Annotated in this window: 45 protein-coding genes (2 of these 45 running past the window's edge); 13 read left to right on the forward strand and 32 right to left on the reverse strand. The window is 59.8% G+C overall.

All coding sequences use genetic code 11. From position 1 onward, the window contains the following. Together ASE52_RS20985 and ASE52_RS20990 are read right to left on the reverse strand one after the other, a co-directional pair. Window positions 1–651 carry the 5' portion of a diguanylate cyclase gene (locus tag ASE52_RS20985; protein ID WP_010462166.1) on the reverse strand. 591 nt of this gene lie to the left of the window's left edge, so 651 of the gene's 1242 nt are visible here — the first part of the coding sequence; its start codon is at window positions 649–651; its stop codon lies off the left edge, out of view. Window positions 652–813: 162 nt separating this feature from the next. Continuing rightward, window positions 814–1485 (reverse strand): NUDIX domain-containing protein, encoded by a 672-nt coding sequence (locus ASE52_RS20990; protein WP_057228968.1) that lies wholly within the window; start codon window positions 1483–1485, stop codon window positions 814–816. 142 nt (window positions 1486–1627) lie between these two features. Between ASE52_RS20990 and ASE52_RS20995 the strand changes: the two genes are divergently transcribed. The 4 genes from ASE52_RS20995 to ASE52_RS21010 all read left to right on the forward strand — a co-directional run bounded on the left by ASE52_RS20995 (window position 1628) and on the right by ASE52_RS21010 (window position 6738). Continuing rightward, window positions 1628–2485 carry a hypothetical protein gene (locus ASE52_RS20995; protein WP_057228970.1) on the forward strand — a complete coding sequence of 286 codons (858 nt, stop codon included), beginning with the start codon at window positions 1628–1630 and terminating at the stop codon, window positions 2483–2485. A gap of 46 nt (window positions 2486–2531) precedes the next feature. After that, a complete protein-coding gene (pncB, locus tag ASE52_RS21000; RefSeq protein ID WP_010462171.1) occupies window positions 2532–3725 on the forward strand; it encodes a nicotinate phosphoribosyltransferase in 1194 nt (397 codons plus the stop codon). Window positions 3726–3729: 4 nt separating this feature from the next. Beyond that, window positions 3730–5430 carry an NAD+ synthase gene (locus ASE52_RS21005; RefSeq protein ID WP_057228972.1) on the forward strand — a complete coding sequence of 567 codons (1701 nt, stop codon included), beginning with the start codon at window positions 3730–3732 and terminating at the stop codon, window positions 5428–5430. Between the two features lie 219 nt (window positions 5431–5649). Then, on the forward strand, window positions 5650–6738 hold the full coding sequence (locus tag ASE52_RS21010) for a bifunctional nicotinamide-nucleotide adenylyltransferase/Nudix hydroxylase (protein ID WP_057228974.1): 1089 nt from the start codon (window positions 5650–5652) through the stop codon (window positions 6736–6738). A 130-nt stretch (window positions 6739–6868) separates the two neighbouring features. Here ASE52_RS21010 and ASE52_RS21015 read toward each other — a convergent pair whose 3' ends face one another. The 6 genes from ASE52_RS21015 to ASE52_RS21040 all read right to left on the reverse strand — a co-directional run bounded on the left by ASE52_RS21015 (window position 6869) and on the right by ASE52_RS21040 (window position 15712). Further along, on the reverse strand, window positions 6869–8392 hold the full coding sequence (locus tag ASE52_RS21015) for a methyl-accepting chemotaxis protein (protein ID WP_057228976.1): 1524 nt from the start codon (window positions 8390–8392) through the stop codon (window positions 6869–6871). 118 nt (window positions 8393–8510) lie between these two features. Further along, window positions 8511–9767 (reverse strand): Zn-dependent hydrolase, encoded by a 1257-nt coding sequence (locus ASE52_RS21020; protein ID WP_057228978.1) that lies wholly within the window; start codon window positions 9765–9767, stop codon window positions 8511–8513. Between the two features lie 27 nt (window positions 9768–9794). Continuing rightward, the gene (gene hydA / locus ASE52_RS21025) at window positions 9795–11246 is read right to left on the reverse strand and encodes a dihydropyrimidinase (protein ID WP_057228979.1); all 1452 of its coding nucleotides are present in this window, start codon (window positions 11244–11246) and stop codon (window positions 9795–9797) included. A 72-nt stretch (window positions 11247–11318) separates the two neighbouring features. Next, window positions 11319–12776 carry an NCS1 family nucleobase:cation symporter-1 gene (locus ASE52_RS21030; protein WP_057228981.1) on the reverse strand — a complete coding sequence of 486 codons (1458 nt, stop codon included), beginning with the start codon at window positions 12774–12776 and terminating at the stop codon, window positions 11319–11321. A 223-nt stretch (window positions 12777–12999) separates the two neighbouring features. Beyond that, window positions 13000–14313, reverse strand: a complete 1314-nt coding sequence (preA, locus tag ASE52_RS21035; RefSeq protein WP_057228983.1) for an NAD-dependent dihydropyrimidine dehydrogenase subunit PreA — start codon at window positions 14311–14313, stop codon at window positions 13000–13002. A 31-nt stretch (window positions 14314–14344) separates the two neighbouring features. Beyond that, window positions 14345–15712, reverse strand: a complete 1368-nt coding sequence (locus tag ASE52_RS21040; RefSeq protein WP_057228985.1) for an NAD(P)-dependent oxidoreductase — start codon at window positions 15710–15712, stop codon at window positions 14345–14347. Between the two features lie 340 nt (window positions 15713–16052). Here ASE52_RS21040 and ASE52_RS21045 point away from each other — a divergent pair, with 340 nt between their 5' ends. Further along, complete coding sequence (locus tag ASE52_RS21045; protein ID WP_057228987.1) at window positions 16053–16712, forward strand: TetR/AcrR family transcriptional regulator; 660 nt, start codon at window positions 16053–16055, stop codon at window positions 16710–16712. A gap of 202 nt (window positions 16713–16914) precedes the next feature. On the opposite strand, the gene ASE52_RS21050 is transcribed toward ASE52_RS21045, so the two are convergent. Continuing rightward, window positions 16915–17802 carry a LysR family transcriptional regulator gene (locus ASE52_RS21050; protein WP_057228990.1) on the reverse strand — a complete coding sequence of 296 codons (888 nt, stop codon included), beginning with the start codon at window positions 17800–17802 and terminating at the stop codon, window positions 16915–16917. Window positions 17803–17904: 102 nt separating this feature from the next. Here ASE52_RS21050 and argC point away from each other — a divergent pair, with 102 nt between their 5' ends. The 3 genes from argC to ASE52_RS21065 all read left to right on the forward strand — a co-directional run bounded on the left by argC (window position 17905) and on the right by ASE52_RS21065 (window position 22941). Then, on the forward strand, window positions 17905–18855 hold the full coding sequence (gene argC / locus ASE52_RS21055; protein ID WP_057228993.1) for an N-acetyl-gamma-glutamyl-phosphate reductase: 951 nt from the start codon (window positions 17905–17907) through the stop codon (window positions 18853–18855). Window positions 18856–19063: 208 nt separating this feature from the next. Then, a complete protein-coding gene (locus ASE52_RS21060) occupies window positions 19064–21067 on the forward strand; it encodes a tetratricopeptide repeat protein (RefSeq protein ID WP_057228995.1) in 2004 nt (667 codons plus the stop codon). Window positions 21068–21135: 68 nt separating this feature from the next. Continuing rightward, window positions 21136–22941 (forward strand): glycosyltransferase, encoded by a 1806-nt coding sequence (locus tag ASE52_RS21065; protein ID WP_057228997.1) that lies wholly within the window; start codon window positions 21136–21138, stop codon window positions 22939–22941. Between the two features lie 48 nt (window positions 22942–22989). Here the strand turns inward: ASE52_RS21065 and ASE52_RS21070 are convergent, their stop codons facing one another. Continuing rightward, on the reverse strand, window positions 22990–23346 hold the full coding sequence (locus ASE52_RS21070) for a DUF2304 domain-containing protein (RefSeq protein WP_057228999.1): 357 nt from the start codon (window positions 23344–23346) through the stop codon (window positions 22990–22992). Between the two features lie 378 nt (window positions 23347–23724). Here ASE52_RS21070 and ASE52_RS21075 point away from each other — a divergent pair, with 378 nt between their 5' ends. After that, entirely contained in the window at window positions 23725–24363 is a 639-nt protein-coding gene (locus tag ASE52_RS21075; RefSeq protein WP_010462201.1) for a class I SAM-dependent methyltransferase, read from the forward strand. A gap of 228 nt (window positions 24364–24591) precedes the next feature. On the opposite strand, the gene ASE52_RS21080 is transcribed toward ASE52_RS21075, so the two are convergent. From ASE52_RS21080 to ASE52_RS25380, 16 genes are all read right to left on the reverse strand, one after another. Then, window positions 24592–26769 carry a hypothetical protein gene (locus ASE52_RS21080; protein WP_057229001.1) on the reverse strand — a complete coding sequence of 726 codons (2178 nt, stop codon included), beginning with the start codon at window positions 26767–26769 and terminating at the stop codon, window positions 24592–24594. 84 nt (window positions 26770–26853) lie between these two features. Beyond that, complete coding sequence (locus ASE52_RS21085; protein ID WP_140426305.1) at window positions 26854–27240, reverse strand: GtrA family protein; 387 nt, start codon at window positions 27238–27240, stop codon at window positions 26854–26856. Between the two features lie 64 nt (window positions 27241–27304). Beyond that, window positions 27305–28009: a class I SAM-dependent methyltransferase gene (locus tag ASE52_RS21090; RefSeq protein WP_057229005.1), complete on the reverse strand. Its 705-nt coding sequence runs from the start codon at window positions 28007–28009 to the stop codon at window positions 27305–27307. A 341-nt stretch (window positions 28010–28350) separates the two neighbouring features. Then, window positions 28351–29376: a glycosyltransferase gene (locus ASE52_RS25365; RefSeq protein WP_158004180.1), complete on the reverse strand. Its 1026-nt coding sequence runs from the start codon at window positions 29374–29376 to the stop codon at window positions 28351–28353. A gap of 65 nt (window positions 29377–29441) precedes the next feature. Then, the gene (locus ASE52_RS21105) at window positions 29442–30089 is read right to left on the reverse strand and encodes a NeuD/PglB/VioB family sugar acetyltransferase (RefSeq protein ID WP_347230964.1); all 648 of its coding nucleotides are present in this window, start codon (window positions 30087–30089) and stop codon (window positions 29442–29444) included. Continuing rightward, window positions 30086–31741 carry a glycosyltransferase gene (locus ASE52_RS25370; RefSeq protein WP_198928141.1) on the reverse strand — a complete coding sequence of 552 codons (1656 nt, stop codon included), beginning with the start codon at window positions 31739–31741 and terminating at the stop codon, window positions 30086–30088. Before ASE52_RS25370 ends, ASE52_RS21105 begins: the two co-directional genes overlap by 4 nt. After that, window positions 31732–33960, reverse strand: coding sequence for a hypothetical protein (locus ASE52_RS21115; RefSeq protein ID WP_198928142.1), 2229 nt, complete (start codon window positions 33958–33960; stop codon window positions 31732–31734). The genes ASE52_RS25370 and ASE52_RS21115 overlap by 10 nt, the downstream gene beginning before the upstream one ends. A 68-nt stretch (window positions 33961–34028) precedes the next feature. After that, a complete protein-coding gene (locus tag ASE52_RS21120; RefSeq protein ID WP_057229015.1) occupies window positions 34029–34778 on the reverse strand; it encodes an ABC transporter ATP-binding protein in 750 nt (249 codons plus the stop codon). Beyond that, a complete protein-coding gene (locus ASE52_RS21125; protein ID WP_029413917.1) occupies window positions 34775–35557 on the reverse strand; it encodes an ABC transporter permease in 783 nt (260 codons plus the stop codon). Before ASE52_RS21125 ends, ASE52_RS21120 begins: the two co-directional genes overlap by 4 nt. Window positions 35558–35561: 4 nt before the next feature. Further along, the gene (locus tag ASE52_RS25830; protein WP_140426306.1) at window positions 35562–37079 is read right to left on the reverse strand and encodes a hypothetical protein; all 1518 of its coding nucleotides are present in this window, start codon (window positions 37077–37079) and stop codon (window positions 35562–35564) included. Beyond that, complete coding sequence (locus tag ASE52_RS21130; protein WP_057229017.1) at window positions 37076–38173, reverse strand: DegT/DnrJ/EryC1/StrS aminotransferase family protein; 1098 nt, start codon at window positions 38171–38173, stop codon at window positions 37076–37078. The genes ASE52_RS25830 and ASE52_RS21130 overlap by 4 nt, the downstream gene beginning before the upstream one ends. A 10-nt stretch (window positions 38174–38183) precedes the next feature. Next, window positions 38184–39275, reverse strand: a complete 1092-nt coding sequence (gmd, locus tag ASE52_RS21135; protein ID WP_057229019.1) for a GDP-mannose 4,6-dehydratase — start codon at window positions 39273–39275, stop codon at window positions 38184–38186. Window positions 39276–39304: 29 nt separating this feature from the next. Then, window positions 39305–40759, reverse strand: coding sequence for a mannose-1-phosphate guanylyltransferase/mannose-6-phosphate isomerase (locus ASE52_RS21140; RefSeq protein WP_081474612.1), 1455 nt, complete (start codon window positions 40757–40759; stop codon window positions 39305–39307). 691 nt (window positions 40760–41450) lie between these two features. Further along, window positions 41451–41777: a hypothetical protein gene (locus tag ASE52_RS25835; RefSeq protein ID WP_139019190.1), complete on the reverse strand. Its 327-nt coding sequence runs from the start codon at window positions 41775–41777 to the stop codon at window positions 41451–41453. A 9-nt stretch (window positions 41778–41786) separates the two neighbouring features. Further along, window positions 41787–44012 (reverse strand): M12 family metallo-peptidase, encoded by a 2226-nt coding sequence (locus ASE52_RS25375; RefSeq protein ID WP_158004181.1) that lies wholly within the window; start codon window positions 44010–44012, stop codon window positions 41787–41789. Window positions 44013–44525: 513 nt separating this feature from the next. Then, on the reverse strand, window positions 44526–45767 hold the full coding sequence (locus ASE52_RS25380; protein ID WP_082606977.1) for a sulfotransferase family 2 domain-containing protein: 1242 nt from the start codon (window positions 45765–45767) through the stop codon (window positions 44526–44528). A gap of 684 nt (window positions 45768–46451) precedes the next feature. Between ASE52_RS25380 and ASE52_RS21155 the strand changes: the two genes are divergently transcribed. Continuing rightward, window positions 46452–46742 (forward strand): co-chaperone GroES, encoded by a 291-nt coding sequence (locus ASE52_RS21155; RefSeq protein WP_056173280.1) that lies wholly within the window; start codon window positions 46452–46454, stop codon window positions 46740–46742. 172 nt (window positions 46743–46914) lie between these two features. Next, a complete protein-coding gene (gene groL / locus ASE52_RS21160; RefSeq protein WP_010462232.1) occupies window positions 46915–48567 on the forward strand; it encodes a chaperonin GroEL in 1653 nt (550 codons plus the stop codon). Window positions 48568–48873: 306 nt separating this feature from the next. Here groL and ASE52_RS21165 read toward each other — a convergent pair whose 3' ends face one another. The 4 genes from ASE52_RS21165 to edd all read right to left on the reverse strand — a co-directional run bounded on the left by ASE52_RS21165 (window position 48874) and on the right by edd (window position 54340). Further along, the gene (locus tag ASE52_RS21165; protein WP_057229022.1) at window positions 48874–50973 is read right to left on the reverse strand and encodes a TonB-dependent siderophore receptor; all 2100 of its coding nucleotides are present in this window, start codon (window positions 50971–50973) and stop codon (window positions 48874–48876) included. Window positions 50974–51259: 286 nt separating this feature from the next. Next, window positions 51260–51559, reverse strand: a complete 300-nt coding sequence (locus ASE52_RS21170; protein ID WP_010462236.1) for a DUF805 domain-containing protein — start codon at window positions 51557–51559, stop codon at window positions 51260–51262. Window positions 51560–51793: 234 nt separating this feature from the next. Then, the gene (gene eda, locus ASE52_RS21175; protein ID WP_057229024.1) at window positions 51794–52423 is read right to left on the reverse strand and encodes a bifunctional 4-hydroxy-2-oxoglutarate aldolase/2-dehydro-3-deoxy-phosphogluconate aldolase; all 630 of its coding nucleotides are present in this window, start codon (window positions 52421–52423) and stop codon (window positions 51794–51796) included. Between the two features lie 147 nt (window positions 52424–52570). After that, the gene (edd, locus tag ASE52_RS21180) at window positions 52571–54340 is read right to left on the reverse strand and encodes a phosphogluconate dehydratase (RefSeq protein ID WP_057229647.1); all 1770 of its coding nucleotides are present in this window, start codon (window positions 54338–54340) and stop codon (window positions 52571–52573) included. A gap of 95 nt (window positions 54341–54435) precedes the next feature. Here edd and ASE52_RS21185 point away from each other — a divergent pair, with 95 nt between their 5' ends. Together ASE52_RS21185 and ASE52_RS25840 are read left to right on the forward strand one after the other, a co-directional pair. Next, window positions 54436–55344, forward strand: a complete 909-nt coding sequence (locus ASE52_RS21185) for an SMP-30/gluconolactonase/LRE family protein (protein WP_057229026.1) — start codon at window positions 54436–54438, stop codon at window positions 55342–55344. Between the two features lie 27 nt (window positions 55345–55371). Beyond that, a complete protein-coding gene (locus ASE52_RS25840) occupies window positions 55372–55857 on the forward strand; it encodes an OmpA family protein (RefSeq protein WP_140426307.1) in 486 nt (161 codons plus the stop codon). A gap of 73 nt (window positions 55858–55930) precedes the next feature. Here ASE52_RS25840 and ASE52_RS21190 read toward each other — a convergent pair whose 3' ends face one another. Continuing rightward, the gene (locus ASE52_RS21190; protein ID WP_057229028.1) at window positions 55931–57154 is read right to left on the reverse strand and encodes an AGE family epimerase/isomerase; all 1224 of its coding nucleotides are present in this window, start codon (window positions 57152–57154) and stop codon (window positions 55931–55933) included. 127 nt (window positions 57155–57281) lie between these two features. Beyond that, window positions 57282–57671, reverse strand: partial view of a glucose-6-phosphate isomerase gene (gene pgi / locus ASE52_RS21195; protein ID WP_057229030.1) — the end only. Its footprint extends 1173 nt past the window's final position; the window shows 390 of its 1563 coding nt (coding positions 1174–1563); its start codon lies beyond the right edge, outside the window; its stop codon occupies window positions 57282–57284.

Raw genomic sequence — 57671 nt, forward strand, 5'->3', positions numbered from 1 at the left:
CGCCGCCATCACCGTGTTGAAGGTCTGACGCGCCTTCTCCAGCGGGAAGTACATCGGCACCTTCACCACCTGGATGCCCACCGTCTCGTTCATGCCCCAACCAAAGCCGTTCTTGTCGCCATAGACCTTGAGCATGGTGGGCGGCGCCACGGCCGGTGTGCTGTGGCAGGCCATGCACTGGGCCTGCTTGATGGTGATGGGGCGGGCCACATACATGGCGCGGTGCATGCCCTCGCCCACTTCGCCGGTCGCCTCCTTCTTGAGATCGGCCCGGCCTTCGCGGAAGTCGCTGATGATGCGCTCCTCCCACTCGCTGGCGCGGTCGCGCAGGTTGGTGGGGTTGAGCACCGCTTCCTTGTACTCGTAGCCCGGAAACCGGCTCTGCAGGCGGCGCAGCGTCTCGGTCGCAGCGTAGGCGGGCACGGTCTGCGGCAGGAATTTTTCGGCCAGCGTCACGTCCAGGTGCGGCTTGACGAGTTCGGTGGTGTAGTCCCGGATCGCCATGGCCGCGTGCATCATGATCTGCGAGTTGTGCTGCACCTCCTCGATGGCGGACTGCTGCAAAAAGCGGTGCACGTAGATCCCCGCACCCGCCGCTGCCACCAGCAGCACCGCCGCCAGCACCAGGTTGAATTTGAGCCGCAAAGACATGGACTTCCCTCAGGCGCCAGCGTCGGGCTGGCTTGTTGTTGGCGGTGCAGCTGCGGCCACCCCGGCCCGCCTGGCGCGCACCCATCATTCGTGGGACACAAAGTTTGCGTTTGTGCCAGATTTCCAGGCAGCGGTCCAATAGTTTGTGTGCTGTGCCAACAGCTACAGGCCCCGCGCGCTCAGCGAAAGGTTGCGCCGGTAGGCCGGGCGCACCCGGTACAGCTGCGCGGGCCGGTGGGCGCCGCCGGTCTGCAGCGCGCCAGGCACGGCCTCCAGCATGGCCAGTTCGTCCACCTTGCGGCGAAAGCTCACCTTGTTGATGGGCTCGCCCAGCACGGCTTCATACACGGACTGCAGCTGTGGCAGGGTGAACGGCTCGGCACACAGGTGCACGGGCATGGACGAGTACTGGCTTTTGCTGCGCACGCGAGCCACGGCGGCGTCGACCATGGCGCGGTGGTCGAACGGCAGCGCGGGCAGCTCGGCCACCGGCACCAGTGTGAGGGGCGCCGATGCCAGCAACTCGGGCGGTACAAGGGCGCAGTAGGCCACGGCCATCGACCACCCACGTGGGTCGCGCACCGGGCCCGAGAACGTGGCCAACTGCTCCAGATAGGGGCTTTGCAAACCGGCTTTCTCGCGCAGCACACGGGCGGCGCTGGCCTGGGCATCGGCATCTTCCTGGGCGTGGATATAGCCCCCCGGCAACGCCAGCGCTCCCGCAAACGGAGGCCGCTCGCGCCGCTGCAGCGCGACCTGCAGCACGTCCTGCTGCAGGGTGAGCAAGACCACGTCCACGGTACAGATCACGGCTGGGGTGCTGGTTTCGATCATGGGGCTGAGTTTGTCACAAGGATGACCGAACAGGATATCAACCAACAATCTCTTCTAAAGCAGAAACATGCTTTTGCAACTTAGTTAGTTCATTTTTTTTACTAACAAGATTACACTGGCGTCACCAACAAAGGAGAAGACCATGGCCCGCAACGTCCAGCTTCTGGTGATCGACCCCCAAAACGATTTCTGCGACCTGCCTGTAGCCTGGCAACCCACCGATGTGCTGACCGGCCAGCGCACCACGCCCGCCCTGCCCGTGGCCGGTGCCCATGCCGATATGCAGCGCCTGGCGCAGTTCATCGGCAGCCAGGGCGACCAGTTGGACACCATCACCGTCACGCTCGATTCGCACCAGCGTTTTGACATTGCCCATCCCGGCTTCTGGCAAACCGACACGGGCGCCGAAGTCGCACCCTTCACCCCCATCACCGCTGTCCAGGTGCGCGCAGGCGACTTCACGCCGCGCAACCCCGCTGCCCTGCCCCGCACCCTGCAGTACCTGGACGCACTCGAAGCCCAGGGCCGCTACACGCTGATGGTGTGGCCCGTGCACTGCGAGGTGGGCAGCTGGGGCCATGGCATACACGCCGATGTGCTGGCCGCCTTTGGGGTCTGGCAGCTCCGGCGCCAGCGCGCGGTGCGCAATGTGTTCAAGGGCACCAACCCCTGGACGGAACACTACAGCGCCATCGAGGCCGAGGTGCCCGACGCGGACGACGAAAGCACCGCGCTGAACACCGCCCTGCTGCAGTCGCTGGGCCAGGCCGATGTGCTGCTGATTGCGGGCGAGGCCAGCAGCCACTGCGTGCGCTCGACCACCGAACACATCGTGCGGCACCTGCCCCGCCTGTTGCCCGGCTGGCAAGCCAGCCGCATCGTGCTGCTGACCGATGGCATGAGCCCCGTGGGCGGCTTCGAGGCGCAACACCGGGCGTTTCTGGACGCCATGCGCACAGCCAGTGCACAGCTCGCTAATATGAATGAAATCAGGCTCTAGCGCTTATCCATAAAGCGCTATTAGCTACCAATTTTGGAGCAACACCATGAACCCCGTCATCACCAGCCTGCTCGACACCGACCTCTACAAGTTCACGATGTGGCAGGCGCTGCTGCACCGCCACCCGCAAACCCAAAGCGAATATCGCTTTGTATGCCGCAACACCCCTGCCTACCCGCTGGCCGAGCTGCTGCCCGAGGTGAACGCCGCGCTGGACCACCTGTGCACCCTGCGCTTTACGCAGGGCGAGCTGGCCTACGTGGGCGGACTGCGCTACATCAAGAGCGACTTCGTGGACTTTCTGCGCATCTTCCAGTTCCAGCGCAGCTTCATCAGCGCCTGGGCCGACGGCGAGCAACTGCACATCGTGGCGCGTGGCCCGCAGGTGCATGTGATGGGCTTCGAGATCTTTGTGCTGGCCATCGTCAACGAGCTGTACTTCCGCCGTTTTGACGCGGCCCAGGCCCTCGCCAGCGGCCGCGCACGGCTGGCCGCCAAGGTGTTGCAGCTGCAGGCACTGGCGCAACAGGCCACGCTGCGCCACCCGTTCGAGCTGTTCGACTTTGGCCTGCGCCGCCGCTACAGCGGCGCCTGGCAGCGCGAGGTGGTGCAGACCTTTGCCACACAAACACCGCAGTGGTTCAAGGGCACCAGCAACGTGCTGCTGGCGCGCGACCTGGGCCTGGTGCCCATCGGCACCATGGCGCACGAATACCTGCAGACCTACCAGGCGCTGGGCGTGCGGCTGCGCGACTTTCAAAAGGCCGCGCTCGAAGACTGGGTGCAGGAGTACCGGGGCGACCTGGGCATTGCGCTGACCGACACCGTGGGCATGGACGCCTTTCTGGCCGACTTCGACCTGTACTTCGCCAAGCTGTTCGACGGCCTGCGGCACGACTCAGGCGACCCGGTGGCCTGGGGCGAAAAGGCCCTCGCGCACTACACCCGCCTGCGCATCGACGCGCACACCAAGCGGCTGGTGTTCTCCGATGGCCTCGACCTGGAACGCGCCCTGATGCTGTACCGCCACTTTGGCGACCGCACGCAGCTCGGGTTTGGCATCGGCACGAACCTCACCAACGACATGGGCGCGGACCACAAGCCGCTGAACATCGTGATGAAACTGGTGCGCGCCAACGGGCAGCCCGTGGCCAAGCTGTCGGACACGCCCGGCAAGACGCTGTGCGACGATGAAACCTACCTGGCCTATCTGCGTCAGGTGTTCAACGTGAAGGACTGACACCATGCTCCGCATCACCCTGGCCCAACTCAACTTCACCGTCGGTGACATCGAAGGCAACGTGGCCCGCATGGTAGCCGCCGGGCAGCAGGCGGCGCGCGAACAGGCCGACCTCGTCGTGTTCAGCGAGCTGTCGCTGTGCGGCTACTACCCCGGCGACCTGCTGGAGGAAACCGGCTTTCAGCAACGCATCGAGGCTGGCCTGGCCATGCTGCAGCAAGCCTCCGCCGAGCTTCCGCAACTGCACTGGGTGGTGGGCGCACCCACACCCGCGCGCGGCCCCGGCAAGCGCTTGCACAACAGCCTGCTGGTGCTGCAAGGCGGGGCTGTGCGCCTGCAGTACGCCAAGCAGCTGCTGCCCACGTACAACATCTTTGACGAGCGCCGCCACTTCGAGCCCGGCCCGGACGTGGCCAAGGTGCTGCGTGTGGGCAACGCGCAGGTGGGCCTGCTGATCTGCGAAGACGGCTGGAACGACCACGGCGCCGACTACGCCACCAACCCCTTCGAGCGCATGCGCGATGCCGCGCCCGACCTGGTGGTGAGCATCAACGCCAGCCCCAGCCACACGGGCAAACGCGAGCAGCGCCACCAGATTTTTGGCGACGCCGCACGCCGCCACGGCCTGCCCATCCTGTATGTGAACCAGATTGGCGGGCACGACCAGGTTGTGTACGACGGGGCATCGTTTGCCGCCGAGCCCGAGGCGGGTGTCGTCTTTGAAGCGCAGCGGTTTGTGGAAGACGTGCGCACCCTCCAGTTCGACAACGGGCATTTTCTGAGCGCGGAAGGCGCACGCCCCGCCCCCGTGCCCGCACAGGGCCTGCCCACCATGGACTTCTACCGCCAACAGATCGTGCTGGGCCTGCGCGACTACGCGCGGCGCTGCGGCTTTGCGCAAGTGGTGGTGGGTAGCTCGGGCGGCATCGACAGCGCGCTCACGCTGGCGCTTGCTGTAGAGGCGCTGGGTGCGGACAACGTGGTGGGCATCACCATGCCCTCGCGCTACTCCAGCAGCGGCTCGGTCGATGACTCGGTGGCGCTGTGCCACAACCTGGGGGTGCAGCTGTTCACGCACCCGATTGCCGAATTGGTAACGGGCTACGCGCAGCAGTTTGAAACCAGCTTGGGCAAACCGCTGCAAGGCCTTCCGCTCGAAAATCTTCAGGCGCGCATTCGCGGCACGGTGCTGATGGAATATTCCAACGCCTTCGGCCACCTGCTGCTCACCACCGGCAACAAGTCGGAAATCTCGGTGGGCTACTGCACGCTGTATGGCGACACCAACGGCGGGCTGGGCCTGATTGGCGACCTCTACAAGACGGAGGTGTTTGCCCTCTCGCGCCACGTCAACGAATACGCCGGGCGCGTGCTGATTCCACAGGCCATCATCGACAAGGAACCCTCTGCCGAACTGGCCCCCGGCCAGCGCGATCTGGACAGCCTGCCGCCCTACCCCGTGCTCGACGAAGTGCTCAAGCTGCTCATCGAAGGCGACCGCCTTTCTGCTGCGGAGCACGCGGCGGCCCAGAATTTCGTGGCCCAGCTGCAAACCGACGACGCGGGCCGCGCCCTGGTGCAACGCGTGCGCATGATGGTGGCGCGCAACGAATACAAACGCCGCCAGGCCCCGCCCATCGTGCGCGTGCGGGCCCGGGCCTTTGGCAGCGGGCGGCAGATGCCGATTGCAGCGCGGTATGTGTGAAACGGCTCCACGGTAAAATTACTACCAAAAAGATAGCTGCTAGCGCTTTATGGATAAGCGCTAGCAGCCAAAAATGCTTAGAGCGGCTAACAAAACTCAGCGCAGCGGCCCTGGCCAGGCGTTCCGTCGCAGGCAGTACAAGCGGTACGACAAGACGGAACAACGACGCCAGGGGAGTTTTGTGAGCCGCTCTTAGAACCTGACAACGACTGGAGACACATGGTCGATACCGCTATCTACATCGGGCGTTTTGAACCCGTGCACAACGGCCACATTGCGCTGCTGCAGCGTGCACTCGACAGCGCGCAGAAGGTCATCGTGGTGGTGGGCTCGGCCTGGCAGGCGCGCTCGCCCAAGAACCCCTTCACCTGGCAAGAGCGCGAAGCCATGCTGCTGGGGGCGCTGCCCGAGGCCGACCGCAGCCGCGTGGTCGTGCTGCCCATGCGCGACTACTACAACGAGGCCGTGTGGGTGCAGGCTGTGCACGCAGGCGTGGCGCGTTTGACCACACCGGGTGCGCGCATCGGGCTGGTGGGCCACTTCAAGGACGCCACCAGCGGCTACCTGAGCGCCTTCCCCGGCTGGGAACTGATCCATGTGGAGCGCCAGGGGCCGATTGACGCCACGGCCATCCGCGACGCGTGGTTTGGCGCCAACCCCGACACCGTGCCATCCGCCCTCGCCTCCCTGGCCGACCAGATGCCCGCCAGCACCCTGGCCACGCTGATTCAGTTTGCGCAGACCCCGCACTACCCGGCGCTGCAGCAGGAGTGGCAGATGCTGCGCGGCTACCGCCAGGCCTGGGCCGCCGCACCCTATCCACCGGTATTCGTGACGGTGGACGCCGTGCTGCGCTGCCGCGACCACGTGCTGCTGATCCGCCGCGCCCACGCCCCCGGCAAGGGCCAGCTGGCCGTGCCCGGCGGCTTCATCGAACAGCGCGAAACCGCGTGGCAGTCATGCCTGCGCGAGCTGGTGGAAGAAACCCATTGCCACCTGCCCGAGGCCACCATGCGCGCCGCGCTGCAGTGCGTGGCGGTGTTCGACCACCCCGACCGCAGCCAGCGTGGACGCACGCTGACCCACGCGCATTACTTTGATCTGGGCGACGCACCATTCCCCACCGTGCAGGCCGACGACGACGCGCTGCAAGTGCAGTGGACCCCCATCGACCAGCTGGCGGCGATGGAAGAGGAATTCTTTGAAGACCACTTCCACATGCTGGACCACTTCCTGGGGCTGACGGGCGCATTGAAGCCCAGCGAACAGCGCAGCAAGGTGAAGGTCGGCAACGGGCTTAGCGGCTAAAACTGGCGCTGCCCAGACCAGTGCCCCCGTGCAAGGGCCGCCCCGCCGCACCGGGGGCGTCCCCCTCCGCATTGCGCAGCAATGCCAGAGAGGGGGAAGGCGCGAAGCGACTCAGGGGGTGCTTACTTACTCACGCCACCCGGAACTGCCCCACCGTCTGCGACAGCGTCACCGCCTGCTGACTGAGCGACTGCGCGGCGGCCAGGGCTTCTTCGACCAGCGCCGCGTTCTGTTGCGTGCTCTGGTCCATCTGCGAGATGGCCTGGTTCACCTGGGCAATGCCCGCGCTTTGCTCGCCGCTGGCAGCGCTGATCTCGGCCACCATGGTGGTCACGCTTTTCACCCCCGCCACCACCTCGCTCATGGTGGCGCCGGCCTGCTCCACGAGTTGTGTGCCCACACCCACCTTGGCCACGGAGTCGTCGATCAGGCCCTTGATCTCCTTGGCAGCGGCTGCGCTGCGCTGCGCCAGGCTGCGCACTTCGCTGGCCACCACGGCAAAACCCCGGCCCTGTTCGCCCGCGCGGGCCGCTTCCACCGCGGCATTGAGCGCCAGGATGTTGGTCTGAAACGCAATGCCGTCGATGACGCTGATGATGTCCACGATCTTGCGCGATGACTGGTCGATGGAGCCCATGGTGCCGACCACCTGCTGCACCACATCGCCGCCGCGCACTGCCATGTCCGAGGCGGCGCGCGCCAGTTCGTCGGCCCGCTTGGCGTTGGCGGCGTTCTGCTGCACGGTGGAGGTGAGCTGCTCCATCGAGGCCGCCGTCTCCTGCAGTGCGCTGGCCTGCGATTCGGTGCGGGCCGACAGGTCGCCGTTGCCCGCTGCAATTTCGGACGAGGCCGTGGTGATGGAGTCGGTGCTGTCGCGCACCTGGGTCACGAGGTGCGAAAGGTTGTCACGCATGGCGCGGATGGCGTGCAGGATGCTGGTGGTATCGCCGGGCAATGTCTGCACGTCCACTGCCAGGTTGCCTTCAGCGATCTGCGTCACCACATCGGCCGCGTATTGGGGCTCGCCGCCGAGCTGGTGCACCAGCATGCGCAGCATCTGCCAGGCCATCAACGCGATCACCAGCATCAGCGCCGCGCCGATGGACAGCAGGATCGCGGTGTTGCGCCAGAAGGCGTTTTCGATGTCGTCCACATAGTCGCCAAAACCGATGATCCAGTCCCAGGGCTCGAACTTGATGATGGCGTAGAGCTTGTCCACCGGCTCCTTGGCACCGGGGCGCGTGCCGGGCGCGGTGACCGTGCCCACCGTCACGCCCTGCAGTGCTGCGCGGTAACGCACGCCCGCTTCCTTGCCGCCCTTTTCATCGACGATGCCGATGCGCTTGGGGTTGGGGTGCACGTAGTTCACGTCGTTGGTGAACCCACGGACAAAGAAATATTTGTCCTTGTCCACAAAACTGCCGATGGTGCGGGTCGCTTCCTTGATGGCATCTTCGCGCGACAGAGCGCCGCTCTTTTCCTGCTCGTGCGCTTTTTGCGCGGCGGCATGGGCCAGCACCACCAGGTTGGAGAGCTGCGCCGTGCGCTCTTTCATCATCGATTGATAGAGCGTAGTCAGCGCCACGGCCGACAGCACCACCAAGCCCAAGAGGGTGGCGGCACACAGCCACAGGATGCGGGTTTTGAGTTTCATGGCCTGTCCTCTTCTCGGAATACGGAATTAAAAGTAACCAGAAGATACAACGAGGACCATGTCCTGTGGGCAGGATGGTCTAAATCGAAGGGCGCGCAGCCCCGTGGGCCGCGCTCGATCAGGTGCCTGCGCGCTCCAGCATCGCGTGCAGCAGCACGTTGCAACCCGCCGTGATGTGCTCGGGCTTGGCGTCTTCGATCTCGTTGTGGCTGATGCCGTCCTTGCAGGGGATGAAGATCATGCCGCTGGGCGCGAGCTTGGCCATGTAGACGGCGTCGTGCCCCGCGCCCGAGACGGCGGGCATGTGGCTGTAGCCCAGCTTGGCCGTGGCGCGGGCCACGGCCTCCACGCATTCGCTGTGGAACACCTGCGCCGGGTAGCTGGACACCATCTCGATATGCACCTGCACGCCGTGCTCCTGCGCCACCTGGTGGGCCCGCGCCTTCACTTCTGCGGCCATCTGGTCCACGAGTTCGTCCGTGCTGTTGCGCAGGTCGATGCTGAACTTGACCCGGCCGGGGATGACGTTGCGGCTGTTGGGGAAGACCTGCACCATGCCCACGGTGCCGCGCCCATGCGGCGGATGGCGGTGGGCGGCAGCCACCACGTCCTGCATGATGTGGGTGGCGGCCAGCAGGGCGTCCTTGCGCAGGGCCATGGGCGTGGGGCCTGCGTGGGCTTCCATGCCGGTGACGGTGCAGTCAAACCAGCGGATGCCCAGCACGCCGCTGACCACGCCGATGGTCTTGTCGTTGTCTTCCAGCACGGGGCCCTGCTCGATGTGGGTCTCGAAGTAAGCGCCGATGGGATGATCGCCCGGCTCCTGATCGCCGATGTAGCCGATGCGCTCGAGCTCGCCCTTCACCGTCTTGCCCTCGGTGTCGGTGGCGGCGTAGGCGTGCTCCAGCGTGAAGGCCTTGGCGAACACGCCCGAGCCCATCATCACCGGCACGAAGCGCGAGCCCTCTTCGTTCGTCCAGAAGGCCACTTCGATCGGCGCCTCGGTTTCGATGCCGTGGTCATTGAGCGTGCGCACCACCTCGATGCCCGCCAGCACACCGTAGTTGCCGTCGAACTTGCCGCCGGTGGGCTGGGTGTCGATGTGGCTGCCGGTCATGATGGGTGGCAGGCTGTTGTTGCGCCCGGGGCGGCGCATGAAGCCGTTGCCAATCTTGTCGATGGTGACGCTCATGCCGGCCTCGCGCGCCCAGCGGGTGACGAGGTCGCGGCCCTGCTTGTCCAGGTCGGTGAGTGTGAGGCGGCACACGCCGCCCTTGGGCGTGGCGCCGATCTGCGCCAACTCCATCAGCGATGCCCACAGGCGGTCGCCGTTGATGCGCAGGTTTTCGATGTTGGGTTTGACTTTGGTGTCCATGATGTTCTCCGTGATGGCGTTCGTTCTTCAGCGAGCGACCGCAGTGGGGGCCAGATCGTGGGCGCGCTTTTGCACGGCCTGGAAGTTGCTGCCAAACGCGGGGCGCTTGATGTACCGGCCCTTGCCCTGCTCTGCGCGCAGGTCGCCATTGGCAAACACCACGCGGCCCTGGCTCACGGTGTGGCTGGGAATGCCGCGCACCGTGCGGCCTTCAAAAATGTTGAAGTCGCCCTTGCTGAACTGCGTTTTGGCCGAGAAGGTCTTGGTGCCTTCAGGGTCCCACAGCACCAGGTCGGCGTCGGCGCCCTCACCGATGAAGCCCTTGCGCGGGTAGATGTTGAACAGCTTGGCGCAGTTGGCCGAGGTGATGGCCACGAACTCGCTGGGCGTGAGGCGCCCGGTGTTCACGCCGCCGTCCCAGAGCGCAGCCATGCGCTCTTCCACGCCGCCCGTGCCGTTGGGAATTTTTGCGAAGTTCTCCTTGCCCATGGCCTTTTGCGCGGCGCAGAAGGTGCAGTGGTCTGTCGCCGTGGTGTGCAGCTGGCCCGATTGCAGGCCGCGCCACAGCGCCTCCTGGTGGCCCTTGGGGCGGAAGGGCGGGCTCATCACATGGGCGGCGGCCTTGGCAAAGTCAGGGTCACGGTACACGCTGTCGTCCACCAGCAGGTGGCCCGCCAGCACCTCGCCGTACACACGCTGGCCACGCGCCCGGGCGCGGGCAATGGCGTCGGCCGACTCCATGCAGCTCACATGCACCACGTAGATGGGCACGCCCAGCACGTCGGCAATCGCGATGGCGCGGTTGGCAGCCTCTGCCTCGACCATGGGCGGGCGCGACAGCGGGTGCCCTTCGGGGCCGGTGATGCCCATCTTGGCGACCTCTTGCTGCAGCAGGTACACCAGCTCGCCGTTTTCGGCATGCACCGTGGGCATGGCGCCCAGCTCCAGCGCGCGCTTGAAGCTGTTCACCAGGGTTTCGTCGTCGCACATGATGGCGTTCTTGTAGGCCATGAAGTGCTTGAAGCTGTTCACGCCCTCCTGTTGCACCAGCGTGCCCATGTCGGCGCGAACCTGCTCGCTCCACCAGGTGATGGCGACATGGAAGCTGTAGTCGGCCGCCGACTTCTCGGCCCAGCCGCGCCACTTGCGGTAGGCATCGAGGATGGGCTCCTGCGGGTCGGGGATCACAAAGTCGATGATGCTGGTGGTACCACCGGCCAAGCCTGCGGCCGTGCCCGTGAAGAAGTCGTCCATGGTGACCGTGCCCATGAACGGCAGCTGCATGTGCGTGTGCGGGTCGATGCCGCCGGGCAGCACATATTGCCCGCTGGCGTCAAGCACCTGCGCCCCCGCAGGCGCCTGGACCGCAGCCCCCTCCCCCACGGCCACGATGCGGCCATCGACACACAGCACATCGGCGCGCTGCTCACGATCGGCGTTGACCACGGTTCCACCGCGGATCACAAGGGCTTGGGTCATGGGGGTCTCCTTCAGGGATACAGATCAAAAAAAGGGCCCTGCACTGGCACCAGGCCCAGGCAGGGCCAGAGGTCATTTTTTCTTGGCGGTCAGGTAGTAATAGGTACCGGCCACGGCCAGGCTGAAGAACCAGCCCGAATCGAACAGCGTGAGCCAGATAGCGGGCATGCCCGCCTTGTCCACCACGCCCGACACCGCCAGATAGCCTGGCAGGCAAGGCAGCACGCCCAGTGCAAAGGCGATGAGCGCGTGCAGGTTCCAGCCATTGCTGTACTCGTACTCGCCACCCCGGCGGTACAGGTCTTCCACCTTCAGCTCGCTCTTGCGCACCAGGTAATAGTCCACCAGCAAAATGCCCGCGATGGCGCCCAGCAGCGTGCCGTAGCCGCCCAGCCAGGTGAAGAGGTAGCCGCCCGATGTGGCCAGGATCTTCCAGGGCATGAACACGAGCCCGATCAGCGCAGCAATGACGCCGCCCATGCGGAAGCTGATCTTGGAGGGCGCGATCTGGCTGAAATCGTACGAAGGCGACACCAGGTTGGCGGCCACGTTGGTCGTCAGGTTGGCCAGAAGGATCACCAGCAGGCCCAGGCCCGCGGCCACGCTGCCCATCTGGGTCAGCAGGCCATCAGGGAACAACTGCGCCTTGCCGTACAGGATGGCCGACGCCGAGAAACCGATGACCCCGACCATGGAGAACAGCGCCATGGGCAGCGGCAGGCCGATGGCCTGGCCCATGACCTGGTCCTTTTGCGACTTGGCGAAGCGCGTGAAATCCGGGATGTTGAGTGCCAGCGTGGCCCAGAAGCCCACCAGCCCCGTGAGTGCCGCCCAGGTCTTGGGCCCGCCTTCCACCACCTTGGCGGGCAGATTGAAGAGCTGGCCCGATGGCACCTTCATCATCAGCACCACAACGAACAGCACCGAGGCGCCAATCATCAGCGGCGCGGCAATCACTTCCAGCAGGCGGATGGACTCCGGCCCCTTCCAGATGAAGTAGATGTGCACCGCCCAGAACGCGAGGAAACACATGAACTGCGAGGTGCTGATGGTCTCCCCAGCGGCTGGCCCTGCGAGGTTCATGCCCACGATGTTCAAGAAGCCATGCAGCGCGAGTGCGCCGAAGTAGCAGTTGATGGAGAACCAGCCACACGCCACCAGGCCGCGCAGCACGGCCGGCAGGTTGGCGCCCTTCACACCAAACGAAGCACGCGCCAGCACCGGAAACGGCACGCCATATTTGGGCCCCACGCGGCCGATGAGCACCATCGGAACCAGCACGATGCAATTGGCCAGGAACACGAGCCACACCGCCATCTGCCAGGTGAAGCCCTGGTCCAGCATGGAACTGGCCATGGTGTAGGTGGGCACACACACCACCATGCCCACCCAGAGTGCGGCGAAGTCTTTCCAGGTCCAGTGCCGCTGCGCGGCGGTGGTGGGGAGCAAATCTTCATTGGCGAGCGTGTTGGAGGCTCCGCCGGGCATTAGCCCCGCCACGTGGGCAGCGCTGCCGGTACTGTTGGTCATGCCTGTACTCCTGTCAAAGACTTCGTTGGGGTTGCACACAACCCACCGTCTGGTCCGGCGCCCTCACGCTGGCAGATGGCGGGCAAAGGGAAGCGAGCGATGCTAGAGAGGACGCAAGAACTGCACCAGATGCAGTGCAGCATGCGTTGCAAATCAGCACCACGACGGGGGCATCCAGAACGTCTTGCATGGCCTGCAATGGAAGCACGCATCGGGTGCAGGATCAGGCCGTTGCAGACACGCGCTGCGGATTGTTGGGGTGCGTGGTCCAGTTGGCGTATTCACCGGTGACCTGCTTGCCCGTGCGCACATCGACTTCGCCCGGTTCCAGGGCGCGCATGGTGATGCACTCGGGCACGGGACAGATCGACACACAGAGGTTGCAGCCCACACACTCGGCCTCGTTGATCTCGAACTTGCGCACGCCACCCTCTTTGGTGAAGGTGATGGCCTGGTGCGAGGTGTCTTCACACACCACATGGCAGCGGCCACACTGGATGCAGGCATCCTGGTTGATGACGGCTTTCTCGATGTGGTTGAGGTTGAGGTTCTTCCAGTCCTTCACCGTGGGCACGGCCTGGCCCTTGAAGTCGTCAATCGTGGCGTAGCCATGCTCGTCCATGAAGTTGGACAGGCCATCGCACATGTCTTGCACGATCTTGAAGCCATACACCATCGCCGCCGTGCACACCTGCACCGTGCCGCAGCCCAGCGCAATGTACTCGGCCGCATCGCGCCAGGTGGTGATGCCGCCAATGCCGCTGATGGGTAGGCCGGCGGTCTGCACATCGCGCGCGATCTCAGCCACCATGTTGAGCGCAATGGGCTTGACGGCCGGTCCGCAGTAGCCACCGTGCGAACCCCAGCCGTCGGTGCTCGGACTCATCACCATGCGGTCCAGGTCCACACCCATGATGGAGTTGATGGTGTTGATGAGCGACACGGCATCGGCCCCGCCCGCCTTGGCGGCGCGTGCGGGCTGGCGCACGTCGGTGATGTTGGGCGTGAGCTTCACGATCACGGGCAGCTTGCTGTAGTGCTTGCACCAGGCCGTGACCATCTGGATGTACTCGGGCACCTGGCCGACGGCCGCGCCCATGCCACGCTCGCTCATGCCATGCGGGCAACCGAAGTTGAGTTCGATGCCGTCAGCGCCGGTGTCTTCCACGAGCGGCAGGATGTTCTTCCAGCTCTGCTCCTCGCAAGGCACCATGAGCGAAACGATCATGGCGCGGTCGGGCCAGTTGCGTTTGACGCGCTTGATCTCTTCGAGGTTGGTGTGCAGCGGCCGGTCAGTGATCAGCTCAATGTTGTTCAGGCCAATCACCCGGCGGTCTTGCGACATCAGCGTGGAGTAGCGCGGCCCGTTGACGTTGACCACCGCCGGGTCTTCGCCCAGCGTCTTCCACACCACGCCACCCCAGCCGGCTTCGAAGGCGCGGGTGACGTTGATCTCTTTGTCGGTGGGCGGTGCGGAGGCCAGCCAGAAGGGGTTGGGGCTTTGAATGCCCAGAAAATTGCTGCGAATGTCTGCCATGGGGTGCTCCCGTGAGTTGCAGTTGACGACGTCAGGCCACGAGTGCCACGGGCACGCTCAGCGCTTGATGAATGGAGACAGCGGCGACCTTGCCGTGCTCCACCGCCTCCACCGTGAGGTCGCGGCCACCCACGCGGCAGTCGCCTCCGGCCCAGACACGCGCCAGGCTGGTGCGGCCCTCCAGGTCCGTCACAATGCGCCCGGCTTCCAGCGCGATGGAGGCACCCACCGGCTCGGCCACAAAGGTCTGGCCGATGGCCTTGAGCACCATGTCGGCCTCCAGCGAGAAGGTCTCGCCGGTTTCCACCAGCTTGCCGCCACTCAGCGCCGTGGCGGCAAAACGCACGCCCTTGACAACACCGCCTTCGCTCAGCACCTCTTTCGGTGCAGCCCAGTGGCGGATGGTCACACCATTCGTCTGCGCCCACTGCTGCTCCACAGCGGACGCCGACATGGCCTCTGCGCCGCGACGGTAGACGATGGTCACCTCTTCGGCGCCCAGCTTGCGCGACTGCACGGCGGCATCCACCGCCGTCATGCCGCCACCAATCACCACCACGCGGCGGCCCACGGGCAGGGTCGAGAGGTCGGCGCTCTGGCGCAGCTCGGCGATGAAGTCCACCGCATTGCGCAGGCCGGTGGCCGTGGGTTCGGCCACGCCCAGCGCATTCACGCCTTGCAGGCCCAGGCCCAGGAACACCGCGTCGTACGCGCCCAGCAGGCTGTCGAGCGTGATGTCACGGCCCAGCTGCTGGCCGGTGCGCACCTCGATGCCGCCGATGGACAGCAGCCACTCCACTTCCTTCTGCGCGAAGTTGTTGGTGGTCTTGTAGCTGGCCAGGCCGTATTCATTCAGGCCGCCCAGCTTGGGGCGCGCCTCGAACAGCACCACGTCATGGCCGCGCACGGCCAGGCCATGCGCGCAGGCCAGGCCTGCAGGCCCGGCGCCCACCACGGCCACGCGCTTGCCGGTGGCGGCCGCGCGCTGGAACAGGGGCGCGCTAGGCTGGGCAAAGAAGGCGTCGGTGGCGTAGCGCTGCAGTGAGCCGATCTCCACCGGCTTGTCTTCGTTGGTGTTGCGCACGCAGGCCTGCTCGCAGAGCACCTCGGTGGGGCACACCCGCGCGCACATGCCGCCCAGCGGGTTCGCCTCCAGGATGGCGCGGGCAGCACCCCGGTTGTTCTCCTGTGCGATGCGGTGGATGAACGAAGGGATGTCGATGCCCGTGGGGCAGGCGGTGGCGCAGGGCGCATCGTGGCAGTAGTAGCAGCGCTCGGCCTCGATCAAGGCCTGGGGTTTGGTGAGCGGCGGGTGCGCATCACTGAAGTTGGCAGCGTAGTCGGCCAGGTTCAGGCGTGCAGCATGAATGCCGCAGGCACGGCTTGCGGGTGTTTCCATCAGTTTTCCTCCGGAAGGGTCGGGGTGGGGATCTGGGCGCGCGCTGGCGCCTTGCAGTGCCCGCAGCTCATGGGGCCGGGGCCAGCCAATGCGGCGCCAGCGCAGATGCTGGCGCCCGCAAACTTCGGAGGTTTCATCGTGGGCCTCGCTGTAGGATTCAGGTGCCCACTGCTTTGGTGCAGCGGTGCCCTGTGTGGTGGGTCAATTTACCAACCCGTAAAAATTTACCAATTGGTAAAATCCCTAGAGCAAACCCCGTGCCAGTCAAATCGCCACAAATCCCCGCCCCACGCCAGCGAATTGCCAGTTTTTGGCCCCTGGCTTGTTCCACAATGGTGCGATGACCGACGCCCGCCCGTCCCCCGCAGACACTGCCCCCCGCGCCCCCACCGCCTCGCGCCTGCTCAAGGAACAGAGCATCCTCACCGAAGCCGAGAACCACTTTGCGCAATTCGGCTTCGAAGGTGCTTCGCTGGAGAACATTGCCGCAGCCATTGGCATCAGCCGCCACAACCTGTTGTATTACTTCACCAGCAAAGAGGCGCTGTACCAGCGTGTGCTCGACGATGTGCTGACCCAGTGGCTGGCGGGCATGGAAGACCTCTCGCACAGCGACGACCCCCAGCAGGCGCTGCGGCGCTATATCCGCGCCAAGCTGCAGTATTCGCGCACGCGCCCCCAGGGCGCCAAGGTATTCACCAAAGAGGTGATTGCCGGTGCACCACGCTATGGCAAAGCCATCATCGAGCGCGTAGGCCCGCTGCTCAAGACCGAGGTGCGCACCTTCGAGCGCTGGGCGCGCGAAGGCCGCATCGCCAAGGTGAATTTCATGCACCTGATGTTCATCATCTGGTCGGTCACGCAGGCCTACGCCGAGCAGGAAGCCCAGTTCGCCCTGCTGCTGGGCAAACCGGCGCTGACCGAACGCGACTACGACAAGGCCGAGGAGTTGATCGTGCGCATGGTGCTGAGCGCGCTGGCGCCGGACAACGCCATCTGAATCGCGGGAGCGCTGCGATGCAGAGCAGCCATTGGCGGCTTGGACCGATGAACGGCCTGCACCGCCCTGATTTACTACTATATTGATAGCTATCAGCGCTTTACGGGCAAGCGCCAAAGTACATTTTTATTGTTATTTTTGCTGATCTCCTGTCTTGTGCAGCGTTGCGTGCAAGACAGCGGACACAGGCTGCAACCCCGCCCTACCCCTGCTTTTGCTGCCACAGCACGTCCAGCACATGCTGGGTGGCCCGCTCCACAGGGCCTGCGCGGTGCGCGATACCCAGAGGCCGCCACAGCCGGGGCTGCAGCGGCAGCATGCGGATGCGCGGGTCCAGTGGCGCAGCGGTGGAAGCCTCTTGGGGCAGCAGCGTTGCACCATAGCCTGCCGCCACCAGGCTCTTGATCGCGTCGTTGTAGTTCAGCTGGATGCGCGCCTTGGGGTGCTCGCCAGCCAGCGCAAACCACTCGCTGGTCAGCCTTGACAGGCTGGTGCCGTCGTCGTTTAGGATCAGCGGCTGGCCCGCCAGCCAGCGGGGCGTGGCCCTTGCGGGCAAAGGCCATGAGGACGGCACAAACGCCATGACCGGGTCGCGCCGCCACGGCAGCACCGCCACGCCAGGCGTTGCCGCTTGCGGCAGGGCCACCAGGCCCACATCCAGTGCCCCATTGGCCAGCCGCGACATGGTTTCCTGCGAGGTGAGCACCGCCACCTGCACGTCAATGCCGGGGTGGTGCTTACCCAATGCCTCCAGGGCCAGGGGCAACAGATGGGCAATGGCGCCCGTGGAGGCGCCCAGACGCACACGCCCCGCCAACCCCTGCACCTGGCGCTGCACGAGGTCCATCGCTTCGTCGGCATCTGCCAGTAGGCGCCGGGCGCGTTCAACCAGCAACTCGCCCACGCCGGATGGCCGGACCTCGCCCCGCTTGCGCACCAGCAATGGCGCACCGATGTGGGCCTCCAGGTCCGCGATGTGCAGGCTCACCGTGGGCGGCGCCAGGTGCAGCATGCGCGCGGCTTCTGCGAAGGAGCCCAGGTCGGCAATGGTGACAAGGGTGCGCAGCCGGTCAAGATTGAGTTCGCGCATGACGTTCAGTAAACCTGATTCTGATGTTTGTGAAATTCAACTTTTCAAAGTTTAGACCGGGACCGAAGATTCCACATCCCCTCCATTGCAGGAACCCGCCCCATGACCACCCCACCCCTTGTCTTCATCGATGGCGACCAAGGCACCACCGGTTTGCAGATCCACGAACGCCTGCGTGGCCGCACGGATCTGCAGCTGCTGACCCTGCCCGAGGCCGAACGCAAGAACGCCACCCACCGCGCCGAGGCCATCAACAGCTGCGATATCGCCATCCTGTGCCTGCCCGATGCCCCCGCCCGCGAGGCCGCGGCCGCCATCGTCAACCCCGCCGTGCGCGTGATCGACGCCAGCTCGGCGCACCGTACGGACCCGCAGTGGGTGTATGGCTTTCCGGAGATGGGCACAGAACAGGCCGCACGCATTGCGGGCGCTAGGCGGGTCAGCAACCCAGGCTGCTACCCCACGGGCGCCATCGCCCTGCTCCGACCCCTGGTGCAGGCGGGCCTGGTGCCCGCCGACCATCCCATCACCATCCATGCGGTATCGGGATATTCGGGTGGCGGACGGGCCCGCGTGGACGAACATGAAGGCCCGAACTCGGCCAACACCCCAGCCTTCCAGCTCTACGGCCTGGGACTGGAACACAAACACACCCCGGAAATCGCCTTGCATGCCGGGCTGTCGCAGCGCCCGTTCTTTCTTCCGGCCTATGGTTCGTTCCGCCAGGGGATTGCGCTCACCATTCCGCTCCTGCTGCGCCAGCTACCCGCAGGCACCACCGGAGAGCGCTTGCACGCTTGCCTGGTCCAGCACTTTCTCGGTGCAGCCCATGTCGAGGTCCTGGGCCTCGCGCAAGTACAAGACACCCAGCATCTGGACCCGCAGGCCCTCAACGGCACCAACCAGATGCAGCTGGGCGTTTTCAGCAACGCCCGCCATGGCCAGGTGCTGCTGACTGCCGTGTTCGACAACCTGGGCAAGGGGGCCTCGGGCGCGGCTGTTCAGAACCTGGATCTGATGATTGGCCGCGGTCATCAAACCGCCCGGTTGTAGCCTCCTGCCACACAGGGGGCACAGCAAGACGAGTACACCCAAAGCGGCCCGCGCAGGAGTTTCCTGCAGCGCGGGCACCCCCACCAAGTCATTGTTTTTGCGGACTTTTTCACAGACTGTGACGTTTTTTGGTCTGCTACACTGCCTTCGCGCTAGAGCCTCCCCAACCGGGGACGGCTCTCCCCCACATTCCCCCCGACGCCCTTCCATGGCTCAATCCGGCAAAGCACCCTACTTTTTCGCCCTGATTTTGTTGTTGGCCGTGTTGGGCGTGTATGTGCCTGGATTGAGCAATGAGCTGCTGTTTGACGATATACGGCTCACGGAAGGCACGATCTTTGGCAACTACGGCAGCCTGCTGGAGTTCAAGCAACGCATGGTCTCCTATGGCAGCTTCGTCTGGGTAGACCAGATCGCAGGCGCCGGTTGGTGGAAGCAGCGCATCGTCAATATCGCCTTGCACCTGGGCGTGGTGGCTGCGATGTATGCGTTCTTCAAAGCGCTGATGGCCAGCACGCGTTTCCCACAGGACATCGAGGAACAGGCGCACTTCGCGTCGTCGCAAAGGGCGGCATTGCAGGTTGGGGTGGCGCTGTTTGCGCTCCACCCCATGGCGGTGTACGCCGTCGGCTATCTGGTGCAACGGTCCATCCTCATGGCGACCCTGTTCGCCGTGCTGGCATGCTGGGCCTTTGTGCGTGGGCTGCAAACCAAGCGAGTGGCCTGGTACGCAGGCGCGCTGCTGAGCTACCTGCTGGCCGTGCTGTCCAAGGAGCATGCGGTGATGACCGCCGCAGCAGCAGTTCCCCTGTATGTCTACGTGTGCCGTCCGGGCGGCAAGCGCACCGCCACCGTGGTAATTGGTGCCTTGCTGCTGCTTGCGCTGGCGGTGGGATCCCTGCTTCACTTCCGCGGCGACCTGGTGGGGCGGCTTTTTGACGCCCAATCCATCGCGTTCGCAGAGCAACTTGAAGCCATGCGTCCCGGCATCACCGGTCAGATCTATCCGCTGAGCATTCTGAACCAGGCTGCGCTCTTCTTCGCCTACGGATTGCTGTGGGTGCTGCCCTATGTCGGGTGGATGTCGATCGACCTGCGCCCAGCTTTCCCTTTGGGCTTGGCATCCCCCTGGCAACTTGTAGGCGCCTTGGGATACGTCGCACTGTTGTCAGGTTGTATTTGGCTGGTTTTGCGACGCACCGGCGCGCTGGGCCTGGCCGCGCTGTGTCTGCTGCTTCCGATGCTGTGGTTTGCCACGGAGTTCGCCACCGTCTGGATCCAAGACCCCTTTGTTCTGTACCGCAGCTACCTCTGGGCCGTCGCGCTGCCAGGCCTGCTGGCAATTGCACTCACAGGCTTCAAGCCCCGCACGATCTACGTGGCTGGCGTGATCCTGGGGCTGGTGTTCGGTGCGCTGGCCTTGGAGCGCAACCTGTCGCTGCGGGATGAAAGCACGGCCTGGACCGACGCGGCCGAGAAAATCGATCTCAAGGCCCCTGCCAACGCCGTGGGCCGCAGCCGACCCTTCATGAACCTGGGCGCCTACCACTTGCGCAGGGGGTTCCCCGACCAGGCTGAACGCGCGTTTGCAACCGCTGCCGCTTTCGGCGACCGGGGCGAACTGGGCCGCAGCACACGCCTCAATGTCGGAGTCGTCCTGCAGCAGCAAAAGAAGCATGCCGAAGCCTTGAAGGCCTTTGCCGCCGCCGAGGCCCTGGGTTACTCAGACTTGCCCTTGTACTACCACCGCGGCGAGTCCCAGTTTGCGCTCAACCAGTTCGCGCCCGCCTTTGAGAGCTTCACGATCGCGCTGCAAAAAGTCGCCCAAGACAAGAACAACCAGAGCACCGAACCCACCATTCGCCTGCGGCGGGCCGAAGCGGCCCTTGCGGTTCAGCAGTTTGACGAAGCCACCACCGAATTCCGAACGCTGCTCAAGACCGATGCCCACAACCCGCGTTTCGTCCAAGGCCTGGCCATGGCCTTGCTGGGCAACGGGGATGGCAAGCAGGCCACCGCGCTGCTGGAGGCGCTGGTAGCGCAAAAACCGAGCGCTGCGGCGTACTACGCCCGCGCGATGGTCTACCACAGCACGGGGCGCATTCCAGAGGCACAAAAGGATTTGGACCAGGCCATCCAGCTGGACCCACGCAATCCCCAATACCGGCAAGTGCGCGAAAAAATCGCGGGCATGCCTGCAGCTAAACGCTAGCACTTCGCAGGCACATGGCGCTCAGGGTCTTGCACGTCGGCAAATTCTTTCCTCCGTACCACGGAGGCATGGAAGTTTTTCTGGCCGATCTGATTCATGAACAGCGGCGCCAGGGCCTGGATGCCCATGCATTGGTGCACGGCGATCCCCTGCCTGATGACCCCCCATGGTTGCAGCGGGTGCCAGTGCAGTTCAGCGTGGTCTACGCGCCCATCGCACTCGGATTTCGGAAAGCATTGGGTCGGGCCATTCAGCGCATCCAGCCTGATGTCCTGCACCTGCACATGCCCAACAACTCCGTTTTCTGGGCGCTCACCCTGCCGCAGGCGCGCGACATTCCGTGGGTGGTGCACTGGCATTCCGACGTGGTGGTGTCACGCATCCGCACGGCAGTTGCCATCGCCTACCGCCTTTACAGGCCCTTCGAACAAGCGGTACTCAGCCAGGCGGCGCGGGTCATTGCCACATCTGCGCCGTACCTGGAAGCCAGCGAACCACTTCGAAAATGGCGGGACAAATGCGATGTAGTTCCCCTGGGCCTGGACTGCACCACCCCTGCACCCTCCGGCGAGATAAAACCGTTAAAGGCCTGGGCAGCCGAAGGTGGCGGCGCGCTGCGCCTGTTGTCGATCGGGCGCCTCACCTACTACAAAGGTTTTGAAACCCTGGTCCGCGCTGTGGCGGGCCAGCCGGGGCTGGAGTTGTTGATCGTGGGGGAAGGCGACTCCCGTCAGGAACTGGAGGCCCTCATTGCCACCCACACCCGATCCGGCGAACAGCCCAATGTGCGCCTCCTGGGGAACGTGGGTGACGACGAGAAACATGCGCTGCTCAGAAGTTGCGACGTCTTCTGCCTGGCTTCGCGCGAGCGGACCGAGGCCTTCGGCATGGTGTTGCTGGAAGCCATGCACCACGCCCGGCCTTGCATCGTGAGCGACTTACCTGGATCGGGCATGCCCTGGGTCGTTTCGCAGGCAGGTGCTGGCTTGCGTGTTTCCCTGGAGAGCGATATCTCGGGCTGGCGGGCAGCCTTCAAGCACATGCAAGACCAGCCCGGACAACGTGCCGAATTTGGTGCCGCTGGACAGCGCTCCCTGCACAGGTACTTCTCCATCGCGGCCAGCGCCCAAGCGCTTGCGACCCGGTACACCCTGGCGGCCCCAGAGGCGGCAAGGCCGGCTCGGGGCAAAGACCTTCTGGTGGTGATCCCCGCACGCAACGAAGCCAGCACCATTGGCAGCGTGCTGCAGCATTTGCATGCCGCAGGCTGGCACGATGTACTCGTCATCAATGACCAGAGCACGGACGATACGTCCGCCATTGCCAGCGCGGCGGGTGCCTGCGTGTTGAATCCTGTGCTCCCCATGGGTGCATGGGGGGGCATGCAGGCGGGCATTCGCTATGCGCTGCTGCACGGCTACCAGGCCGTCATTACCATGGACGCCGATGGGCAGCATGAGGTCAACGAGATTCCTGTTTTGCTGCGGGCGCGGGAGCAGGCCGATCTGGTCATAGGAGCGTACCCAGAGCGCGCCAGCCGTACACGGCAACTGGCCTGGAACTGGTTTCGCCACCTGGCCGGTTTTGACTTGCGCGACCTTACCTCGGGATTCAGGCTCTACAACGCCGATGCCATGCAGGTCCTGGCATCGCGTGAAGCCACCTTGTTGGACTACCAGGACCTGGGTGCGCTGCTGATGGTGCGCCGCGCCGGGCTGCGTATTGCCGAGGTGCCCGTTTCCATGAATCTGCGCGCAGTCGGCAAGTCGCGGATTTTCAACTCATGGTTCAGTGTGGCCAAGTACATGGCAGCCACCACGCTGCTGTGCCTGGCACAGTGGCAAGTGCGTCGGGCACGCCGCGCTAGTCCCTGAGTCTCAGAAGTATTCCCCAAGCCACGCACCGACAAATGCGCGTGAAAGCTAGCCGAGACGATTTTCTCGCAAAGCAGTTTTATCGGCTTCCAAAATGGCTAGCCGCTGGTTGAGGCGCCGCACATCCCTTTCTACTCGGGTATTGACAATGTCTGTGTGCAGCGTTTTCACGAGAACGATCACCACCGCCACCAGCAAAAGCAGAGCTGGCGGATAACTGATACCTACAACCACAGCGAGACGGTCAATCAACCCTGGCCAAACTCCCAGAACTGCTGCAGCCCCCGCCACAAGAATCCAGAATAGACCGTGCAAAAGATAAAGGTGATCGCGCCGCACTAGCAGCAAAATGACGGCGGCAAGGCCGATGCCCAGCAAGGTGGTCGTGATTTGAAGTGGCGCCATGTTGGGGTATTTACAGAAAACCAGTTACACACAGGCGCCCTCGCGCCAATCCCCTCGCCTCGCGCCATGGAACTGGAGCACTGACGGGCCTGAGATGAGGATGATTCTAACGTTGCACATGCGCAGGCTCGGTCCGCGTCCGTGCTACAGCGAATACATAGCAGACAAGCTTCTATTTGAATAAATCGGTCGTGTAGCACCACTCATCCCGAGCGTTTGTGTGCGTTGCCCGACTTTAGGTGTTTGAATTCCACGCGGCTGTCTTGCACCGATTGGGAATGATGCCCAGGTATAGTTCCATGCGACGGTCTGCTGTTGATCCAGCATGCGGGCTAGGATCAATGACAACGTAGTGCAAAACTATATGAAGGTCTGTGAATGTCAGAAGTGAGATCTGGTCTGCGACATCTGCTGGCCACGCCCGTGCTCTATAACATTTTTCAGAATATTGTCGGCGCGAACGCCTGGCGGCGGGAGGCGGTGGGCCGTGCGTTGGCGACTGTCACAAAAGATGCCAAGCATCGTGTGCGCGTGCTCGACATTGGATGCGGCACCGGGGATGTTCTGTCCTACCTTCCGGCGAATGTCGACTACGTGGGCTTTGACCGGAACGCCGCCTATATTGCCAGCGCGCAGGAGCGATTTCGGGAGCGCAGCGCACGATTTGTGTGCGATGAGCTGACGGTTGACTATGACTCACAGGAATCGGAATTCGAAATCATTCTTGCACTCGGTCTGCTCCATCATCTGGATGACTCAACGGCCGAGAGTCTTTTTCGCACGGCCAAGCAACGATTGAGGCCCAGCGGTTTTCTGCTGACGCTGGATCCCCTATACGCACTTGGGCAATCGAAAATCGCGCGCTACATCATCTCGAAGGATCGCGGCACCCACACTCGAACCGAAATGGAATACTGCGAATTGGCGCGGCGTGTCTTCAATCATGTGACGTGCGACGTAGACCAAGACCCTCTGCGCATTCCATATACCGGGGTCGTGATGAGATGCGCCATATAAGGCGATGGCTGACGCTGCTCACAAACCGGGCATCGCGAGGGTAACTATCGAGGTTTCAGCGCAATAGGATGACGACATCAGCACGCGACGCACGATGTGCACCAGGCTCACCTGCGGAGCGAGCTTGAGTACCTTGACCACTCAATGCGCAGCACAACTTGCGCATCGTCCGGTATTTTGCAATTGACCGTGCCCGACGTGGGTAGGCTGACGCACCACCCACCATCGTTATAGAACTCCGCATCCGCCCGCGCCCACAGAGGTCTCTGCCGCGAGGGGCGCCACCACCACACGGTCCAACTTAATTGACACGCCGTAGTAATCTGTTGCTACGTCGGACTCAAAAACCATCACGTTCGAACCCTGCTTGAGCACACCTGCGGGAACTATGGCCCTACCTTCTAAACCCTGCTGGGTCATTGGCAACTGAACACCGTTGACCGACAGAACGAGGCTCCTCAGTACCGACTCTCTAGCTATCGCAGCCAGTCGAAAACGAAGCAGATAACTATCATCCTTGGGCAACAGTTCGAAGTACAAGCTACCCCGCTCACCGGTCTTCCAGGCGGCCGACGTCTTGCGCAACCCGGACACTTCCCACTCCGCTTCACGCCACCCACTCCCACGTATCGGAAGATCTAGGCTCCATACATCCCCAAAGTCCCAGCGATAGCAGTCACGCACACGGTGAGCCGACTGCCATAACAGCCCTGTGAGCGGCCACCGTACCTCGTACAGGCCGGTGGGATTCGCAGGATCCTGCCTGCTGCCAGACGCATACGGTAGGTTTGAAATTCCGCTGGAATCCAGAACCATTTCCTGGCCTACATCTAGGGTTACGGTGGTAGACACTGGCCACCGGACCACCCTGCGCGGCTCGCTGGATACGGGAAGACCAGGACCACTGGCCAGGGGCGCAGCCTCGAAAACCCATTGTCCATCGGCAACATAACAGTGCCCAGTGCGACCTAATCCATCTCGCCGCATCCATTCGCCAGCGGGCTGACGACAGATCTCCAGAGGTCCCGTCGGATGTCCAATGACGTACGACAAGGCAGAGCCCAAATTCTCGGGAAGGAACATCCATGTGTGACCCAGACTGTTGCTATGGTCTCGGACTACGACGGGGGGAGCGCCTTCGCGCCGGCCATATTGGCTGGCGACCTCTCCCAGCAGCCTGCGTTGGATATCTGATAGGTCCTGGTAATGACTGAACTGATGCAACTGGAAGGTCAGTCCAAGAAAGACTGCTGGAAACGACATCAACAACATCACCTTCCGATTGTGGGCGACCACGAAGGCCAGCACGCCCACCCAGAGGAGTGCCGCACCGGGGCTGGCAGCCAAAAAAGTGCGCTGGTTGATCGACAGGTGAGGCAATGAAAGCAAATAGGGAAAATAGCCTGCCAGTGCCATGGCACCACCCATCAGCATCAGTCTGAAGGCTTGCACAGATCGAAGCCCTCCAACGGGGTGGCTGGCCGGCAAGCACATGCCCACTGCCGCAGCCAGGAGCAACAGCGTACATACAGCCAGATAGATCTGGTTGGACATTGGCTGGTCCATCGCCAGCCGGAATGCCTCGACCCAGCCTCCCCAAACCGCATGCAGCGCGCCAACAGTGAAGAGCTTCGGCCAAGTCACGGCAAGCAGTCCTAGAACACTGCCGCCTCCCACCAAGTTGCCCTGATAGCTGCTGCCGCTACTGACGCTAGCGAGATACACGCCATATAGACCGAGACCGATGCTAAAGAGGAGCCATACCCAGGATTTGCGCCGGGCGATGGTCAAAACGCCAACAGCGCCCCGCTGAACGAAGAAGTAGCCGGGTACCAAGAGAAGCAGAGCCAAGGCTGCTTCGTACATTGCAATGCCGCCAACAGTCAATATGGCGGCGACCACAGCCAGCGCACCTTGGACGAACCTACCTACCTCTCGTTCCAGGGCCTCAATAAGCGCACACGCTCCCAACATTGCCAAAGTGATGGCCCAGACAATGTGCAGGCTCCTCAACGACACATGCATCGTGTCCGCCGGGTAAAGGATGCACAACAGTACCGCCGCCGCCCCCAGCGTCCTAGATTGCGACAGGCGCCATACCAGCCAGCCCCCCATCGCCCCCTTGAGCAAAAGAGCGAGTATTAACAACATGTGCCATGGAACGAAAGAATGCGAGCTCAGTTGATTCGCCAAACCGGGAATCAGAAAGGTAAGGGGTCGCATCGCCAGGCTGGGCAGAAGGCCCTCCCGACCAGATAGGTAGAAGTGGCCATGCTTGGCGTAGAGGCCCAACAATCCCCACTCTTCGATCAAGCCTCCCATTTCGAAACCGAAGGGTAGCCAAATAGCCGTGACAACCAGCCCCGCCAACAGGAAACAAGCGGCAACATAGGAAAACCTGGACATCTAGCAACCTTCTGTCAGCAAACAACTAAAGCCATATTCACAGGCTCCGCAGAATGAGTGTTGTGCAGGCGTTCCAGCACTCGCTCACGACTTGGTGAATACCCACCTGTCCATCACCACGTAAGTCGCAACCGGAACCATGAGAATGGTTATCCCGATTCCAACCCATAGGGGCCAACCCAATAGGTCGCACACCAGCCAGGGGATGGCCGCAGCCAGCACGAACCCCAGAAAATGCGTCGCAACAAAGCGGACGAACTGCGGCCACAACGCACCCTGAGCTTGAAATGTCAGGCCTCGATGCCCCAAAAAGGCGATGGGCACCGCAGTGGCATAGCCCAAGCCACCAGCGACAGCGGCATTCACTCCCCACACATCCACATACAGCCGCGTCGCTGCAGCGTAGACCAGGGCATTTGCAATCCCGACCAAGGTGAAGCGCGAAAACCTGCGCAGCAATGCCGGACTCATGGCCAGCCTCCCAATCGCAGCCCATCCGCATGACTGGTCCAACGGTTTGCGCTTGAACACATGGTCAACTTCCTGGCCACTCAGCAAATAGCGCGTATTGCGCGCCCAATGGCAGCCACCGCATCTGAGGCTCTACGGCGTTTAACTTCTTCAACGCAGCGGGGAAAAAGATGATGTTCCAGAGGCTAGCGATCTGATAGCCCTGCTCCCTCAAGATCGACTTTATTTCTCGAGGCCTAACCAGCGTCACACCGGCATCGAACGGGCAATCCCGCACCACTCTACGCGTCACCGGATTGAAAGGATTGTGCTCGAATACTGCCAATAGGCCGCCAGGCTTCAAGCAGCGAGCGATTTCCCTGAGCGTCGAAGCGCGATCAAACGGTTCGATATGGTGAAGGACATTGGACACCACCACCATGTCGAAACTCGCAGCCTCGAAAGGCAAGGTTGTTCCATCGTATAAGGCCAACTGGCACCTGGGGACTTGGCGTCCACTGGACACCTCCAGACTGCGTTGTGAGACATCCACCCCTTGCAAAGCAGCGTCGGGGAACAGGTCACGTAAAAAAGGAAGGTTGGTACCAGTTCCGCAGCCGAAATCCAGAATGGACGCAGGTGCGGTGTGCGGACGCTCGTTCTGATATGCACTCAGAGCGGCAAACTTACGCTCTGCATAGTAAACGCTGTCGCCACCGCCAATCGCAAGTGCCCGATCAAGCGTCTGCCGATAACTGTCAGCGTGCGCGTCAAACTCGGGTGCTGACATGCTGAACCATTTCAGAAAAATGTTGAAAGAATTGCTTTCGCATGATGCGCGTCACCAAACCTGTGTCCATACCATGGGCCTTGCAGTACCTACAACAAGGAAATTCCCCTCAGCACCTCCGTCGGCTTCGATCTTCCGGGACCTGTGCGAGGTTCGGCGCGTCCAACTCCGAGTCGGAGTGCCAGCGCTTCGGCAAAAATGTTGCCTCACCTGCCGCAGCGTGTCGGTGGTGACGAGGCCACGAGCCTTCCGGATGCCGCCAACCTGCGTGACCTCAAAGAGGACTAGCAATTGGGCGCTCGGCCCGATATAAAGGCGCCTGAAAGTTTGCCTCAGGAGGCTCAAGCGGCAAGCTCTCTGAGATAAGACGCGATTACCACATCATCGCTTCTGTCGATGACGAAAAAAGTGGGCTTTCCTTGAGCCCGAAGTACCAGAATAGAAAGGTACTCCAGAGCAGCGCTGATCAGAAAAAGGATCATCCCACTGAACACCATATTGGAGATGATCAAAGAGCTCCACCCACGCGCCATGAAAGCGCCAGGATGGAAAAACTCCCTGACTGCCACATACGCGGCAAACGTAAACCCAAAAAACATAGCTGCCAATCCCAGGTAACCTCCGATACGAAGGGCCTTGACGCGGCTGGACATAATAAGTCGCCGGGCGTGAGACATCAGCTTTCTCAGCGAGTAGCCACTTTTTTTGCCCTCGATAAAGCGCCGGTCTTTGATGGGCAGGATTGAGGTGCCCACACGGCGGGAGTACCAAGAAAGCGCAATGTCAAAGTAGGTTTCATGGCCACACACTCGACTGGCGGAGCGGGCGATCGAACCGCGCATTACGCGAAAACTGCTGAAAGTTGAGACGCTCATGTCGCCTGCTAAAACACCTGTGACCCGCTTCATGAAACGCGAGCCGAGATCACGGATAGCACTTTCATGCACCCTTTCCAGGGCATGGGCATAGACAATATCGAGCTGATCAGCGACAGCAACCTTCAGCATCGCAGGAATGTACTCAGGTGGATGCTGCAGGTCCTCATCCAGAGTAACCACCCAATCACCGCAAGTATGCAAAATCCCCGCGATGGTGGCTGGATGTTGGCCAAAATTCCGCGACAGATGAAGCACCCGCATCCATGCACGGCCCTCAGACAGGGTGCTCAGCACAACAGCGGATTCATCAACGGAGTCGTCGTTAACGAAGACCACCTCTTCCAAATGTAATGGTGCTCGGTCCGATATCCAGGCTTCACGGAGCTGTGCAATCGATGCAACCAGTTCCGCCAGATAGTCAGCACCCGAATAGACGGGCACCACCAGCGACACCAGTACTTTGTTGTTAGGATTCGCGCTTACGCTCACTCCGCTCCCCCTTGGTATGCAGACTAGGCATCGACAGGCACTAGCCGTATTTATAGTGTGATCTATCAGATCGTCCGCAACACAGACACTTGACGCACGGGCACGCCGACATACACACCAGTCTGGTCAATGGAGCGATGCACGACCCCGCCACCTCCAATCGTGACATCGTCCACTATAGTCAGTCCATCTAGAACAGTGGCTCCAGCCCCCACCATGACCAAGCGGCCAATCCGACTGCGCCCAGCAATCACGGCCTTCACCGATACATGAGAGAAGTCGCCAACGACCGCTTCATGTTCAACCACCGCCCCTGTATTGACAATGCACCCTGCTCCGACGCGCGCCATGGGGCCTATATGAGCGTGATGGCCGACAAAACACCCCGGCTCCAACGAAGAGCCGACACCTATCGACGCTGATGGGGAAACAAGGGTCGCCAGGGGCCACCCGGCCCGAAGCGTCCATTCGACCTGTTCACGCCGACGTGCGTTAGAACCTGCGGCTGGGAACACGGTCCATCCGGATGGCAAGGTTTCGGGAAAAATGGTTTGCGTGGGAAAACCCAATAAAGTCTCGCCCGGCGCTGCATTCGCGTCCACAAAAAGAAAGTCCTGGATCCCAACGGCAACTGCTACGTCCATCACCGAGCGAGCATGCCCTCCAAAACCTAGCACGCACAGCCCAGTCGGTATCACCGGCGAATGACTCACGATATACCCTCGGCTGCGCCACGCTGCGACACCATGCGGTCCAGGATATCAAGGTGCTCATTCACCACGTCTTGCCAAGTGCGTTGCACCAACTGTTCATAGGTCGGCAATTGCACCGCTAACAACTTCTCTCGATTCGCGACACCCCATTGAATTCGCTCTGCCATGTCTTTCCAGTCGTAGGGATCAAAGAACGTAAGTTCTTGCAAGACTGGATCAGTCAACACCTCTTGGCTTACAGGAATTTTCGCCATCACTACCGGTGTGCCAACCGACAAGGCCTCGGTGAAGGTGAAAGGACACCCTCCCTCGCTCAAACTGGGATTCACCGCCAATGTTGCAAGCTTGTAGCATGCAGCAAGCTCATCAACGCTTAGCTTGGGCAAACAAAGAACTTCCTCCTCCAATCGATGCTGGACAATAAAATCCTGTATCTCCGGCATGTGGCGTGGGTTACCCGTCAATATCAACTTGAGTGACACGTGGCGGCTTCGCAATAGATATTCATATGCCCTCAAGAGGCTTAAGATATTTTTATTGGGCCTAAACTGACTTGCATAGAACAAAAACTGAACATCTCCATTTTTTATACCTGCAAGGTAGTCAATGTTCTCACCCTTTAAAAAAGCCTGGGATAAAATACTGCGGCAATAATTTTTTGATGCCTTCTCTGGATCAGGAAAACCAGTAACAGTTACCGATCGGTCCAGTTTATTCGGTGCGTGGTATATTACAGATACCTTATCTTCATCAACCCCATACCTATCAACCAATGTTCCCCATTTTATGGCACCACTATAGGCCACTAGATTATCAGAATCAGCAATCGCTTTTTCGACATTTTCAAAAACCTGTAAAGTGTAATCACCGTTCACAGATGAAAATCCTACCGGGAAGTCCGTCAGAACCACGTCTGGAACACACATAAGGCGAGGTGCCTTGATCTGATTAAAGGCGGGCCAGAATGCAGCCGGGCAGTACCAAGCGCTCACTCCACGCAGGCGCTCAATCACTCTTTGCATGCGCTGGGTTTCGGTTTGCTCCATATCGGCAAACAGGCGCTGCACAAATCCTATAGCCTGAGGCTGATCAAGCAGTGCTTTCAAAAGGTTCTTTTTCGCGGCGACCTTGGGAGTCACTCGCCGAACGCTGCCTCGAAATATCGCGGTCCATCGATTGACAAGGACTATCGGCACCCAAATTGGCGCAAGCAGCAAGAACAACCCTGCCATGGGCAACGCCTCAATGCAAAACAGAAGCAGCGTGGACACACTGTTCACCTGCACCGCTCGACGCCCTAGGCGGGTCTGCGCCTGCGTCACCCCGGCTGCTATTGCACGGCCTATATGCTTGAGCCTGCCGGAGCTGCGGTCCCGCTGTTGATATGCCTTCCATGCTTCGTAGGCGTACAACACGTAAGGCTTGCCTCTAGGCCCCACCACACGGAACCGATCTTTGGGAACGCCTTCGCTGTCAAACAACTCCTCCAGCGAATCATGCGACCAACTCGGACACACAATGGTAAAGCGTACATCACTTCGGCCTTCCGAGCCCTTCAAGAACGCTGCCAGATAGCGGCCCAACCCCTCCGCACGCAAGTCTACGGTTGGCGGATACGCCACATAGATCCCGTATTCCTTTATCACAGGCACGCACGCACCTCTTTCCAATAAAAGGGGGCCAGGGCTTCCACGCTTTGCACCGACAGCTGTTGGATTGTAGGCAAACGGGCTCGCCGGGCCATCGCCTCATGCTCCATCTGTTTGAGTTGCATGGCCATATCTCTTGGCGAGGCAGGATCCATCCAAGACAAACCAAGCGAAAACTGGGCATCCATTTCACGCATCGCCGGGTAGTCACTGGAAAGCGACGGAACTCCAAGGCAAGCTGCTTCCACTACGCTGAAAGTTCCATTATCTATGCGGCCTGCGTGCCACAGAAACAATGCACCCCGCAAAAGTTCTCGATATGCCAAGTCAGGCAATTCCCCACACCACCGAACGCGTTTATCCAGGATCTCGGAACGATCAAATACTTCAGCCATCGCTTGAATATGGGAGCCCTCTCCAGATCGCAGACCTTGCGTATTGACTCCCGTTACGCGGCAATTCAAGTGCCCACCCAATTCCCCATAATAAATTTCCAATGCACGCGCTGCATTGACGTGATTCTTATGGGCCGCAGCGTTGGTGGTCCACAAAAAATAATCTTCACTAGGCCGTGGGCTTGCCACCTGCTCGACTTTCATCACCGGAAACTCTGGAGCCAGCATCGGGACCTTGCGTACCTTTCCAGGCTCAAGACCGGCGTATTGAATCGCATCGCGCCAAGTGAAATCTGTGGTGACCAGCACGCGGTCTGCGGCCCGGGCGGCCATCAGAAACGCGTGGTCTGTCCCCTTGGAAATCACCGGCTCATACCTTTGAAGATAATCAAACACCATAAGCACACTGCTTTTTAGCGGCAGCAATGGACACGAAAGACGGTCACTTACCACAAGCCATAAATCACAATCTTGCAATTGTTGAATACCATCGTTCGGCACGATGTATTGGTTGGCGGCGGGTTCCCACTTTGAAAAACCAGCATACCGCATAGCGCGGAGAGCCTGGCTGGCTGTCAAGGTCTTCCACGAATATGGTCTACGTAACACGCCCTCTGGCAACTCGTCAAAATCAGCATCTGAATAAGTTGCAGATTCATCCAAATGCAAAAAAACCACATCAACAGGTTCTCCGGCCTGCCGACTGCCAAGATATAGAGCTTTCGCCAAAAGCAAAGCGCCACGCAAGCTTCCACCACGGTATCCCACCGGCAGTATCACCGCCACACGTTTTCGCGAGATTGCTATTGGTCGCGACTGCATTTTTTCGCGCGATGCCTCGAGATCGGCAGCAATGCGCTGAAAGCCTTCACGCCATAACTGCACCATATTCTGTGGATCCATGGCACTCAGCAGCACCCTCTGAGTAGAACAAATTTCTTCGATGAACTTCCAATCATCGCCCAAAATGCGCTCAATTTTCGCACGAGCCTCACGTATCGTAGAGCAACGTCCGGGCAATTTATCCCCACCGAGCCGATCCAACATGCCACCAGACATAAACACAAGCGGCATTCCGATGCGTACAGCCTCGAAAGGATGATAATGAATATGATGTGATTCACGACTTTGATAAAACATCACCCGCGCTTGCACCATATTTCGATGATGCTCCGGCCCACTCACAAAGCCCAGGACATGGGGATCAGCAATCGCGACGGGCTGAGCTCCCGAGACCATGTACGGAAAATCCCCAAAATCTTTGCAAAAAGATTCATATGTTTTTTTGTAATAATCATTGAATGCAATATCAGGGCAAACAAATAGTATTTTCTTACACTCGCCTTTCCACGCATTCTCAAAGCCGATATCCAACATACCCAACGGCAAGTAGCAGCGCCGATCACGAAGGTGACTCGGTTCCTGATCAGCAAGGTGTGAATAAGCTTCACCAAAATAGAACCGCTTTCCCAAGCGCTTTAGTACACGCTCTCCCCCATAGTAAGCAATTATCTTACCGTAGGTCATAGGTTGCTGAGTTCCAAAAACCCTCCAAACAACAGCACCGTAAAAATGCTTAGATACAGATTGAAAAATATCCAGCGAATAGAATATTATAAAAACAACGTCGAAGTACTTGTTCGCCAAACGCCAAGAATTTTCGTCTCCGCCCGCGTACCAATCCGTTTTATTTAGAATTTCCAAATCATCTTTTGGTATTTCCAAAAGATCATCTTCAGAATAATCAACGCTTGCACTTCTAAATCTTGGATCATCAGGGTAAGACTTAGGCAAGAATATCTGCTCCACACCAATGCGCTTGAGCATCGATATCTCAAATTTTCGTGCCGACGTATGGTTCAGCAACCACATCACACGCAAAGGGGATCGCGAACTCATAGTATTTTATTTATCTTCTTGTATTCATTAATGGCATCATCCACTGCGCCATCAAACACCACTTCTCCACGATGAAAAACAACCCCGCGCTGGCATAGACTCTTCAAAGCAGAAAAGTCATGAGAAGCCAAAACAAGAATCTCCGCCCGCTCAATCAATTGGGCTATACGCAGCCGGGCCTTAACCATAAAATTGGCATCCCCCGCCCCAATCACTTCATCAAGCAGTAGAATATCCCCCCCCACCGCTGTTGATATGGCAAATGCTAGCCTAACCTGCATTCCCGCAGAATAGGTTTTAATAGGATAATCAATAAATTCACGCAAATCGGCAAATTCGACAATCTCCGCCTGCTTTTCACGCATGAATTTTGGCGTCAACCCCAAAAGAAGACCGCGATAGAGAATATTTTCTCGGCCAGTTGCATCCGGTTCAAACCCTAAACTCAAGTCGAATAGCGAACGGACTTGGCCACGTACTTCAACCTTGCCACTGGATACAGGATACAAGCCTGCCACAGTTTTGAGAAAAGTACTCTTCCCAGCACCATTATGTCCGAGGAGGCCCACCCGCTCCCCTCCCGTGATTTCAAGATTAATATTCTTAAGTGCATGAACATCTTTGACTTCATCTGCATTGCGCTTGCCAAAGGGCCTTGCAACAAGAGACTTCAAGGAACGCTCTTTGAATGCAACCGATGCATAGTGAAGATTTACTGTCTGGAGGCTAATGTGGGGTTGGCTCATAGATAGAAGATCACCTTACTCTCAGCCTTACGGCCAACCAACCACGCGAAAAATGCAAAAATCAGCGCTAGGGCTAGAGAATAGGCATAATTTTCGACTGTGGGCCACGCCCCATTCAAGAGCGGTGCCCTGACCAGTTGAAGAACATGGTAAATGGGATTGAAATCAACCAAGAAGTCCATACCTCCTTGCTTGAACATTTTTGCCTCAAAGTAAACCGGTGACACAAACCACAAAGCCTGCATCAGCAGCCCCATGGCATGTGGCACGTCACGGAAACGCACTCCTACATACGCCAAGGTTGTTGCCAATGGCCAAGCGATTATTCCGAGAATCGGGAAAATGGTGAATACTGCCAGCCAGCTCCAGCCAAAGTTCTGTGGGAGCACCACAAGAGACCATCCAAACAATGCAAGGCTCGCCAGCATCAACACGGCCAGACTCCCCAAGACGGTTCGGAGGGTATAGATGGCCAGTGGGTGTTTGCACTGTTTGATATACGCATCTGCTTGGACGAAAGACAGGGCACCGCCAGTAACGTTGGCAACCACAAACTCCCACACAATCAAGCCAGAGAGAATATAAGGGGCGTAGGTTGTGATGTCCGATTTAAACATCTGACTAAACACTACCGCCAACAATGCGGTCATACCCAGTGGTTGAATAATAGACCACAAGGCTCCAAAAAATGAACGCCGCCAACGCGAACGCAGGTCAGCAAGGGCGAGGTGGATCCAAAAATAGCGGGATTGCCATATCCCCTTCCAATATCGATTCATCAAGCTAGTCCAGTGGTTTGACCGTTGCACCTATCCATCGGATACCGAGCCCCTTATTGCAGCAGTCCAGCCCTAGTACTGACGCATCTAGGTGCATTACCTCCACACCTCCTATCAACAAAATAGCCGTTGAAGAGGTAACGGACAGCTGGCAATCTCCTTTTATTGGAAGCCCGAACACAGCGGCAACTTCTGACAACTGTTTCCACGTTTCTCCATGATGGCGCCATACCGACAATACCCCCTCCTTACCCGAACTCTGAACGAGTAATGCAGCCATATGGGTATCCCCCCCTTTACCCGTATACCCAAGCACAGCAGAGACATGCGACTCCTGTCCTGCTTCCAGCGCATAGGTAAAGCTCTCCGTCGATTGATTGCCTGTAGCGTGCTTCAGAGCCAAACAGAGGCCGGCAGATGCTCGCTTGCTACCATCATTTAACGTTTCTGGCGAACCAAGGACCAACTGGTACGAGGACCATGCAATCCTCCCTTCCACTGCAGCGCGTGCAGCCTGGAGCCTGTTCTGGGTTATATCCCCCTGCATGTGGATAGGTTGCCATCTTTTTTCTACAGGCTTCGGGAGCCGCTCTTGAGCTCCGTCTCCAGCCATGCTTTTCTCCAGAAATCTCTGAAGATTATTCAGCGGCACCCCATGATGTGCTTCGTCAGGGACATCCAACAATCTCACTTCATTCACAGCCCCAAAAGACCCTAGGCAAAAATAATCAATTGCCTGCCATTTTTTTCTATCCAATATCCACAATGCACTCAAAGAATCGCGGCGTAAGTCTCGCCCCACTTTCTGACTCTCGCCTACAACAACGTAATCTCTAGTCGCAGCCAGTCCGCGTGTATAAACCGGCGAACCAGACTCCCACAGAGGTTCTTTTGAATCAATATCTATCAAGCCACCTATTTCTGAGTGGCAACTTAATCGCTGGCCTTCAGAAGTAATCCAAATATTGTGAAGCCCCGTTCTTTCACCCAAAGGAGTTATCGACAACACTTCCAGGTCAGGATACGAAAAAACGGCGAGCTTCGAACCCTTACTGTGGCCATGGGCCACAACGAACAATTTTCCAGAATGAAGAAAAACGGAATTCAGATGATCTCCAGTAATCCTATCCAGTGCCAATCGATCCCATCTGGCACTGCTGACTCCTGCCTCCTGAAAAACCTTGGGTCGATTCAAATCGATTATTGAAATGACATTTCTACCCGTGTTCGTAGATATGACACGCCCATCGGGTGCGCAAAATATCTGGTGAGGCTGAGATAAAAATCTCGCACTATTTTTAGCGCCTTTTGACAGCCAACCTTGCTCAGATTGAGCATAAGATGAAATGTCAACAAGCTCAGAATTATTCACCCCGGAGTGGGAGAGGACCAATTCATCCTCTCCCGCAAACCAGGATATTCCATAATATTCGGTACGATGACTCTCGAGAGGCAGCACCTTTCTAGACTGGAGATCCACAAGCAATAAATAGCCTGTAGTTGCGACCAAGGCGTACTTCATTGCACAATAGCCCCAAAAAAGGACTGAATGTACTGAGCAATCCGCTGGATTTCACCTTGCGTCAGTGCGGGATAACTTGGCAAATTGACCCCACGTGCGCCTAAATATTCAGCGACAGGAAACACCCCCTTTGTCAGACAATGGGGCATGGTGTGCGCAGGATAGAACACGGGCCGGGTCTCAACGCCGTGCTCCCGCAGGTGCTGGCGCAGCCCATCTCGATGGCTGGCATTGTTCACAAGAATGGAGCACATCCAGAAAGAGTGTGTAGTGCCGGGCTCTTCTCGATGCACGTCCAGCGGCAGTCCTTGCAGCGCTTCTGCGTACCAAAGTGCGATTTGGCGCTTTTTTTCAAGAATGACGTCTGCTTGCTCCAGTTGCGCCAAGCCAATGGCGGCACAGATGTTGGTCATTCGGTAGTTATAGGCAACGATGTCGTGCCAGTACTCCCGGCTTGACGATACACCTTGATTCTTCAAGTGAAATGCCTTCGCCAATACAGCAGCATCCTTGGTAACTACCATTCCTCCTTCGCCAGTAGTAATGGTTTTATTGCCAAAGAAGCTGAAAGTGGCGACGTCACCAAAGGAACCCACATGACGTCCCTTGTAATAGCTTCCGAAGGCTTCTGCACAGTCTTCAACTAGGAATAGATTATTTTCTTCGCAAATTTGAAGGATGGGATCCATATCACAGGATTGCCCATACAAGTGAACCGCCATCACTGCTTTAGTGTTCGGTGTAATTTTTCGCCGGATATCTTCGGGGTCAACCTGCCAGGTGGCTTGTAGTGAATCCACAAACACGGGTGTCGCGCCCGTCTGGATGATGGTGTTGACCGAAGCAATGTAGGTGAAGGTTGGCACAATCACTTCGTCACCTGGACCAATTCCCAACGCGGCCAAGGCCAGATGAATGGCCACAGTGCCATTGCAAACACTGGTTGCCCCCCCTGGCGCGCCCACATATTTTGCAAAGGCCGACTCAAATCTGCCGATGAACTCTCCTTTGGACGAAATCCAAGTGGAATCCAGGCATTGATTGACGTATTCTTTTTCGCGACCGTTGAAGTAGGGTTGATATACAGGAATCATGCCTGGCCGATCATTCGTGATGGTTGAAGTATTTGAAACCATTCTGTTTGACCAACTCGTCGCGTTGCGCCTCCTTGAGGTCTTCCCGCATCATTTCAGACACCAGCTCTGAAAAAGTGGTGATTGGCACCCACCCCAGCTTTTGCTTTGCCTTGCTAGGATCCCCAAGCAGGGTTTCGACCTCTGAGGGGCGGAAATACCTGGGATCAACCGCCACAATACACTTACCGGTTGCCGAGTCGTAGCCTTTTTCCTCGACACCCTTGCCCTGCCATTGGATATGAATGTCGATTTCTTTCGCTGCGAGATCCACAAATTCACGCACTGAGTGCTGTTCTCCGGTTGCGATCACGAAGTCTTCTGCTGTTTCCTGCTGCAGCATAAGCCATTGCATTTCGACATAGTCACGTGCATGGCCCCAATCGCGCAGGGCATTCATGTTTCCAAGGTACAGGCATTCCTGCAATCCCAGCTTGATTCTCGCAAGTGCGCGGGTGATCTTGCGGGTCACGAAAGTCTCGCCTCGCAATGGAGATTCGTGGTTGAACAAAATACCATTGCACGCATACATGCCATACGCTTCGCGGTAGTTCACTGTGATCCAGTAGGCGTACATCTTTGCCACTGCATACGGAGACCGTGGGTAAAACGGGGTGGTTTCCTTTTGAGGCACTTCCTGCACTAAACCATAGAGCTCAGAGGTAGATGCTTGGTAAAAACGGGACTTTTTCTCCAAGCCTGCAATACGTACGGCTTCCAACAGGCGCAACGTTCCCAATGCATCAGAATTGGCAGTGTACTCAGGCTCTTCGAACGAAACTGCCACATGGCTTTGGGCTGCAAGGTTGTAGATTTCGTCCGGTTGAACCTGCTGAACAATGCGAATAAGACTGGACGAATCTGTCAAATCCCCATAATGGAGTGTCAAATCCAGCCCTTCGCTATGTGGGTCGTGATACAAATGGTCAATGCGATCTGTATTGAATAGCGAAGCCCGCCGGCGAATGCCGTGAACTGAATACCCCTTACTAAGCAGCAATTCGGCCAAATATGCTCCATCCTGCCCGGTAATGCCTGTTATAAGTGCTATCTTTTTTCCCAATTCACTCTCCTGGATACTGATTTATTAAGTTAAGAGGACATTCGCCCATAGCTATCGTCATATCTCACGATATCGTCCTCCCCCAGATAACTTCCCGACTGGACCTCAATGATCTCCAACGGTACCTTCCCGGGGTTGGAAAGTCGGTGAATGTGGCCCACGGGGATATAAGTCGATTCGTTCTCACCCAACAGGAAAACCTTCTCGCCGTTGGTGACTTGGGCCGTTCCTTTGACAACCACCCAGTGTTCGGCACGGTGGTGATGCATTTGCAAGCTAAGACTCGCGCCGGGGTTCACCACAATGCGCTTGACCTGGAAGCGCTCCCCGCTGTCAATGCTGTCGTACCAGCCCCAAGGCCGGTGCACCTTCCGGTGTGTATCCGCCAAGGCGCGCTTTTGCGCCTTGAGATGCGCCACGATGTGCTTGACGCTCTGAGTTTGCGATTTGTCGGCAACAAGAACCGCATCGGGTGTCTCAATCACCACGATATTCCTCAGGCCGACACCTGCAACCAGTCGACTGCGCGCCATCACTAGCGAGCCCGTCGAATCGGTTAACACAGCGTCCCCCACAATGGCGTTGTCATTGGCATCGTGCCCAAGGACTTGCCACAACGCATCCCAGGCCCCCAGATCAGACCATCCAGCCTGCAACGGCACGACACATGCAGGGATTCCTAGATCAGGACGCTTGGGCAGGTGCTCCATCACCGCATAGTCAATGGAGTCTGACGGACAGGCTGAGAACGCCGCCACATCAGGCCGTACAAAATCCAGATCGCACTGGGCGTCGGCCATCGCACGGGTGCAGGCCTGCAGGATTTCAGGTTTGCATGCGTCCAACGCTTTTAGCCAAACACTCGCGCGCACCATGAACAGCCCACTGTTCCACAAGTATTCCCCAGAGTCGACGTACCGCTGAGCGGTATCCCCGTCAGGCTTTTCTGCAAAGTTGGCGACCCGATAGGAACCCTGCTGATATTCGGCGCCGCGCTGAATGTACCCATACCCTGTTTCAGGCCGGTCCGCCACAATGCCAAAAGTGACCATGGCACCTTGTACAGCCACCTCCATGGCTTGCAGGATTGCCACATGCAAGGCGGCCCGATCAGTGAACACGTGGTCCGCCGGCATGGCCAAAAGTATGGGGTCAGCCCCGTCGGAGCCCGCCTGTAACGCAGCAAGAGTGAGCGCTGGTGCTGTATTTCGGCCAAATGGTTCCAGCACGATGCGTGCGTCATCCACTTGCGCAGCCACCAGTTGGCTGGCTGCAAGAAAACGATGCTCGACATTACAGACGAGCACAGGCGGCGCCAACGACACGCATTCCGCCAAGCCATGCAAGCGCAGAACGGTGTCTTGAAGCATTGTGAATTCACCGTCAAACGCAAGAAACTGCTTTGGGTAGGCTTCACGCGACAAAGGCCACAGCCGGGTGCCAGAACCTCCACACAAGACGACAGGAACCAGTGTGTGCTTCATGAAAAGGGGATAAGAAGGAAAGCGTCAGTGTTCGCCGCGGCCCAGCCCGCTTGGAAACTGAACAAGTCAAAAAAGAGGTGCGTCGTGAAGGCGGACCTTGCGAAAGGCGCGTATGAGAGACCAAGGCGCCGGTGTAGCTCTCCGGCACTTCTTTAACGCATTGTATCTTTGCTCATATACGCGCCAGCCAGGGTTACATCGGGTTTCCTTCTCCGGTGCTGAACAGGGTGGGGCACATAATGATTTAACGGAAATTGTCCGCTAGGCCCCACTGGCGAAGAAGTTGGCTGAAACCCCCATGGTCTGTAACTGCTCAGCCATGCGTTCATGGGTGTTGCCATAGATCGAGTCAGTGCACAGCCCACTGTTGCAGCGCTGTGGCTCCCTCGGAACCCGCAGCATGCATCAATGTATGAGCCTGCCCGTCCGCCCAAGCTGGGCTCACGACGCTGGCCCATGCACCCCCCTAAAACCCCGCAGTGCCAAGGAATCCCCGCAGCTCCAAGGTCTCTCTGCCCACCAAGAAGTCAGGCCAGGGCATGCCCGCTCAACCATCGAAAAACAAGTCGCTGTCAAAGACAGGTTCCAGGATCTACGCGCCAGTTGGGTAAGACGGAGCTAGCACACTTCAGGCCGATGTTGATCGGCCTACTGAAAACTCAGGTTTTTCCTTTTTTAACCGAACAGGCACTCAATCAGAAGTGGCATACAGAACATCTTCACGATCACCCCAGTTGTTACAGGCATTGTTGCCAAAAACGGATACCGTCCTGTCTTGCGCCTGGGCAGACAACAACAAGGCATAGATAGTTTTCCCTTGGGCTGTGGCGAGATTGATAGCCCATTGGTTATTGTTACCACATGATGGTGAGCCAGTTTTAACGCCTGCCGTGAAAAACAGGAAATTGCTGGAATTTATAATCAGCGTAGTTACCTTACCAGACGAAGATCCTGCCTGCGCACTGCATGCAATCATTGCCACGCCGGTGGCAATAGCGATTTTCTTGAAAATTTTCATATAAACCCCTCAGTCCAAAAGAAGTTGCAGTATCGGCGCCATATTTATCAGTCTCTTATGGTAGGTCGCGGCCAAGGTAACCCCACTGTATTGACTATCACCACGCAGCATGACATGGTAGGTTCCTGCGGTCGGGGTGGGGAAGGTGCAGGTCTCCTCGTTTCCCACCGCAAAAGGCCTGCAGTCATATGAAGCGGTAGTTGGCACTTGGCCAAATTTGACATAGAGGTCCACATCTCCAATACCCCCGCTGATCTGGATGACAAGATTTTTTGCGCCGGAAGGAACCACAACACTGCGGTACTGAACCGAGCCCGCAGTGCCCGTCAGATTCGTCTCCAACAATGGGGTTGTTGCACGCCCGCCTCCGCTGCTGGAATTGAAGTTTGCAGTCACAGTGGTGTTTGCATTTACGGTGAATGAGCAAGCACCTGTTCCACTGCAGCTCCCACCACTCCAGCCGACAAATGAGCTTCCTGCAGCGGGGCTCGCCGTCAGCGTCGCAATGGTGCCAGGAGCAAGTGACTCTGTACAAGTACTACCGCAGTTGAGCAATCCTCCTGCACGACTTACGGTGCCAGTCCCAGTCCCGATTTTCGCGACAGACAGTACGCCTTGGGGAGTTGGAATGAATGTGGCCGTCACATTCCGCGCCACACTCATCGTGACAGTACACACACCGGTACCCGAGCAAGCACCTCCCCATCCGGAAAATGTGTACCCCGTTCCAACGGATGCAGATAACGTGACAATAGTGCCCGCAGCGTAACTTTCGTTGCAGTCCACACCACAATTAATACCTGCCGGAGAGCTGGTTACCGTGCCTGTTCCCGTTTTGCTAACGCTCAGATCGAAGGTACCTGAAGCATCCAGCGGCAGCTTTGATTGCGCTTGATCCGACATCACAGTTGGAACACGGCCAGCATTTACCCCATAGACGTGATTGGTTCCAAAAGTCCATGTGATGTTGCTCATCCCCCCATTGAGCAGATGGCAGTAACTCATGATGGTCCCGTTTCCCTGACCTGCGCCCCCTCCAGTGGTTGAGGATGCGCCAGGCAAAAAGCCCAACCGTCCGGCGCCCCCAAGGGCAATTCCGCACTGCCCAGTAGCATTTCCCGAATAGCAGCAATCGATTGCACCACCGGTATTAGGTGACGGAGCAATATAGGGATTGTCGTAGTCATGCGTATGTGAACTACCAAATGCATGTCCAATCTCGTGGGCAACTACGACCGAATCCCAGATGACCTGCGGGTTCGACGGATTGAAATCTCCCTCGATATTTGCACTAACGCCATAAGCCGTACTTTGGTTGGAGAGGCTACCCACATAAGCTATCCCACCCCCAGAATTTTTCCCGCTAAGTAAATGAACATGGTGCCGCGAAACAGAGGCATTTGCCCCGCCATTCCAGAAGGCTTGCAACTCGTTGAGCATCGCGCCAGTGGCTGTCTGGGTCCAAGGATCGGCAGATGTTGTGCGAATTACTATTTGCTTGAGATTGAAACGGGTGGATATTTCTGCTTGGTACCGACTACCCACATAGGTAAGCAGATTGGTCACATATGTGAATGCAGCAGATTCAGAGCCAAAATTTTGATAAAACTCGTAGTCGCTATCAATGATGATATCCGCACGCCGAGGGCTGCCTGCTTTCTCTTCACCCAAAATTTTTTGAGAATTTTCCCTGCCAGTTTTGAGCAAATTTTCAATCCCGAGCTTCTTCTGGCTCGGGTCGGATTGAAGAAAATCTGGACTTACACCGCAAGAAAACTCTCGATTGACAAAATCCTTCTGATGATTCACCAAGCGTGAAACAGCAGCACCCGCACCGTTGCCGCGAACAGGAAGCAGTTCATTGACAACCGTTTCCTTCCCGCGGTGAATGATGGTGCGAATTTCTCCCTTGGGGGATACCGTTACAAAAGCATAACTATCGGGATTGCCTTCGAGCGTGCCCACAAAATGTGCGCTGGTAGCCAATGGAAAGGCACGAGATCCCTTTTCATCGACAACAATAAATTGTGTTTCACCGCTGATGACTTCTGAACGCCGAAGCCTGAGATTCACGACCGAAGGAACTTCATCGTTAATTTTTAGATTTTCAATGAGCAACGCTTCGCCAGGCTTGGTATCCATTGCGGTGAGCGCAAGCTTCTCCGTCGGCGGCTCTCCCGGTGTGAGTTGCAGAATCTGCTGGGCTTGAGCTGCCGCCAGAAAGAGCGTCAACACTGCAAGGGTTACCGATCTTGTGGACTGCCATCTCATTTTATTGAACATCTTTTTAGTTCTCATAGTGATTGAGGATCACTAAATCAATTAGCGGCCCCTCGAGACACCCTCTCCAGCACGCGGGATTTCCAGTCCATAGGCTTCAATTAAAAAATTTAACGCAAATTCACGAATGCAGCAAGAGCATCGTCACTAGCTAAGCTCTACTGAGCAGGCTTGAGCCAGACGGGCCACAAATCCTGTCGCGTTGTACAGCGCCACTGATGTGGCTCACAAGAGTCTCCTCTGCTCTGCCATCCGCCCCCCCGCCAAACCACGCCGTTTGGCCGGTAGTGTGTGGTTGCAACCCATCATTCAGTTCTCTTCCATGAACTGCCAAGCCCCGCCAAAACCGAGACCGCAGAGTGGTACCTGCACCAGCCCCCTTAGCGCGAAAAAACACAACGACATAGGCGCACATCAATGCTTGCCATGCGTATCAAAACACTTATTCAAACCAAGCCAAGGCAGGAATTACTTGATATGAAATCTCGCTAAGACAGACTGCAGCGCTTGCATCAAACGCCACGATCGTGATTCGACGATATGCGAGTAAACCTGGCGAAGCTGGATATGACTTGCTTCCAGATGTGCAAGTTGCGCTCGAACCATGCCATTGACAGCCTCGGCCTCCATGGAGCGTGCCTGCTGCACCTCCAAAGCTTTTTGATTCGCCTCGGACGCCTGCAAATGCATGACTTCGATTTGCTGTAGCTGCTCGCGCAATTGCTCGCTTTCGCTCTGTATTCTCTTGTTTTCGATTTCCAGTCTTGAGAGGCTCAACCGCAAGGCCTGATATTCCTCCTGGGAGGGCTGCTGCTTCGAAGACCTGCTTCCCTGAGGACGATCACCAGTATTTTCCCCAGCGAACCACTTGTACGCATAGACGGGCATGGAGCCAGAACGCCACTCTTGGAGACGCTCCTTGAAGAGTTGGCAAGCATATTCATAAAGCTGCTGATCGTATTTGACCTGCTCCGCAATTATACCTCTCACGTGTTGAGTCACCTCATCAACAACAATGCGAGATCTGTTTTCCTTCTCTCTGGCAATTCCATAATCCAAGAAATCCGGAACCATCAATCGCAAGAGCTCCAATGATTCCATAAAATTCTCAGTAATCCCAAAAAAATCAAATGTATTTAGATTTTCTTTTGCACTTTTCAGGTGCTCCTCCATATCCCCTCCCAAGTACGTGGAGAGACAAATTGTTTGTTGATTGCCCAACGCCCCATCAAAGATTATTGGATTACCAGAACACACAAATTCTTCCAAAGATGCCTGCTGCGCAAAAATCAGTGCGTCGCGCTCTGAGGATGTCGCCACTTTATAATGTGGATCGTCAGGATGAAAGTTGTTCTCGTCGTGCCATGATTTGTACTGCGAAATTGTCCGGTTCACCGGATCACGGACAAAGGTAGCCGTAAATGCATTGGGGCAAAAGCGTAGTAAATTTTGATAATGAAAATGCCCGAAGACAAATGACGATAATGCTTCTTTCTTGAAATACGCCTCAAGCGATTCTGACTCACCATTCACACCAACACCAGTAAATGCCCTAGAAGATGCAAAGCCTCCTCCCTGGGAAATCATGTAATTTTCAAATGCCGTTCCCGAGCATTTCGGTATATGCACAAATGCGAAGGGAGCCTTGGCACTGGATGGCGGGCCTATTTGGTCACTGCAGGTTGTGCGTCTACATTCTTCATTCTGCATAGTGAATAATAATTGAATCTCTTCAAGGAGATGATTAAAAGCAAGATGCCAATAGAACCATGGTCGATCTCGTAAAAAATCCAAACGATATCTTGTTAACGACCATGCCCGGCCACCTCATGGAAGCCAAGTCTAATCATTGGGACGTTGGCACTCCACGTCAAAAACCTTGTGGACAACCCCGCATCGCCCGACGACCCACGGCAGATAGCGGCCGTGGAGGATGTAAGAGTTCACGATGTCCGCGTAAAACGCACGGTCTGGACTACGTCAGCAGGCTCGATCACATGCCATCGCACCCGCCTTCTAGGGCGTCACAGATAGACGCCAACTGGGGGACCCGGTGGTAGACCCTTCTGCAGCGAGGATCCACAGTGCTTCCCGGCCTACACATCTGCACTAGATACGAAACGGCCGGGCAACCAGAGCCATGCGGCTGCAAAGAGGCGGAGCTCCCGACTCCGATAGATCGATGACAACCCCCACCCCTCTGACTGCGCCCGCAACGCATCCGAAGAAATCGGGAAATGCCTTGGACGTCTTGAAACCGTCACAAATGCCCGTATCATTAGCACTCACCACAGACGAGTGCTAACACCACCTTGCCTGTCGGAAGTTTGGTAGCGCCTGGGTCTCCAGACGCTGAGTAAGTCAGCTTTTTTTACTGAAAACAGGAGCATTGCAATGAACCTTCGCCCTCTGCACGATCGCGTGATCGTCAAGCGTATCGAAAGCGAAACCACGACCGCCTCCGGCATCGTGATCCCTGACAACGCCGCTGAAAAGCCCGATCAAGGTGAAGTGCTGGCCGTTGGTCCCGGCAAGAAGAACGACAAGGGTGAGGTGCTCGCCCTGAACGTGAAGGTCGGCGACCGCGTTCTGTTCGGCAAGTACTCGGGCCAGACCGTCAAGGTCAACGGCGACGAGCTGCTGGTCATGAAGGAAGACGACCTGTTTGCAGTGGTCGAAAAGTAATCGCTTTAGCGATTACTTTCGTCGAAGGCTAACTTGGCGCAGCCAAGCTAAGGGCCGCAGGCCCGGCCGAAGACAGAAGTCCCCCAGCATCCCAGAACTCACATTTTCATAGCTGCTCACGCTTACCAGATAAGCGCCAGCAGCCAATTTGAACCAAATTTAGGAGCTCCAAATGGCAGCAAAAGACGTAGTTTTCGGCGGCGAAGCCCGTGCACGCATGGTTGAAGGCGTGAACATCCTGGCCAACGCGGTCAAGGTGACCCTGGGTCCTAAGGGCCGCAATGTGGTGCTGGAGCGCTCGTTCGGCGCCCCTACCGTGACCAAGGACGGTGTGTCCGTGGCCAAGGAAATCGAACTCAAGGACAAGCTGCAGAACATGGGCGCCCAGCTCGTGAAGGAAGTGGCCTCCAAGACCAGCGACAACGCTGGTGACGGCACCACCACCGCGACCGTGCTGGCCCAGGCCATCGTGCGCGAAGGCTTCAAGTACGTGGCCGCCGGTATCAACCCGATGGATCTGAAGCGCGGTATCGACAAGGCCGTGACGGCCCTGGTTGCCGAGCTGAAGAAGGCTTCCAAGCCCACCACCACCTCCAAGGAAATCGCCCAGGTCGGCTCGATCTCCGCCAACTCCGACGAAACCATCGGCAAGCTGATCGCTGACGCCATGGACAAGGTTGGCAAGGAAGGCGTGATCACCGTGGAAGACGGCAAGTCCCTCGACTCCGAACTGGACGTCGTGGAAGGCATGCAGTTCGACCGCGGCTACCTGTCGCCCTACTTCATCAACAACCCCGAAAAGCAATCCGCGATTCTGGACAACCCCTTCGTGCTGCTGTTCGACAAGAAGATCAGCAACATCCGTGACCTGCTGCCCACCCTGGAGCAAGTCGCCAAGGCCGGCCGTCCGCTGCTGATCATTGCCGAAGAAGTCGAAGGCGAAGCCCTGGCGACGCTGGTGGTCAACACCATCCGCGGCATCCTGAAGGTCGTGGCCGTCAAGGCTCCTGGCTTCGGCGACCGCCGCAAGGCCATGCTGGAAGACATCGCCATCCTGACGGGCGGCAAGGTCATCGCTGAAGAAGTGGGCCTGACCCTCGAGAAGGTGACCCTGGCCGACCTGGGCCAGGCCAAGCGCATCGAAGTGGGCAAGGAAAACACCATCATCATCGACGGCGCTGGCGCTGCGGGTGACATCGAAGCCCGCGTCAAGCAAGTGCGCGTGCAGATCGAAGAAGCCACGTCCGACTACGACCGCGAAAAGCTGCAAGAGCGCGTGGCCAAGCTGGCTGGCGGTGTGGCCGTGATCAAGGTCGGCGCTGCCACCGAAGTCGAAATGAAGGAAAAGAAGGCCCGCGTGGAAGACGCACTGCACGCAACGCGCGCAGCTGTGGAAGAAGGCGTTGTGGCCGGTGGTGGCGTGGCCCTGCTGCGTGCCAAGCAAGCTGTCGGTGACTCGATCAAGGGTGACAACGCTGACCAGGAAGCCGGTATCAAGCTGGTGCTCAAGGCCATCGAAGCGCCCCTGCGCGAAATCGTGAACAACGCTGGCGGCGAAGCCTCGGTGGTGGTGAACGCTGTGTTGGCCGGCAAGGGCAACTACGGCTTCAACGCATCGAACGACACATACGGCGACATGCTCGAGCTGGGCATTCTGGACCCCACGAAGGTCACCCGCACGGCCCTGCAGAACGCTGCCTCCGTGGCATCGCTGCTGCTGACGACCGAAGCCATGGTTGCAGAAGCACCCAAGGACGAGGCCGGTGCTGGCGGCGGCATGCCCGACATGGGCGGCATGGGTGGCATGGGCGGCATGGGCATGTAATGGCCAGCCGCTCCGGGTGGAACCCAGGTTCTGCCCGGTAGTGCACAAAAAAACCCCGCAGGTTGCAAAACCTGCGGGGTTTTTTACTTGGAACACGTGAAGCACGTCGTGGCACGGGCTGCCCTTTCGACATTTGTACCGCGGTTCACTGCACCGCACCAACCCAGAGCAAAGGGCCCGGCCTTCGCATTGGCACTGTCCCGTGCCAGTGCCGCCGTGCAAGGGCCGCCAAGCTGCGTATGCGGCGCTGCACTTGGTGCACGGGCGTCTTCCCCCGGGGGGGAAGACGCGAAGCGGCTAAGGGGATTAAAACCTATACGTCGCGCTCAGCACCACATTGCGGCGCGCGGCCCACCAGCAGTCGCCACGCGCCAGGCAGGTGCTCATGTACTTCTTGTCGGCCAGGTTGCTGATGTTCAGGGCGTAGCGCCAGTCCTGGCTGTCGTAGGCCAGCAGCGCATCCACGACACCCGCCGCCGGCACCTTCGGCCCCGTGCCATCACGGAACGACGACAGCCAGCGATAACCCGCACCCGCCGAGAAGCCGCGCACGCCGCCAATGGAGAACCGGTACACGCCCCACACGGCAGCCTGATGGCGCGGCAGGTTTTCCAGCAGCGGATCGACATCGGTGTAGTTGTAGTGGGCGGTCAGGTCGAACGCTGTGGCCACACGGGCCTTGTACTCCAGCTCCAGTCCCTTGTTGCGGGTCTGGCCCACCTGCAGCGAGTTGTTCGGGTTGACCGGATCAACCACCTTCTGGTTCTTTTCCTTGAGGTCGTACACCGCCGCCGTGAACTGGGTGGCGCTGCCTGCGGGGGCGTACTTCACGCCCACTTCGATCTGCTCGCCTTCCAGCGGCTTGAAACGCTGGCCGTAGGTATTGGTGCCGCTCACCGGGCTAAAGGATTCTGCGTAGCTGACGTAGGGTGTCCAGCCTCCGGCCAGCTGGTACATCACGCCCAGGCGCTTCGTGGTGTCGCTCGTGCGGTCATCTGACTGGCCCGCCAGGCTGTTCACGGCGCGGTCGTGGCGCAGGCCGGCGATGAAGATCCAGCGGCCCCATTTCATCTGGTCCTGCACATACAGGCCGTTCTGGCGCTGCACGTTCTCGGGTTTCGCGACAAGCGTCGGATTCAGGACGTTGCCGTACACCGGGGCGTAGGCATCGATGGGCGCGTTGTATGCGTCGTCGGCCTCATTCTTGTTTTCGGTCTGCCGGTTCCAGTCCACGCCCAGCAGCAGCTGGTGGCTCAGGGCCCCGGTGGTGAGGTTGCCCTGCAGATGGGTGTCCACCGCGGCCATGCGCGTGCGCGTGATGTTCTTGCCGTACAGGCGGCCGATCAGCCGCTGGTTGACGGGGTCTGCACCCCAGCCGCCGGGGATGGTGAAGAAGTCGGCGTAGTGGTAGCCGCCGCGATTTTCGTTGCGGGCCAGGCGCAGGTTCTGGCGCACGGCCCACGCGTCGTTGAAACGGTGCTCGAACAGGTAGCCGATGGATTCCCGGTCACTGTCGTAATAGTCGCCGGGCTCTCCGATGAAGCGGCTGATGGGCAACATGCCGTTGGGATTGGGCAGCAGCGTGCCTGACCAGGGCAGGAACTGCGAGGTGGTGCCACTGCGGTCCTGCTGCCAATGGGCCTGCAGGACCAGCGATGTGGCCGCACTGGGCCGCCAGGCCAGGGACGGAGCGATCAGGCGGCGGTCATCCGGCACGTGGTCCACCTGGGTATTGGCATCGCGCGCCACCGCCACCAGGCGGTACGACCATTCACCATCCGCGGTGAGGGGGCCGGTCAGGTCGGCCTGCAGCTGCTTGCGGCCCCAACTGCCAAGCTGCACGCCCACTTCGCGCTGCGCTTCTTGCTGTGGGCGCTTGCTCACCATGTTGACCACGCCTGCCACCGTACCTGCGCCGAACAACATGCCCGAAGGGCCGCGAAGCACTTCGATGCGCTCCAGCGCATAGGGCTCTGCAGGGGTGGTGCTGGTGTAGTAGTTGTAGTTCTGGCGCAGCCCGTCGAGATAGGTGTCCGGGGTGCTGCCGCGCACCCGGACGCTGTCGGCCCGGCTGTCCAGGCCGTAAGCATCGCTGCGCACCCCTGCCGCGTACAGCAGCGCCCCCTGGAACGTGGTGGCGCCCTGGTCCACCAGCTGATCGCGCGTGACCACCGTCACGGACTGGGGGGTTTCGGCCAGCGGTGTGTCGGTCTTGGTGGCGGTGGCAGCATTGCGGGCACGGTAGCCGACCACCGGTGCGGTGGCGGACTCCTTCTCGGCGCTGGCGTCCACTCGCACCTCCGACAGGGTGGCACTCACACCTTGCGCCGAAGCCCTTGCGGGAAGAAGACCGAATGCCAACGCGATGCCCAGGCATACCGCTGTCTTTTGATGAAGGATGGCCATGGTTTTTAATAATGAGAGTAAGAATGATTCCCATTTTAAAAACCAATCATTGCCTGCCGGGCGCGTTGTCGTACGACGACAACATCTCCGTTCAAAACAGTTCAATTCATTTGCTTCTGTTTTTATAGCAATTAACGCTTTACCTTCAAGCGCTGGAGCCATTTTTTACCAAGAATCGACCCGCAACACCGGCACCCCCTCACCGCCCCCATCAAAAAAGCCCGCTGGCCGTGGGGCCAGCGGGCTTGGTGCGGGCGGACCCAGGAGGTCCGCTGCGCCGTAAGGATCAGCCCTCGCTGGGCTGCACCCACCAGTAGATCAGTACCAACACGCCGATGCCGGTCAGCGTCAGCAGTTGCCACCAGCCCGAGCGGCCAATGTCGTGCAGCCGGCGTGCGCCCACGGCAAATGCGGGCAGCACCAGTGCGATGGAAACGATGCCGGAGATGACGTCTCCGAGGAAACTGGCCGCCACCATCACCACCACCTGGAACAGAAAGAACCACCAGAATTCGGAGCGCACAGCGCGGCCCGAGAAACCAGCGTACTGCGTCAGACAGCTTTTGATAGCCGAAACAAAATCCATACAGAACTCCCTCTCTTTGAAACGTGAAGCCGTTGTGGCAGGGACAAGCCCCGCGCCATGATAGGGGTGCGCAGGGCAGCAAGTCCACAAGCCAGTGATCCCAGCGCCTGCGGCCACCCTCCGCCGCCGTACCTTGCAGCCGAACCACCACGCAGCGATTGCTTCTCTTTTTATAGCTATCAACGCATACTGAACAAGCGCCAGCTTCCTATTTCATCCAAAATCCTGGCGAACTCACGCAGCCTTGCGCAACGCGTGTGTCTCGCGCGCCAGCTGGGTGATGCGCGCCCAGTCGCCCGCACGCACGGCGTCGGCGGGCGTCAGCCACGAGCCGCCCACGCAGCGCACATTGGGCAGCGCCAGGTAGTTGGGCGCAGTGGCCAGGCTGATGCCCCCCGTGGGGCAAAAGCTGACCTGTCCAAACGGGCTGGCCCAGGCCTTGAGCAGCGGAATGCCACCCGCAGCCTCGGCCGGGAACAGTTTGAGGAACGAAAAACCATCGGCCAGCGCCGCCATGATTTCGCCGGACGTGGCCACGCCGGGCAGCAGCGGCAGGTTCAACCCCTTGCAGGCGCCGCCCACTTCGGAGGTGTAACCCGGGCTCACCGCAAAACGTGCACCCGCGTCGCTGGCACGGCGGGCGTCGTCGGCGTTGAGCACCGTGCCCACGCCCACCACCGCCTCCGGCAGGTGGCGCGCAATGGCCTGAATGGAAGGCAGGCCCGCTGCGGTGCGCAGCGTCACCTCCAGCACCTTCACGCCACCGGCCAGCAGGGCCTCGGCCAGGGGCAGCGCGTCTTCCACGCGGTCGATCACGATGACGGGGATGACGGGGCCATGGCTGGCGATGTCGAGAGGGTTCATGGGTTTGCTCCTTAATTTTGAGTACCGCAAGCGGCGTATGAAACTGGCGCGATGGAATGCGAGGGCCACCGTGGAACTGGCTTCGCCAGGCCACCGGTGGCGTCCCCCTGGGGGGATGACGCGAAGCGGCTCAGGGGGGCATCTTGCCTACAACCATGTGCAGGCTCCTTGTTCGGCACCGCCAGCGTGGCGGCGAAAGTTGGCAAACAGTTCACGGCCAAAGCCGGTGACGGGGCGCGCGGTGTACGGCGCCACGGGGCGGGCTGCCCAGGTGGCTTCATCGACCAGCACATCCAGCGTGCCCGCCACAGCGTCCACCCGCACGATGTCGCCGTCCAGCACCTTGGCCAGCGGGCCACCCGACATGGCCTCGGGTGTCACGTGGATGGCGGCGGGCACCTTTCCCGATGCGCCGCTCATGCGCCCATCCGTCACCAGCGCCACCTTGAAGCCCTGGTTCTGCAGCACGGCCAGCGGCGGCGTGAGCTTGTGCAGCTCGGGCATGCCATTGGCCTGCGGGCCCTGAAAGCGCACCACGGCCACCATGTCCTGCTGCACCTCGCCCGCGCTGAAGGCGGCGAGCAGTGCCTCTTGCGAATCGAACACGCGCGCAGGCGCTTCGATGATGTGGCGGTCTTCGGGCACCGCCGAGACCTTGATCACCGCGCGACCCAGGCGCCCTTGCAGCAAGCGCAGCCCACCGGTGGGCGAGAAGGGTTTGGACACCGGGCGCAACACGGTCTCGTCGCCCGACACCGCCGGAGCGCCCTGCCCGCCTGCGGCGATGCCTCCCGCGTTCACGCTCATCACATCGGGGTGCATGAAGCCGCCAGACAGCAGCTCCCGCAGGATCCACGCAGGGCCGCCTGCGGCCTGGAACTGGTTCACATCGGCATCGCCATTGGGGTACACGCGGGCCAGCAGCGGCACGGCGGACGACAGCTCGTCAAAGTCCGACCAGTCGATCAGGATGCCCGCGCTGCGCGCAATGGCCACCCAGTGGATCAAATGGTTGGTGGAACCGCCCGTGGCCAGCAAGGCCACCATGGCGTTGACGATGCAGCGCTCGTCCACCACGCGCCCGATGGGCGTGAAGCGCGATCCGCGCTTGCCAATGTCGAGCACCGTGCGGACGGCCTGGCGCGTGAAGGCTTCGCGCTCTTCGGTGCCGGGTGGCGCAAACGCCGCACCAGGCACGTGCAAGCCCATGGCTTCCAGCAGCATCTGGTTGCTGTTGGCCGTGCCGTAGAAGGTGCAGGTGCCGGGGCTGTGGTACGCAGCGGACTCGGCCTTGAGCAGCTCATCACGCCCCACCAGGCCCTGCGCGTACTGCTCGCGCACCTTGGATTTGTCCTTGTTCGACAGGCCCGTGCCCATGGGCCCTGCGGGCACAAACACGCAGGGCAGATGCCCGTAGTGCAAGGCACCGATCAGCAGGCCGGGCACGATCTTGTCGCACACGCCCAGCAGCAGCGCACCATCGAACACATCATGGGACAGCGCTACCGCAGTGGCCATGGCAATGGCATCGCGGGAGAACAGCGACAGCTCCATGCCGGGTGTGCCCTGCGTCACGCCGTCGCACATGGCTGGCACACCGCCTGCCACCTGCACGGTGGCCTGGTGCAGGGCGGCTTCGTCGCGCAGGATGGCGGGGTAACTTTGGTACGGCTGGTGGGCCGACAACATGTCGTTGTAGGCCGTGACCACGCCAATATTGGGCGCCTTTTCGACCGTGATCTTGAACTTGTCGGCGCCGGGTAGCGCGGCATAGGCGTGCGCGAGGTTGGCGCAGCCCATGCGCTCCTGGGTGGGTTTGCGGGCCAGCATGTCGTCGATGCCGGCGAGGTAGGCAGAGCGGGTGTCCGTGCTGCGCTGGATGATGCGGGCCGTCACGCGCGCTACGACTGAATGCATGGGATGCTCCATCGGTGGGTAAGCCCTCGGATTGGATACGGGGCTACTGTTTGAGTGCCCTAGAATGTAACTCGATAACCATCTCACTTCAACCCATGACCCTGCAGCGCCTGCCCCTTCCGCCCTCCGAGCTGGGCGAATCGCCGTTCTGGCACCCTGAGGAAAACTGCCTCTACTGGTGTGATATCCAAGGATTCACGGTGAACGCCTGGCGCCCGGCGGACGGCCAGCACCGGCAATGGAAGACCCCCAGCGAACCCGGCTGCTGCGCACCCGCCGCGGACAAAAAAATAGTAATCGGGTTACGGGACGGCTTTTACCTGCTGGACACCGTCAGCAGCGCACTTACCCTGCTGGCGCCGCTGCCCCCGGCCCAGCACGACACCCGCATGCTGCGCCTGAACGATGGCCGCTGCGACACGGCGGGCCGGTTCTGGGCGGGCTCGGTCATCACCCCCCGCACGGCCCCCGATGCCGCGCTGTGGCGGCTGTCGGCATCGGGCGGCGGCTACGCCGTGCAGCACATGGCGGGCGACAACTTCACCGCCAACGGCCTCGCATTCAGCCCCGACAACCAGTTCATGTACTGGTCCAACACGCCGGAGCACCGCATTGACCGGTTTGACTTCGACGTGGCCACCGGCACCATCGCCAACCGCCAGCCCTGGGCGCGGTTTGATCGCAAGGTGGACGGCCAGCCGTACGGCGGCAGACCCGATGGTGCGGCAGTGGATGTGGAGGGGAACTACTGGGTGGCGATGTACGAGGGGGCGTGTGTGCTGCAGCTGTCACCAGCAGGCAAGGTGCTGCAGCGCATTGAAGTCCCAGTGCAGTGCCCGACCATGGTGTGTTTTGGGGGGGAGGATTTGCGGACGCTGTTTATTACGTCGGCGCGGGCGGGGCGGCCGATGGAGGAAATGGACGCAGCGATTCCGGCGGGGTCTCTGTTCAGCGTGCGCGTGGAGGCGCAGGGAATGCCGGTGAATTTTCTCCAGGGACAATAAGCGAGGGCACTCCAGAGGCGTTTCACCATGAACTACACCCTTCGAACATGTGCCGCCCTCTTCGTGGGAAGCTGCCTGGCCTTTGACGCGTCCGCTCTGAGCCTTAAGGCGCTCAAGACACACGTAGTTCGATTCCATGAAAGTGGTGTCACGCTTCCCGCTGCAGATCGGCAAGCAGTGGCCACATTTGCGAAATCTCTACGTGAAGCGGATTGGTGTCCGCTGGTAGCTGTGATCGGTGAGGCGAAGTTTCTACCCGGAAAACACGACACCAAGACCATGGCCGCAGCCAGAGCCGCCTATGTCACGAATCTATTGAAGCGAAACGGCGTCCCAGCCCAAGTGCTCTTCTTTTTTGTCCAACCCTCCCCCACCCTATCTGCATCGGTTGAGATTGAAGCTGTGGGTTCCCCATCAAGCCCCGGGTGCAAGCACCCTAGGACAGAGGAGGGCTTTCGTCCTTCCACGCCCGAACTCGAACCGAACACCGGCGTCCCGGCGTTCATTCGCTAGTGCGTAGCAGCGCAGCCGTCGCGCCAGAGACAAGGGCAGACATAGCATCCGTGCACCAGCACGCGGTGCTTTGCTAGCGACCAACCACCCCCAGCACGTCATAACACGCCCCCATGTTGTGATAGTCCACCTTCCCCGCATTGCTCTTCTCGCGGGTGGTGTTGCGGTTGTCGCGGTGCAGGATGCGAAACCAGGCGCCGTGTTCGTGGTCCACAAAGTGCTCCCAGCAGTAGGCCCAGATGCGGTCGTACCACTGCCAATACCGATCGTCACCCGTGCGCACAGCCAGCACGGCGGCAGCGGCCATGCTCTCGGCCTGCACCCAGTGGTATTTGCCGTCGTCGCAGATGCTGCCGTCCGGTGCCATGCCGTAGACGATGCCGCCGTGCACGGCATCCCAACCCTTCTCCATCGCTGCGTCGAACAGAAACCGCGCGCAAGGCAGATGCCAATCTGCTGGCGCCAGGGCGTCGAGCTGCAGCAGCAGCTTGGCCCATTCGGTCTGGTGGCCGACCTGGTAGCCCCAGGGGCGGAAGATGTTGGTGCGGTCATGGCGGTTGTATTCCCAGTCCACGGACCAGTCGGCCTGGTAGTGCTCCCACACCCAGCCTTCGGCAGCGGGGGCCGATGCGCGGTCCGACAACGACGCCTGCCGCTGGCAGATGCCCTGCGCGAGCTGCTCTGCACGCTCGATGTAGCGGCGCTCGCCCGTGGCGCGAAAGGCCGAGATCATGGCCTCGCAGGCGTGCATGTTGGCGTTCTGGCCCCGGTAGTCGGTCAGCACCCAGTCGGGCGATGCCTCGTCGGCGTACAAGCCCTGCGCGGGCTGCCAGAAGTGCTGCTCGGCGGTGTCGAAAGCCTCGGCCAGCCAGCCGCGCGCCTCGGGCACACCGGCTTCAAAAGCCCGCGCATAGGCCAGTATCACAAACGCCATGCCGTAGCAGTGCCGCGTGCCGTCCAGCACAGTGGCGCGGCCGCCCTGCCAGTCGATGAGCCAGGCGTAGCCGCCGGTGGCAGGGTCGAGGAACGCGGTGCGCAGAAACTGCAGTGCGTGCAACATGCCGGCCTGGTAGCGCGCCTCGCCCGTGGTGCGGTAGAGCATGGCGTGCGTGACCACAAAACGTGTGGCGCTGACCAGGTGGCGGGTGCGCGTGTCGTACACCGTGCCGTCGTCCAGGAAGAAGTGGTACATGCCGCCGCTCGCGTCGGTGGCCACGGGCTCGTAGAACGCCATGGTCTGGCGGATGTGCGCGCGCAGGAAGTCGGGCGAGCGGAAATCGGGCTGGGATGCGGTCATGCAAGGGTCCTCGGCTGCCGCCATCACCACCTAGCACGCTGAGCTTTTCGAAGCGCTGCGCCCAGGCTTCGACAAGCTCAGCCCGAACGGAAGGGGATGGGGCGAACGTGTTGGGTTTTTTGGGGGTTCAGTCGTGGGCGCGAAGACGCTCCAGCAACCCTGCCGTGGAGCCATCCAGCCCCGCAGCGTCGCCACTGGCCAGACGCGCCTCGATGTCCTTGGCCAGCACCTTGCCCAGCTCCACGCCCCACTGGTCAAAGCTGTTGATGCCCCACAGGCTGCCGCTCACGAAGACGCGGTGCTCCTGCAGCGCGATCAGCGCGCCCAGCGATGCGGGGGTGAGTGCATCCAGCAACAAGAAGGTGCTGGGCCGGTTGCCCGGGAAGTGGCGGTGGCCGTCTTCGCCTTCCTTGCCCACCATCAGCGCCTGGGCCTGCGCCAGGGCGTTGGCCAGCAGCTTGTTGTGGTGGCCCTCCAGGGGGTGGGTGGGCTGGCGCACGGCGATGAGTTCCAGCGG

Origin of the sequence: Acidovorax sp. Root275, from assembly GCF_001428965.1 — a bacterium.
Lineage (GTDB): Bacteria > Pseudomonadota > Gammaproteobacteria > Burkholderiales > Burkholderiaceae_C > Acidovorax > Acidovorax radicis.

What these genes read in the sequence shown, in the direction of transcription:
- ASE52_RS21125 (WP_029413917.1), bottom strand. Translation starts at nt 35,557, where the DNA reads ATGAATCGATATTGGAAGGGGATATGGCAATCCCGCTATTTTTGGATC.
- ASE52_RS21050 (WP_057228990.1), bottom strand. Translation starts at nt 17,802, where the DNA reads ATGCGCGAACTCAATCTTGACCGGCTGCGCACCCTTGTCACCATTGCC.
- ASE52_RS21155 (WP_056173280.1), top strand. Translation starts at nt 46,452, where the DNA reads ATGAACCTTCGCCCTCTGCACGATCGCGTGATCGTCAAGCGTATCGAA.
- ASE52_RS21030 (WP_057228981.1), bottom strand. Translation starts at nt 12,776, where the DNA reads ATGACCAACAGTACCGGCAGCGCTGCCCACGTGGCGGGGCTAATGCCC.
- ASE52_RS21045 (WP_057228987.1), top strand. Translation starts at nt 16,053, where the DNA reads ATGACCGACGCCCGCCCGTCCCCCGCAGACACTGCCCCCCGCGCCCCC.
- groL (WP_010462232.1), top strand. Translation starts at nt 46,915, where the DNA reads ATGGCAGCAAAAGACGTAGTTTTCGGCGGCGAAGCCCGTGCACGCATG.
- ASE52_RS21075 (WP_010462201.1), top strand. Translation starts at nt 23,725, where the DNA reads ATGTCAGAAGTGAGATCTGGTCTGCGACATCTGCTGGCCACGCCCGTG.
- hydA (WP_057228979.1), bottom strand. Translation starts at nt 11,246, where the DNA reads ATGACCCAAGCCCTTGTGATCCGCGGTGGAACCGTGGTCAACGCCGAT.
- ASE52_RS21080 (WP_057229001.1), bottom strand. Translation starts at nt 26,769, where the DNA reads ATGTCCAGGTTTTCCTATGTTGCCGCTTGTTTCCTGTTGGCGGGGCTG.
- ASE52_RS21010 (WP_057228974.1), top strand. Translation starts at nt 5,650, where the DNA reads ATGGTCGATACCGCTATCTACATCGGGCGTTTTGAACCCGTGCACAAC.
- ASE52_RS21130 (WP_057229017.1), bottom strand. Translation starts at nt 38,173, where the DNA reads ATGATTCCTGTATATCAACCCTACTTCAACGGTCGCGAAAAAGAATAC.
- ASE52_RS21165 (WP_057229022.1), bottom strand. Translation starts at nt 50,973, where the DNA reads ATGGCCATCCTTCATCAAAAGACAGCGGTATGCCTGGGCATCGCGTTG.
- ASE52_RS21185 (WP_057229026.1), top strand. Translation starts at nt 54,436, where the DNA reads ATGACCCTGCAGCGCCTGCCCCTTCCGCCCTCCGAGCTGGGCGAATCG.
- ASE52_RS21070 (WP_057228999.1), bottom strand. Translation starts at nt 23,346, where the DNA reads ATGGCGCCACTTCAAATCACGACCACCTTGCTGGGCATCGGCCTTGCC.
- ASE52_RS25830 (WP_140426306.1), bottom strand. Translation starts at nt 37,079, where the DNA reads ATGAAGTACGCCTTGGTCGCAACTACAGGCTATTTATTGCTTGTGGAT.
- ASE52_RS21020 (WP_057228978.1), bottom strand. Translation starts at nt 9,767, where the DNA reads ATGGACACCAAAGTCAAACCCAACATCGAAAACCTGCGCATCAACGGC.
- ASE52_RS21015 (WP_057228976.1), bottom strand. Translation starts at nt 8,392, where the DNA reads ATGAAACTCAAAACCCGCATCCTGTGGCTGTGTGCCGCCACCCTCTTG.
- ASE52_RS21115 (WP_198928142.1), bottom strand. Translation starts at nt 33,960, where the DNA reads ATGCTCAAGCGCATTGGTGTGGAGCAGATATTCTTGCCTAAGTCTTAC.
- pncB (WP_010462171.1), top strand. Translation starts at nt 2,532, where the DNA reads ATGAACCCCGTCATCACCAGCCTGCTCGACACCGACCTCTACAAGTTC.
- ASE52_RS21060 (WP_057228995.1), top strand. Translation starts at nt 19,064, where the DNA reads ATGGCTCAATCCGGCAAAGCACCCTACTTTTTCGCCCTGATTTTGTTG.
- eda (WP_057229024.1), bottom strand. Translation starts at nt 52,423, where the DNA reads ATGAACCCTCTCGACATCGCCAGCCATGGCCCCGTCATCCCCGTCATC.
- argC (WP_057228993.1), top strand. Translation starts at nt 17,905, where the DNA reads ATGACCACCCCACCCCTTGTCTTCATCGATGGCGACCAAGGCACCACC.
- ASE52_RS21170 (WP_010462236.1), bottom strand. Translation starts at nt 51,559, where the DNA reads ATGGATTTTGTTTCGGCTATCAAAAGCTGTCTGACGCAGTACGCTGGT.
- ASE52_RS21190 (WP_057229028.1), bottom strand. Translation starts at nt 57,154, where the DNA reads ATGACCGCATCCCAGCCCGATTTCCGCTCGCCCGACTTCCTGCGCGCG.
- ASE52_RS25835 (WP_139019190.1), bottom strand. Translation starts at nt 41,777, where the DNA reads ATGAAAATTTTCAAGAAAATCGCTATTGCCACCGGCGTGGCAATGATT.
- ASE52_RS21040 (WP_057228985.1), bottom strand. Translation starts at nt 15,712, where the DNA reads ATGGAAACACCCGCAAGCCGTGCCTGCGGCATTCATGCTGCACGCCTG.
- ASE52_RS21090 (WP_057229005.1), bottom strand. Translation starts at nt 28,009, where the DNA reads ATGTCAGCACCCGAGTTTGACGCGCACGCTGACAGTTATCGGCAGACG.
- ASE52_RS21085 (WP_140426305.1), bottom strand. Translation starts at nt 27,240, where the DNA reads ATGAGTCCGGCATTGCTGCGCAGGTTTTCGCGCTTCACCTTGGTCGGG.
- ASE52_RS25380 (WP_082606977.1), bottom strand. Translation starts at nt 45,767, where the DNA reads ATGCAGAATGAAGAATGTAGACGCACAACCTGCAGTGACCAAATAGGC.
- ASE52_RS20995 (WP_057228970.1), top strand. Translation starts at nt 1,628, where the DNA reads ATGGCCCGCAACGTCCAGCTTCTGGTGATCGACCCCCAAAACGATTTC.
- preA (WP_057228983.1), bottom strand. Translation starts at nt 14,313, where the DNA reads ATGGCAGACATTCGCAGCAATTTTCTGGGCATTCAAAGCCCCAACCCC.
- ASE52_RS21005 (WP_057228972.1), top strand. Translation starts at nt 3,730, where the DNA reads ATGCTCCGCATCACCCTGGCCCAACTCAACTTCACCGTCGGTGACATC.
- ASE52_RS21065 (WP_057228997.1), top strand. Translation starts at nt 21,136, where the DNA reads ATGGAAGTTTTTCTGGCCGATCTGATTCATGAACAGCGGCGCCAGGGC.
- edd (WP_057229647.1), bottom strand. Translation starts at nt 54,340, where the DNA reads ATGCATTCAGTCGTAGCGCGCGTGACGGCCCGCATCATCCAGCGCAGC.
- ASE52_RS21140 (WP_081474612.1), bottom strand. Translation starts at nt 40,759, where the DNA reads ATGAAGCACACACTGGTTCCTGTCGTCTTGTGTGGAGGTTCTGGCACC.
- ASE52_RS20990 (WP_057228968.1), bottom strand. Translation starts at nt 1,485, where the DNA reads ATGATCGAAACCAGCACCCCAGCCGTGATCTGTACCGTGGACGTGGTC.
- ASE52_RS21120 (WP_057229015.1), bottom strand. Translation starts at nt 34,778, where the DNA reads ATGAGCCAACCCCACATTAGCCTCCAGACAGTAAATCTTCACTATGCA.
- ASE52_RS25840 (WP_140426307.1), top strand. Translation starts at nt 55,372, where the DNA reads ATGAACTACACCCTTCGAACATGTGCCGCCCTCTTCGTGGGAAGCTGC.